This window comes from Bradyrhizobium jicamae (assembly GCF_018130215.1).
GTDB classification, from domain to species: domain Bacteria; phylum Pseudomonadota; class Alphaproteobacteria; order Rhizobiales; family Xanthobacteraceae; genus Bradyrhizobium; species Bradyrhizobium jicamae_A.
Genome location: NZ_JAFCKQ010000015.1, coordinates 1 through 55643, shown reverse-complemented (window position 1 = coordinate 55643; position 55643 = coordinate 1). Strand labels below are relative to the sequence as shown.

At 64.4% G+C, this 55643-nt stretch carries 53 protein-coding genes and 1 tRNA gene; 25 read left to right on the top strand and 29 right to left on the bottom strand.

Translation table 11 applies throughout. The features are described from left to right. Positions 1-99: 99 nt before the first annotated feature. The 4 genes from JQ586_RS18205 to JQ586_RS18190 all read right to left on the bottom strand — a co-directional run bounded on the left by JQ586_RS18205 (position 100) and on the right by JQ586_RS18190 (position 4655). Positions 100-774: a GntR family transcriptional regulator gene (locus JQ586_RS18205; RefSeq protein WP_212395981.1), complete on the bottom strand. Its 675-nt coding sequence runs from the start codon at positions 772-774 to the stop codon at positions 100-102. 295 nt (positions 775-1069) lie between these two features. Further along, a complete protein-coding gene (locus tag JQ586_RS18200; RefSeq protein ID WP_212395980.1) occupies positions 1070-2326 on the bottom strand; it encodes a M20/M25/M40 family metallo-hydrolase in 1257 nt (418 codons plus the stop codon). 147 nt (positions 2327-2473) lie between these two features. Continuing rightward, entirely contained in the window at positions 2474-3730 is a 1257-nt protein-coding gene (locus JQ586_RS18195; RefSeq protein ID WP_212395979.1) for a M20/M25/M40 family metallo-hydrolase, read from the bottom strand. A gap of 58 nt (positions 3731-3788) precedes the next feature. Next, on the bottom strand, positions 3789-4655 hold the full coding sequence (locus JQ586_RS18190) for a sigma-70 family RNA polymerase sigma factor (protein WP_212395978.1): 867 nt from the start codon (positions 4653-4655) through the stop codon (positions 3789-3791). Between the two features lie 110 nt (positions 4656-4765). Here JQ586_RS18190 and JQ586_RS18185 point away from each other — a divergent pair, with 110 nt between their 5' ends. Continuing rightward, entirely contained in the window at positions 4766-5221 is a 456-nt protein-coding gene (locus JQ586_RS18185; RefSeq protein ID WP_212396061.1) for a carboxymuconolactone decarboxylase family protein, read from the top strand. 102 nt (positions 5222-5323) lie between these two features. Here the strand turns inward: JQ586_RS18185 and JQ586_RS18180 are convergent, their stop codons facing one another. Further along, positions 5324-6133, bottom strand: a complete 810-nt coding sequence (locus JQ586_RS18180; RefSeq protein WP_212395977.1) for an alpha/beta fold hydrolase — start codon at positions 6131-6133, stop codon at positions 5324-5326. Between the two features lie 141 nt (positions 6134-6274). Here JQ586_RS18180 and JQ586_RS18175 point away from each other — a divergent pair, with 141 nt between their 5' ends. After that, positions 6275-6817, top strand: a complete 543-nt coding sequence (locus JQ586_RS18175) for a methylated-DNA--[protein]-cysteine S-methyltransferase (protein WP_212395976.1) — start codon at positions 6275-6277, stop codon at positions 6815-6817. 11 nt (positions 6818-6828) lie between these two features. Here JQ586_RS18175 and JQ586_RS18170 read toward each other — a convergent pair whose 3' ends face one another. The 5 genes from JQ586_RS18170 to JQ586_RS18150 all read right to left on the bottom strand — a co-directional run bounded on the left by JQ586_RS18170 (position 6829) and on the right by JQ586_RS18150 (position 11026). Continuing rightward, entirely contained in the window at positions 6829-7233 is a 405-nt protein-coding gene (locus tag JQ586_RS18170; RefSeq protein ID WP_212395975.1) for a hypothetical protein, read from the bottom strand. A gap of 113 nt (positions 7234-7346) precedes the next feature. After that, positions 7347-8216 carry an MBL fold metallo-hydrolase gene (locus tag JQ586_RS18165; RefSeq protein ID WP_212395974.1) on the bottom strand — a complete coding sequence of 290 codons (870 nt, stop codon included), beginning with the start codon at positions 8214-8216 and terminating at the stop codon, positions 7347-7349. A 230-nt stretch (positions 8217-8446) separates the two neighbouring features. Continuing rightward, a complete protein-coding gene (locus tag JQ586_RS18160) occupies positions 8447-9058 on the bottom strand; it encodes a glutathione S-transferase family protein (RefSeq protein ID WP_212395973.1) in 612 nt (203 codons plus the stop codon). Between the two features lie 122 nt (positions 9059-9180). Further along, positions 9181-10023 (bottom strand): fumarylacetoacetate hydrolase family protein, encoded by an 843-nt coding sequence (locus tag JQ586_RS18155; protein WP_212395972.1) that lies wholly within the window; start codon positions 10021-10023, stop codon positions 9181-9183. Positions 10024-10177: 154 nt separating this feature from the next. Further along, positions 10178-11026 carry an MBL fold metallo-hydrolase gene (locus tag JQ586_RS18150; RefSeq protein ID WP_212395971.1) on the bottom strand — a complete coding sequence of 283 codons (849 nt, stop codon included), beginning with the start codon at positions 11024-11026 and terminating at the stop codon, positions 10178-10180. A gap of 119 nt (positions 11027-11145) precedes the next feature. Here JQ586_RS18150 and JQ586_RS18145 point away from each other — a divergent pair, with 119 nt between their 5' ends. Beyond that, on the top strand, positions 11146-11559 hold the full coding sequence (locus JQ586_RS18145; RefSeq protein WP_212395970.1) for a DUF3775 domain-containing protein: 414 nt from the start codon (positions 11146-11148) through the stop codon (positions 11557-11559). Positions 11560-11576: 17 nt separating this feature from the next. On the opposite strand, the gene JQ586_RS18140 is transcribed toward JQ586_RS18145, so the two are convergent. The 4 genes from JQ586_RS18140 to JQ586_RS18125 form a co-directional block, all read right to left on the bottom strand. Next, the gene (locus JQ586_RS18140; RefSeq protein WP_212395969.1) at positions 11577-12566 is read right to left on the bottom strand and encodes an NADPH:quinone reductase; all 990 of its coding nucleotides are present in this window, start codon (positions 12564-12566) and stop codon (positions 11577-11579) included. Beyond that, the gene (locus JQ586_RS18135) at positions 12563-13345 is read right to left on the bottom strand and encodes an SDR family oxidoreductase (RefSeq protein ID WP_212395968.1); all 783 of its coding nucleotides are present in this window, start codon (positions 13343-13345) and stop codon (positions 12563-12565) included. The genes JQ586_RS18140 and JQ586_RS18135 overlap by 4 nt, the downstream gene beginning before the upstream one ends. A 127-nt stretch (positions 13346-13472) precedes the next feature. Further along, positions 13473-15077: a GMC family oxidoreductase gene (locus JQ586_RS18130; RefSeq protein ID WP_212395967.1), complete on the bottom strand. Its 1605-nt coding sequence runs from the start codon at positions 15075-15077 to the stop codon at positions 13473-13475. Between the two features lie 153 nt (positions 15078-15230). Then, positions 15231-16664, bottom strand: a complete 1434-nt coding sequence (locus JQ586_RS18125) for a coniferyl aldehyde dehydrogenase (RefSeq protein ID WP_212395966.1) — start codon at positions 16662-16664, stop codon at positions 15231-15233. Positions 16665-16978: 314 nt separating this feature from the next. On the opposite strand from JQ586_RS18125, the gene JQ586_RS18120 reads away from it, so the two are divergent. Beyond that, positions 16979-17055, top strand: a tRNA-Met gene (locus JQ586_RS18120). A 171-nt stretch (positions 17056-17226) separates the two neighbouring features. Here the strand turns inward: JQ586_RS18120 and JQ586_RS18115 are convergent. After that, positions 17227-18786: a winged helix-turn-helix domain-containing tetratricopeptide repeat protein gene (locus JQ586_RS18115; RefSeq protein ID WP_212395965.1), complete on the bottom strand. Its 1560-nt coding sequence runs from the start codon at positions 18784-18786 to the stop codon at positions 17227-17229. 143 nt (positions 18787-18929) lie between these two features. Between JQ586_RS18115 and JQ586_RS18110 the strand changes: the two genes are divergently transcribed. Next, on the top strand, positions 18930-20105 hold the full coding sequence (locus JQ586_RS18110) for an acyl-CoA dehydrogenase family protein (RefSeq protein ID WP_212395964.1): 1176 nt from the start codon (positions 18930-18932) through the stop codon (positions 20103-20105). A gap of 31 nt (positions 20106-20136) precedes the next feature. Beyond that, positions 20137-21039 carry a GNAT family N-acetyltransferase gene (locus JQ586_RS18105; RefSeq protein ID WP_212395963.1) on the top strand — a complete coding sequence of 301 codons (903 nt, stop codon included), beginning with the start codon at positions 20137-20139 and terminating at the stop codon, positions 21037-21039. Positions 21040-21096: 57 nt separating this feature from the next. Here the strand turns inward: JQ586_RS18105 and JQ586_RS18100 are convergent, their stop codons facing one another. The 3 genes from JQ586_RS18100 to JQ586_RS18090 all read right to left on the bottom strand — a co-directional run bounded on the left by JQ586_RS18100 (position 21097) and on the right by JQ586_RS18090 (position 23725). After that, positions 21097-22101: a helix-turn-helix domain-containing protein gene (locus tag JQ586_RS18100; RefSeq protein WP_212395962.1), complete on the bottom strand. Its 1005-nt coding sequence runs from the start codon at positions 22099-22101 to the stop codon at positions 21097-21099. A gap of 246 nt (positions 22102-22347) precedes the next feature. Then, positions 22348-23223 carry a LysR family transcriptional regulator gene (locus JQ586_RS18095; protein ID WP_212395961.1) on the bottom strand — a complete coding sequence of 292 codons (876 nt, stop codon included), beginning with the start codon at positions 23221-23223 and terminating at the stop codon, positions 22348-22350. Between the two features lie 10 nt (positions 23224-23233). Then, complete coding sequence (locus tag JQ586_RS18090; protein WP_212395960.1) at positions 23234-23725, bottom strand: hypothetical protein; 492 nt, start codon at positions 23723-23725, stop codon at positions 23234-23236. 282 nt (positions 23726-24007) lie between these two features. On the opposite strand from JQ586_RS18090, the gene JQ586_RS18085 reads away from it, so the two are divergent. Together JQ586_RS18085 and JQ586_RS18080 are read left to right on the top strand one after the other, a co-directional pair. Then, positions 24008-24619 (top strand): hypothetical protein, encoded by a 612-nt coding sequence (locus tag JQ586_RS18085; protein ID WP_212395959.1) that lies wholly within the window; start codon positions 24008-24010, stop codon positions 24617-24619. After that, positions 24577-24933 carry a helix-turn-helix domain-containing protein gene (locus tag JQ586_RS18080; RefSeq protein WP_212395958.1) on the top strand — a complete coding sequence of 119 codons (357 nt, stop codon included), beginning with the start codon at positions 24577-24579 and terminating at the stop codon, positions 24931-24933. The genes JQ586_RS18085 and JQ586_RS18080 overlap by 43 nt, the downstream gene beginning before the upstream one ends. Positions 24934-25661: 728 nt before the next feature. Here the strand turns inward: JQ586_RS18080 and JQ586_RS18075 are convergent. Continuing rightward, a complete protein-coding gene (locus JQ586_RS18075) occupies positions 25662-25874 on the bottom strand; it encodes a hypothetical protein (protein ID WP_212395957.1) in 213 nt (70 codons plus the stop codon). Between the two features lie 17 nt (positions 25875-25891). On the opposite strand from JQ586_RS18075, the gene JQ586_RS18070 reads away from it, so the two are divergent. Further along, positions 25892-26092: a hypothetical protein gene (locus JQ586_RS18070; RefSeq protein ID WP_212395956.1), complete on the top strand. Its 201-nt coding sequence runs from the start codon at positions 25892-25894 to the stop codon at positions 26090-26092. 285 nt (positions 26093-26377) lie between these two features. Continuing rightward, a complete protein-coding gene (locus JQ586_RS18065) occupies positions 26378-26800 on the top strand; it encodes a hypothetical protein (RefSeq protein WP_212395955.1) in 423 nt (140 codons plus the stop codon). 309 nt (positions 26801-27109) lie between these two features. Here the strand turns inward: JQ586_RS18065 and JQ586_RS18060 are convergent, their stop codons facing one another. After that, positions 27110-28456 (bottom strand): MFS transporter, encoded by a 1347-nt coding sequence (locus tag JQ586_RS18060; RefSeq protein ID WP_212395954.1) that lies wholly within the window; start codon positions 28454-28456, stop codon positions 27110-27112. A gap of 192 nt (positions 28457-28648) precedes the next feature. On the opposite strand from JQ586_RS18060, the gene JQ586_RS18055 reads away from it, so the two are divergent. Next, positions 28649-29650 carry a LysR family transcriptional regulator gene (locus JQ586_RS18055; RefSeq protein ID WP_212395953.1) on the top strand — a complete coding sequence of 334 codons (1002 nt, stop codon included), beginning with the start codon at positions 28649-28651 and terminating at the stop codon, positions 29648-29650. 442 nt (positions 29651-30092) lie between these two features. Here JQ586_RS18055 and JQ586_RS18050 read toward each other — a convergent pair whose 3' ends face one another. After that, positions 30093-31532, bottom strand: a complete 1440-nt coding sequence (locus JQ586_RS18050) for a short-chain fatty acyl-CoA regulator family protein (RefSeq protein WP_212395952.1) — start codon at positions 31530-31532, stop codon at positions 30093-30095. Between the two features lie 138 nt (positions 31533-31670). On the opposite strand from JQ586_RS18050, the gene JQ586_RS18045 reads away from it, so the two are divergent. Next, positions 31671-33308 carry an isocitrate lyase gene (locus JQ586_RS18045; RefSeq protein ID WP_212395951.1) on the top strand — a complete coding sequence of 546 codons (1638 nt, stop codon included), beginning with the start codon at positions 31671-31673 and terminating at the stop codon, positions 33306-33308. 218 nt (positions 33309-33526) lie between these two features. After that, positions 33527-33724, top strand: a complete 198-nt coding sequence (locus JQ586_RS18040; RefSeq protein ID WP_212395950.1) for a hypothetical protein — start codon at positions 33527-33529, stop codon at positions 33722-33724. A gap of 17 nt (positions 33725-33741) precedes the next feature. On the opposite strand, the gene JQ586_RS18035 is transcribed toward JQ586_RS18040, so the two are convergent. Beyond that, positions 33742-34134 (bottom strand): helix-turn-helix domain-containing protein, encoded by a 393-nt coding sequence (locus JQ586_RS18035; protein WP_212395949.1) that lies wholly within the window; start codon positions 34132-34134, stop codon positions 33742-33744. A gap of 95 nt (positions 34135-34229) precedes the next feature. On the opposite strand from JQ586_RS18035, the gene JQ586_RS18030 reads away from it, so the two are divergent. Beyond that, the gene (locus JQ586_RS18030) at positions 34230-34628 is read left to right on the top strand and encodes a hypothetical protein (RefSeq protein ID WP_212395948.1); all 399 of its coding nucleotides are present in this window, start codon (positions 34230-34232) and stop codon (positions 34626-34628) included. A gap of 15 nt (positions 34629-34643) precedes the next feature. Then, positions 34644-36305, top strand: coding sequence for an amidohydrolase (locus JQ586_RS18025; RefSeq protein ID WP_212395947.1), 1662 nt, complete (start codon positions 34644-34646; stop codon positions 36303-36305). A gap of 48 nt (positions 36306-36353) precedes the next feature. On the opposite strand, the gene JQ586_RS18020 is transcribed toward JQ586_RS18025, so the two are convergent. From JQ586_RS18020 to JQ586_RS18010, 3 genes are read right to left on the bottom strand one after another with little or no spacing between them, the layout of a single operon-like run. Continuing rightward, positions 36354-37064, bottom strand: a complete 711-nt coding sequence (locus JQ586_RS18020) for an alanyl-tRNA editing protein (RefSeq protein ID WP_249147732.1) — start codon at positions 37062-37064, stop codon at positions 36354-36356. A gap of 5 nt (positions 37065-37069) precedes the next feature. Next, on the bottom strand, positions 37070-37681 hold the full coding sequence (locus JQ586_RS18015; protein WP_212395945.1) for an arsinothricin resistance N-acetyltransferase ArsN1 family B: 612 nt from the start codon (positions 37679-37681) through the stop codon (positions 37070-37072). A 51-nt stretch (positions 37682-37732) separates the two neighbouring features. Then, positions 37733-38887, bottom strand: a complete 1155-nt coding sequence (locus JQ586_RS18010; protein WP_212395944.1) for an OpgC domain-containing protein — start codon at positions 38885-38887, stop codon at positions 37733-37735. Between the two features lie 229 nt (positions 38888-39116). On the opposite strand from JQ586_RS18010, the gene JQ586_RS18005 reads away from it, so the two are divergent. Beyond that, complete coding sequence (locus JQ586_RS18005; RefSeq protein ID WP_212395943.1) at positions 39117-40214, top strand: asparaginase; 1098 nt, start codon at positions 39117-39119, stop codon at positions 40212-40214. 1019 nt (positions 40215-41233) lie between these two features. Here JQ586_RS18005 and JQ586_RS18000 read toward each other — a convergent pair. Further along, positions 41234-42739: an ROK family transcriptional regulator gene (locus JQ586_RS18000; RefSeq protein WP_249147731.1), complete on the bottom strand. Its 1506-nt coding sequence runs from the start codon at positions 42737-42739 to the stop codon at positions 41234-41236. Positions 42740-42747: 8 nt separating this feature from the next. On the opposite strand from JQ586_RS18000, the gene xylB reads away from it, so the two are divergent. The 6 genes from xylB to htpG all read left to right on the top strand — a co-directional run bounded on the left by xylB (position 42748) and on the right by htpG (position 50736). Continuing rightward, positions 42748-44226, top strand: a complete 1479-nt coding sequence (gene xylB, locus JQ586_RS17995) for a xylulokinase (RefSeq protein WP_212395942.1) — start codon at positions 42748-42750, stop codon at positions 44224-44226. Next, entirely contained in the window at positions 44223-45746 is a 1524-nt protein-coding gene (locus JQ586_RS17990) for a sugar ABC transporter ATP-binding protein (protein ID WP_212395941.1), read from the top strand. The genes xylB and JQ586_RS17990 overlap by 4 nt, the downstream gene beginning before the upstream one ends. Then, on the top strand, positions 45739-46779 hold the full coding sequence (locus tag JQ586_RS17985; RefSeq protein WP_212395940.1) for an ABC transporter permease subunit: 1041 nt from the start codon (positions 45739-45741) through the stop codon (positions 46777-46779). Before JQ586_RS17990 ends, JQ586_RS17985 begins: the two co-directional genes overlap by 8 nt. Positions 46780-46899: 120 nt before the next feature. Further along, positions 46900-47847 (top strand): ABC transporter substrate-binding protein, encoded by a 948-nt coding sequence (locus JQ586_RS17980; protein ID WP_212395939.1) that lies wholly within the window; start codon positions 46900-46902, stop codon positions 47845-47847. Positions 47848-47946: 99 nt separating this feature from the next. Further along, a complete protein-coding gene (locus tag JQ586_RS17975) occupies positions 47947-48759 on the top strand; it encodes an MBL fold metallo-hydrolase (RefSeq protein WP_212395938.1) in 813 nt (270 codons plus the stop codon). A 114-nt stretch (positions 48760-48873) separates the two neighbouring features. After that, positions 48874-50736 (top strand): molecular chaperone HtpG, encoded by a 1863-nt coding sequence (gene htpG, locus JQ586_RS17970; RefSeq protein WP_212395937.1) that lies wholly within the window; start codon positions 48874-48876, stop codon positions 50734-50736. A gap of 95 nt (positions 50737-50831) precedes the next feature. On the opposite strand, the gene JQ586_RS17965 is transcribed toward htpG, so the two are convergent. Next, on the bottom strand, positions 50832-51500 hold the full coding sequence (locus JQ586_RS17965) for a DUF2278 family protein (protein WP_212395936.1): 669 nt from the start codon (positions 51498-51500) through the stop codon (positions 50832-50834). A gap of 165 nt (positions 51501-51665) precedes the next feature. On the opposite strand from JQ586_RS17965, the gene JQ586_RS17960 reads away from it, so the two are divergent. After that, entirely contained in the window at positions 51666-52817 is a 1152-nt protein-coding gene (locus JQ586_RS17960) for a DUF3095 domain-containing protein (RefSeq protein WP_212395935.1), read from the top strand. Positions 52818-52861: 44 nt separating this feature from the next. Here JQ586_RS17960 and JQ586_RS17955 read toward each other — a convergent pair whose 3' ends face one another. Both JQ586_RS17955 and JQ586_RS17950 read right to left on the bottom strand, forming a co-directional pair. After that, positions 52862-53305 carry a DUF2147 domain-containing protein gene (locus tag JQ586_RS17955; RefSeq protein ID WP_212395934.1) on the bottom strand — a complete coding sequence of 148 codons (444 nt, stop codon included), beginning with the start codon at positions 53303-53305 and terminating at the stop codon, positions 52862-52864. Between the two features lie 106 nt (positions 53306-53411). Then, positions 53412-53942, bottom strand: a complete 531-nt coding sequence (locus JQ586_RS17950; protein WP_212395933.1) for a GNAT family N-acetyltransferase — start codon at positions 53940-53942, stop codon at positions 53412-53414. A 161-nt stretch (positions 53943-54103) separates the two neighbouring features. On the opposite strand from JQ586_RS17950, the gene JQ586_RS17945 reads away from it, so the two are divergent. Together JQ586_RS17945 and crcB are read left to right on the top strand one after the other, a co-directional pair. After that, on the top strand, positions 54104-54703 hold the full coding sequence (locus JQ586_RS17945; protein WP_212395932.1) for a superoxide dismutase: 600 nt from the start codon (positions 54104-54106) through the stop codon (positions 54701-54703). A gap of 180 nt (positions 54704-54883) precedes the next feature. Further along, on the top strand, positions 54884-55270 hold the full coding sequence (gene crcB / locus JQ586_RS17940; protein WP_212395931.1) for a fluoride efflux transporter CrcB: 387 nt from the start codon (positions 54884-54886) through the stop codon (positions 55268-55270). Positions 55271-55643: the final 373 nt, after the last annotated feature.

The window sequence follows — 55643 nt, the reverse complement described above, 5'->3', positions numbered from 1 at the left end:
TGTCTATCGTTGTCATCCCGGGGCGATGCGGCGAACCACAGATGCGTCTCGAGGTTCCGGGTCTGATCCCTTGGACCATCCGGGAACGACGGCGTGAGATCACGCCGCCACGTCGATCGCTTTCAGTTTCTCTTCGGTCATCCGTCCCGCGGTCTGTGCATGCGCGAGCGCCGCGGCCTCAGCGGCTGCCGCCTTGCCGGAGATAATCTGCGCAGCGATGGTCTCGTGCTCGGTCCAGGCGCTGTCGCGGTAATCGAGCTCGGCGAGCACGGTCGCCATCGAGCGGCGCATGTGCGGCCATTGCGGCGCGATCATCTCCTCGATCGCGGAATTGCCGGCAAGGCGATAGATCGCGCTGTGGAAGTCGACATCGAGGGCGATCAGGCGTGCCAGCGGCGTCGTGCCGGTGATTGCGTGCCCGGCCTCGAGCGCCGCCTCGAGCTGTGCACGTCCGTCTGAATCCTCTTTCGAGCGTCCGGCGGCAAGCCGCGCCGCCAGCGCATCGATCGCGCCGCGGACTTCATAGAGCTGGCGGATGCGCTTTGCATCGAGCTGCGTCACTTCGAAGCCGCGCTTGCCGCTTTCGGCAACGAGGCCCTGCCGGTGCAGCAGATGCAGCGCGTGCGACACCGGCTGGCGCGAGACGCCAAGTTTCTCAGCGATTTCGTTCTGGGTGATGCGCTGGCCCGGCAGCAGCGTGCGATCGATGATCGCCTCCAGTATCCGCGCATAGACCTGGTCGATCAGGTTCGGAAGCGGGTCCAACGGGATCATGCCGGTGCCATCCAAAATTAGAATACGGAATTCCGTATTCAGAAGGAAGCTACTGCCGGGCCAGCGGACGGTCAAGCGTTCAGTTTTCTGCCGACGTAAGTAATTGAATACAGGGGTATTTTTGTTGCCATGCGAGGCCGCTCGCGGTCCGACGTGGGCACATCGGTCGAGCTCCCTCCCCCTAGCGGGAAAGGGGCTGGGGAGGGGGGTTGCCCCGGGCGCTGGCAGTGAGAAGTTTCCCGCCGCATCAACAGCCGGCGGACCATCGTCGAACGACGCAGCAAACTGCGGACCGCTACTTCGCCTTCGCCTGCTCGACGAGCATCCGCGTCATCAGATACAGCCGGGGCACGATCGAGTTGGTGTCGATGTATTCGTCGCGGGCGTGGGCGCCGAAGCCGGCGAGGCCGAAGCTTTCGACCACGACGGCCTTGCCGTCGCGGTTGGCATAGCCCGCGTCGGTTGCGCCGCCGGTCATCTCGACGATCTCGAGCTTGCGATCGATCTCGGCATAGATCGCGCGTCCCTGCTCGGCCAGTGCGCGGCCGCGTTCGCCGGATCGAAATGCCGGCCGGCCGGCCACGATCTTCACGACCGTCTCGGTATCAGGCACGAGCTTGTCCTTGATCTTCTCGTCGAGCGCTGCCTGCAGCTTCCCGATGCCGTCGGGAACGGTGAGGCGGATATCGCCGCCCGCGACTGCCTTTTCCGGAATCTGGTTGCGCACCGTGCCGGCCTGCGACGTGGTCCAGTTCAGCTGGGTGCCGGGTATCGATTTGGCGACATCCCGGGTCTGCAGCAATTGATGCGAGAGCTCGATCAGCGCGTTGCGGCCGCGATCGGGTGCGCCGCCGGCATGCGACGCGCGTCCCGTCACCGTCATCGTGGCGGTCGCGGTGCCGCTCGCCCCGAGGCGCAGCGACTCGCCGTGCCCCGGCGGCGAGGCCGTCGTCGGCTCGCAGGACAGCACCACGTCGTGCTGGTCGGCAAGAGCAGAGATGATCTCGCCGGATCCGATCGAGCCGACCTCCTCGTCCGGATTGAAGGAGACGGTGAGCCTGGCGTAATCGCGCCAGCCTGCATCCTTCAGGATCTTCAGGGCATGCAGGACCACCGCGATGCCGCCCTTGTCGTCGGCGATGCCCGGCCCGTAGATGCGCGTGCCGTCGACATGATAGGGCTCGGTGGCAAGGATGCCGTGCTGGTAGACCGTGTCCATATGCGCGATCAGCATCAGCTTTCGTGTGCCGGTGCCCTCGAAGGTGCCGATCACCATGTCGGCGCCCGCGCCTGCGGTGGTCTTGCGCCGCTCGGTCCCGGCGCCGAGCGCCCTGAGGCGCGCTTCGGTGAAATCGGCCATCTTCTTCAGGCCCTCGACATCGCCACTCCCACTTTCGATCATCACCATGTCATGCAGCGTTTCGATCAGCGGCGCCTTCTCCTGCTCGGCTGCGGCCTTGAGTTTCTCGTCGGCTGCGGCGAGCGCGGTCGCGCTGCCGCAGTTGACGCCGAGCAGCAGCAAACCGAGGAGGGGAACGAGGCGGGTTTTCATCGAATTGTCCTTTCCCGGCTTGAGTGCCGGCACCTGCGTGACTGTCACGACCCTTAGCATCGCGGCTGTGCCGCCACCAAGACGCGCCATCAAGAGAAAATGCCCGGCACAAGGCCGGGCACGCAGCGCAACGAGCGGAACGAAGCCTTACTTGCTCTTGCCTAGTTCGACCAGCATCCGCGTCATCAGATAGAGCCGCGGCACGATCGAGTCGGTGTCGATATATTCGTCGCGCGCGTGATAGCCCCAGCCGGCGAGGCCAAAGCTTTCGACCACGGCCGCCTTGCCGCTGCGGCCCGCGTAACCTGCGTCGGTCGCGCCGCCGGTCATCTCGGCGATGACGAGTTCACGTCCGAGCTCGGCGTAGATCGCCTGTCCCTGCCTGGCGATCGCGCGGCCGCGATCATTGGCTACGAAGGGCGGGCGACCCGCTGCGACCTTCACCGTCACCTCGGTGTCGGGGATCAGCTTGTTCTTGATCTTCTCGTCGAGCGCGGCCTGCAGCTTCTCGACGCCATCGGGAATCGTGAGACGGATATCGGCGCCGGCGGAGGCATGATCGGGAATCTGGTTGCGTACGGTGCCGGCCTTGGCGACGGTCCAGTTCAGCTGCGTGCCCGGGATCGATTTCGCGACGTCCTGGGTCTGCAGCAATTGATGCGCGAGCTCGATCAGCGCGTTGCGGCCGAGTTGCGGAGCGGCGCCGGCATGCGAGGCCTTGCCTGTCACCTCCAGCGTTCCCGTCGCGGTGCCGCTGGCACCGAGCAACAAGCCCTCGTTCTTTGACACCGGTGGCGCGACCGTCGGCTCGCAGGACAGCACCACGTCGTGCTGGTCGGCGAGTTCGGCGATGGTCTCGCCCGATCCGATCGAGCCGACCTCCTCGTCCGGATTGAACGACACCGTGAGCTTTGCGTAGTCGTGCCAGCTGGCATCGTTCAGGATCTTCAGCGAGTGCAGGATCACCGCGATGCCGCCCTTGTCGTCGGCGATGCCTGGCCCGTAGATCCTGACGCCGTCCACGCGATAGGGTTGCGAGGCCAGGATGCCGTGCTCGTACACGGTGTCCATATGCGCAATCAGCATCAGCTTCCTTGTGCCGGTGCCCTCGAAGGTGCCGATCACCATGTCGGCGCCGGCGCCGCGCGTGGTCTTGCGCCGCTCGGTCCTGGCGCCGAGCGCCTTCAGCCGGGTCTCGGTGAAGTCGGCCATTTTCTTCAGGCCTTCGACGTCGCTCGAACCCGACTCGATCATAACCATGTCGTGCAGGCTCTCGATCACGGCCGGCTGCGCCTGCTCGGCGGCCGCGCGCAATTTTTCGTCGGCTGCGGCAAGGGCGGAGGACGAGGTGAGGGTGAACGAGAACAGGCCGACCGACGCGAGCAATTTGATCGCTGGATTCATTGTTGTGTCCTCCCTTGCGCGGGAGGACTCTATCACGATCTGGACGCCTCCGGTTGCGTCAGCCCTGATCGAAGACCTCGACGTCGAATGTTTCGAGCTGCTCGCTGTCGGCGACCGCATCGATGGCCGCGATCCTGTCGCCAGCGATCGTGATTCGCAGCACGACACGCAGCTGACCGCCGAGGATGACGGCCGCGGCGATTGCGCCGTCGACCAGCGCCGGCTTCGCCGCCTGTGCGCGACCCCTGAAGGATTGGGCGACCGCCGCAGCGCCACGGATTTCCGGCAGCGAGCCGAGCCGCTGCGCGGCATGGTCGGCACGTACCACCACGTCCGGATCCAGCACCGCGAGCAGCCCTTCGAAATCGCTGTTGCGGGATGCGGCAAGGAAAGCCTCGACAATCGCGCGCTGCCGGCTGACATCCGCATCGGGCGCCGGCGGCGCGCCCTGCACGCGGCGCCTCGCCCGGCTCGCGAGCTGCCGCGCCGCGGCCGGCGTGCGTCCGACGATCGGTGCGATTTCCTCGAATGGCACCGCGAACATGTCGTGCAGCACGAAGGCTAGTCGCTCGGCAGGCGCCAGGGTTTCCAACACCACGAGCAGCGCGGCACCGACGGAATCCGCCATCTCGGATTCATGCTCAGCGTGATTGTCCGCGACCGGTTCGGGCACGTGCGGGCCGATCGGCTCCTCGCGGCGCGATTTCCGCGAGCGCAGCATGTCGAGGCAGATCCGCGCGACCACCGTGGTCAGCCAGCCGCCGAGATTGTCGACGGCGGCGGCATCGCTGCGGCTCAGCCGCAGCCAGGTTTCCTGCACGGCGTCATCAACTTCGGCGGTCGAGCCCAGCATGCGGTAGGCGACGGCCCGCAAACGGGCCCGGTTGGCCTCGAATCGCTCGGCCAGAAATTTTTCCTCGTCCATCGGTCACATTCCCTTTGTCCGCTCCGTCATGACCATGACGAACGAAACCTGGCCGATGTCACAGCAGATCGGCGCGGCCGCGTCAAAAGAAACCAATGGAGAGTGACATGATGCAAGCCCGTATGAACCACCCCGTGATGGTTGTTCCCGAAGCCATGAAGGCGCTCCAGGCGCTCAGCGAGAGCACCAAGAAGGCGCTGCCCGAAAAGCTGCTCGAACTGGTCCATCTGCGCGCCAGCCAGATCAATGGCTGCAGCGTCTGTGTCGATATGCACCCGAAGCTCGCCAAGCGCGCCGGCGAGACAGATGAGCGCCTGTTCGCGGTCGGCGCCTGGCGCGATACCCCCTACTTCACCGAGCCCGAGCGCGCCGCGCTGGCATTGACCGAAGCGCTGACCCGGCTCAGCGATCGCGCGGATCCGGTCCCGGATGCGGTGTGGAACGAGGCCGACAAGCACTTCGACGAGCAGCAGCTCGCCGGATTGGTGCTTGCGATCTCGACGATCAATGTCTGGAACCGGCTCAACGTCGCCGTGCGCCAGCCGGTCGGTGTGTGGAAGGTGTGAGCTCCTCCCTCTCCCCGCTCTTGCGGGGAGAGGGCTGGGATGAGGGGCTGTCTCTGCGAGCTCTCCCCGCGGGCGGGGCGAGGTAAGGGAGCCCGCCAAAGATCAGCGCGCCAGGAAATCCAGCACGATCTCGCAATAGCGCCGCGGCGCCTGCTCGAACATCGGATGCGTGGTGCCCGGGATCATCTCGACCCGCGCGCCATTCACATGGGCGGCGAGCGCGTGCAGCACCTTCGGCAGCACGCCCCTGGTGTTCGCGCCACCGATGAAGAGCGTCGGTGTCCTGATCGCTTCCGCATCCGCCTTTGAGAAGGGCGGGCGCTTGTCGCGGGTCTGGCCGATCAGCGTCACGGCATTGTCGAGCAGGAGCTGCTTGGGCGCGGCCGGCAGGCGCTTCCAGGCGCCGGGGCCCTCGAGCGCGTCGATGAAGATCTGCATGCCGCCGTCGATATCCCCTTTTGCAATCAAGGCGGCACATGCGGCGATCCGCTCGGCGAGTGGCGAGGGGCCGGGCTGATAGTCCGGATCGAGCGTGCCGTCGAGCTCGCCGCCGGGCTCGGCCAGGATCAGCTTGCGCAACAGGTCGGGCCGGCGCTGCGCGACGCGGAACGAGATGTGGCCGCCGCGGGAGTGCCCCATCAGGTCGACCGGCCTGGTGTCGAATGTCTCGATGAAGGCGATGACGTCGTCGACATGCTGGTTGATCGAATAGGTGTCACCGATGCCATCCCACTGCGCAGGGAAGAAATGCCGCAGGCTGACGGCGATCACGCGATGCTTGCGCGTCAGCGGCCCCAGCACGGGCGACCAGATCCTGAAATCGCACACCGAGCCGTGCACGCAGACCAGCGGCGGGCCCTGGCCGATGTCAAGATAGGGCATGTCGAAACCGTTGACGTGGAGGCTTTGCATAGGGGGCTCGCGCTCTGACGGATTGTGTTCATTTGACCGAAGTTCCCACAGGATTCGGGTGGATAGCAACATTCTCCAAGCCTAGATTCAGCCTCAGCATCAGGCTCGGAAACGTGAGCCAAAGACCATCTGGAGCGAGCCATGACCGGCCAGCATTTTGCAATCTTCGAAACCACGATCGGCGCCTGCGGCGTCGTCTGGGGCGAACACGGGGTCACCGGCGTGCAATTGCCGATGGGCACCGAGGAGAAGACCCGCAAGCGGATCTTCCAGCGCAACGGCGAGGTGACCGAGGCGGCCCCGCCGGCCGAGGTGCAGCACGCGATCGACGGCATGATCGAGCTGTTGGCCGGCAGGCCGAACGACCTCGCGGACATCGTGCTCGATCTCGACGGCGTGCCGGACTTCAACCGCGGCGTCTACGACATCGCGCGCAAGATCCCGCCGGGCAAGACCACGACCTATGGCGAGATCGCCAAGCAACTCGGCGGCGTCGAGCTGTCGCGCGATGTCGGCCAGGCGCTTGGCCGCAATCCGTGCCCGATCGTCGTGCCCTGCCACCGCGTGCTGGCGGCCGGAAACAAGCCCGGCGGCTTCTCCGCCAATGGCGGCGTGGTCACCAAGCTGAAGATGCTGCAGATCGAAGGCGCGATCGTGAATCACACGCCGAGCCTGTTCGATTGAGGTGGGCTTCCTCAGCGGGAGCGCTTCGGCAATTTCGGAAGCCGTCCGGGGTCGAGGGGCGGAATCGGCCCGCCCGCCTCCGGCGTGCCCGGCTGCTGCTGACTGAGGATCAGCGTTCCCTGGAGAACCACCCCCGGCACCTGGTCGGCGGTTCCGGTATAGGTCGCTATCTTGTCGGGGCACGTTCCTTCGAGCCGGAGCGTCAGGTCATCGGCGCCGAAGACCGTTGCATGTCCTGCCGAATGCCGCTTGAGCGTCACGATCGCGGTGAAATGATCGCCGTTCGTCTCGCAGGAGCCGCTGTAACTCATGATGCTGTCGCGGCCCCAGATCTTCCCATCCGCGACATGGGCAATGCCGGTGCCTTCCCCGAGCGGGGTCTTAAACCAGGCTGCGTAGCTGCCGTCTCTGAGCATTGAGGAAGCCTTTCCCTCGATGTCCATACCCCCGGTATGATCGCCACGACTAGCATTAACAGTTGGTTAAGACCGGCGCCCGTATCACCTCGGATGTTCGGGCTCGATCTCCGTCACGCCATCTCACACACAAACCCGTTGCCCTTGCGCCGGATCTTGCCGGCCGAGGGCGAGGGGAAATGGGCGGTGCAGCACAGCGTGTCGGTGTCGCAATAGCGCTCCAGGAAGCTGCGGCGTGTTTTCGCCGCCACCGCCTGGTCGACGTCGAACTTCGCCGACAGCTCCGGAAAATGCGTCTGGATCGGCGAGTGCATCAGGTCGCCCGAAAACACCGCGTCATCCTTGCCGCGGCCGAAGCTGAACGCGACATGACCCGGCGTGTGGCCGGGGGTCGGCAGGATGCGCACGTGATCGCCGATGACGAAATCGTTCCGCACGATCTCGGCCTTGTTGGCCTCGACCACCGGCAGCACGCTGTCGACGAATGGCGGGACTTCCGTCTTCGCGTTGGTCTCTGTCCAGTAGTCGAATTCGGTCCTGTCGAACACGTAGCGCGCCTTCGGGAAGGTCGGCACCCAGCGGCCGTTCTCCAGCCGCGTGTTCCAACCGACATGGTCGACATGCAGATGCGTACACATCACGTAGTCGATGTCGTCGACCGCAACGCCGGCGGACGAAAGTCCGCGGAGATAGGTGTCATCGGTCTTCATGTTCCAGGCCGGGCGCAGCGGTCGCGGCTTGTGATTGCCGATGCAGCTGTCGATCAGGATGGTGTGATGCGGCGTCTTCACGACATAGGACTGGAATGCGAGGATCAGCGTATCGCTATCGTCGAGCGCGCGAGCGGCCTTCATCCACGCACGGTTCCCGGCGAGCACCTCCGGCGTCAGGCCGGGCAGCATCTCATGCGCCGGCAGAAACGTCGTCTCCTGCTCGATGATGCGGTGGATGGTGAGGTCGCCGGCAGTGAATTTCAGGCTCATGGTGATTCCTCGAAAGATCTGTGCGCGTCGCGCGCGGCGGGAATAATGATGTCGGCGCGGATATCCATTGCCGCAAGCCTTCCCTTCAGGTCTCCCGGAACTCGCCGTACCGGGCTGCCGTCATCGTCATCACAAGATCGGGAGCGATGACGTCGTGCCGACTGAAGGCCTTGGAACCGCGTGCAGCGAGTCGTGTGCACGCGGATCGCTCATCTTCCCCTGAGTAGCCGCTACGCCGCCGGCGGCACCGAAACCTTCACCGACGGCCGCTCCAGCATCTTCTGATGGAAGGCGTCGAGCTTCGGGTAGGCCTTGCGCCAGCCGCAATCCGAAAAGCGGAAGTCGGCATAGCCGAGCACGCAAACCAGTCCGATCTGCGCGATGTCGAACGGTCCGTTCAGCACCTCGGGCCGGTTCTCGAACCGCGCCATGCCGGTCCACGCCCGGTTCCAGTGATCGTCCTGCCAGGCCTGCCACTGCGAGCCCTGCGGCCGCACCATCTTCTCGTAGCGGCACAGCAGCATCGAATCGAGCATGCCGTTGATCAGGGAGTGATCGGTCTTCACCTGCCAGCGCCGCGGGCCATAGCCCGGGATCAACCGGCCGCCGCCGAGCTCGTTGAGATATTCGACGATGACGTAGGAATCGAGAATGACATCGCCATGGTCGAGGATCAGCACCGGCAGCTTCTTCAGCGGCGTGATCCTGGAATATTCGTCATTGGCCTGGCCGGGCGCGACGGTGGCCGGCACGAACTCGATCTTGTCGATCAAGCCAAGCTCGATCGCCGCGATGCGCACCTTGCGGGCGAACGGGGAGGCGGGAGAGAAGGTGAGTTTCATGGACAGCTCCTCGGGATGAGAGCGTCATTGCGAGGAACGAAGCGATCCATTCAACCAGCACGGCTGGTGAGATTCGCTTCGCCTGCAATGACGTGGTTGGCACCGGTGCACGGCGCGTCGCCTTACGCCGCGATGATTTCCTGGCGCTGCTCACCGAGGCCGTCGATGCCGAGCGTGACGACGTCGCCGACATTGAGGAAGGTCGGCGGCTTCATCCCGAGGCCGACGCCGGGCGGGGTGCCCGTGGTGACGATGTCGCCGGGCAGGAGCGTCATGAACTGCGAGACATAGGAAATGCACTTCGCCATCGGGAAGATCATGGTCGAGGTGTTGCCGGTCTGGCGGCGCTGGCCGTTGACGTCGAGCCACATGCCGAGCTTCTGCACGTCGGCGATCTCGTCCCTGGTCACCAGCCACGGGCCGAGCGGGCCGAAGGTGTCGTGCGACTTGCCCTTGGTCCACTGGCCGCCGCGCTCCTGCTGGAAGTTGCGCTCGGAGACGTCGTTGCAGACGCAATAGCCGGCGACGTGGTTGAGTGCGTCGGCCTCCGACACATACTTGGCGCGGGTGCCGATGATCGCAGCGATCTCGACTTCCCAGTCGAGCTTGGTCGAGCCGCGCGGTTTCTCGACCGCGTCGTTCGGGCCCGACAGCGAGGTGTTGGCCTTGATGAAGAAGATCGGCTCGGTCGGGATCGGTGACCCCGTCTCCTTGGCATGGTCGCTGTAGTTCAAGCCGATCGCGACGAACTTGGTGATGCCGGTGACCGGCGCGCCGAAGCGCGGCTTGCCGGAGATGGCGGGCAGGGAGGCGGGATCAAGCGCGGCGAGTTTCTTCAGGGTTTCAGGAGAATAGGCCTCGCCGGTGAGGTCCTTCACATGGGCCGAGAGGTCGCGGAGCTGGCCGGATTTATCGATCAGGCCGGGCTTTTCCGCACCCTTTTCGCCATAACGAACAAGCTTCATGTTGATCACTCCCTGCGGGGTTTTCGAGGATTGTTACTGGTATACCTCGGCACGTTTCATGGAACAGCGCGGCGGGAAATTCAATGGCCCAAAGCCAGCTGCATTGCTGCCAAGCCTTTCAAGGAAGCCTTGTTTCAGGACCGTCTCGGCCCGCTCACGCCAGCGCGATGAATTTGAAGGCATCCCCGTCGCGTCTGATGTGGCCGGCACCGAAATGCCCGCCGATCACCAGTGTCGGCGTGTCGGCGAAGCGCGAGAACAGGTCGCGCCGGGTCGCGGCCGACTGCTTCGGGTCGGAATCGACCGTCGCCGACCAGTCGAGGTGGTACATCTGGCACGGATGGTGGGCGGCGTCGCCGGTCAGCAGGGCTTCCTGTCCGTCGGAGACGATGTGGATGCTCATATGGCCCGGGCTGTGGCCGGGGGTAGGGATCAGCGTGATCTCCCCGGTCAGGCTGATATCGCTCGGCACCAGCTCGGCCATGCCGGCGTCCGCGATCGGCTTGACTGAGTCGGCGAACACCGCCGCATGTGCAGGCTCATCGCTGTTGTCGCGCCAATACTCATACTCGGTCCTGCCGAACACGTAGCGCGCGTTAGCGAAGGTCGGCACCCATTGCCCGCCGACGAGCCTGGTGTTCCAGCCGACATGGTCGACATGCAGATGCGTGCACAGCACGGTGTCGATGCTGTCGGGCGCAAAACCTGCCGCGGTCAGTTGCTCCAGGAACGGCTCGTTGCGGTTGTTCCAGGTCGGCACGTTGCGGCCCTGCTTGTGATTGCCGAGCCCGGTGTCGACGATGATGCGATGCTCGGGCGTCTCCACCAGCAGCGAATGGATCGACATGATCAGCCGGCCCTCCTCGTTGGCAAAATGCGGGATCAGCCAGGGCAGGCTCTGGATCTCCTCGCGGCCCGCGCGCGGCAGGATGAATCGGGTGCCGCCGACGGTCTCGAGCTCGACGACCTTGGTGATCTTGACCCTGCCCACGGTCCACTGCATCCAGCGCGTCCTCCGTTTCTTGTTTTCCAGTCGGCACCATGCGGGTTTCTCCACGGCGGTGCAATGGATCAACTGCGCACGATCTGCGTTAGCGCCTCGTCGGAAGAAGGAGTGCGCGAATGCCGGAACTCACCATCTCCCCTGAAAAGGTCGGCTTTTTGATCGAGAAGGCGCGGGAATTCGACGTCAAGGACGCCGCTGTCGATCCGGACTCCGGCTCGAACGGCACTGACGACGAGATGATCGACGTGCTGGAGGACACGGGCCGCGACCCTGTGGTGCACGAGATCACCGGCTTCATCGACGCGCTGAGCGAGGACGAGCAGGTCGATCTCGTCGCCCTGATGCGGCTCGGCCGCGGCGACGCCACGATCGAGGAGTGGGCCGAGCTCCGGCGCGAAGCCGCGCGCGGGCGCACCGGCCGTACGGCCAGCTACCTGCTGGGCGAACCGATGCTCGGCGATCTCCTCGCCGAAGGGTTGGACGAATTCGGTGTGCAGCCGAGCGGCGAGCGCATCACGCCGATCCATTAGGCCTCGGGACGTGCGCGCTAACGCGCGCAATCCACGATCACGGTGCCGATCTTGTCGCCCTTCTCGACGGCGAGATGGGCCGCTGCGGTGTCGGCCAGCGCGAACCGCCCTGCGATATTGTGCACGCGGGTGCCCGATGCGAGCCATTTGGTGATGTCCTCCTGCGCCGCGGCGAGCAGCGGCGGCGGCAGCGCGAACAGGACCAGCGAGCGCAGCGTGATGCATTTCTCCATCAGTTCGCGCATCGGCACCGTGGGCGTGCGGTTGCCGTTGGTGGCGTAGACCGCAATCGTCGAGTTCCGCGCCATGAGCTTCAGCGTGGTCGCGAGGTTGCCTCCGAAATCGACGTCGACCACCCGGTCGACACCGCGATTCCCGGTGAAGGCCATCACCTTCCCCACCACGTCCTCGGTGCGGTAGTTGACGACGAAGTCGGCACCGGCGAGCCGCGCCTCGATGTCCTTCGCCTCGGAGCTCACCGTCGCGATGACGCGCGCACCGCCCCATTTGGCGAGCTGCACCGCATAATGGCCGACCGCGCCGGCACCACCGGTAACGAGCACCGTCTGTCCTGCGATCGGACCGTCCGCGAACAGCGCGCACCATGCGGTCATGCAGGGGATGCCGAGCGTAGCTCCTGCCGCAAACGACGAGTCATCGGGCAGCGGCGTCACCAGGTGGTCGGCGAGCGCGATATATTCAGCCGCGGTACCGAAGGCGCGGCCATTGCGCTGGCCGTTGAACAGCCAGACACGGTCGCCGACCGCAAAGCGCGTCACGCCATCGCCGATCTGGTCGACGATTCCGGCGCCGTCGCTGTTCGGGACGACGCGTGGAAACTCCATCGCGCGATAGTTGCCGCTGCGGCGGCCGACATCAGCCGGATTGACGCCTGATGCTTCGAGGCGGATGCGGACCTCGCCGGGACCCGCGTCCGGCGTCGGCATCTCGCCGACGGTGAGCACCGTCGGCGCTGCGCCGGTCCGCTCGTACCAGACCGCCCTCACAACGTGCCTGGAAATGCGCCGCCGTCGAGCAGGATGTTCTGCCCGGTGATGAAGCCGGCCTTGTCGCCGCACAGGAACGCGCAGGCGTAGCCGAACTCGTCGGGGTGGCCGAAGCGGCCTGCGGGGTTCAGCTTGGCGCGCTCGGCCAGCAACTCGTCCGGGGTGATGCCGCGCTTCTCGGCCTCCGCCTTGGCCGTGCCGCGCAGGCGATCGGTTGTGAACGGTCCGGGCAACAAGCCGTTGATGGTGACGTTGTTGACCACGGTCTTGCGCGACAGGCCGGCGACGAAACCGGTGAGGCCGGCGCGCGCGCCGTTGGAGAGGCCAAGGATCTCGATCGGCGCCTTCACGGCTGCCGAAGTGATGTTGACGATGCGGCCGAATTTACGCGCCATCATGCCGTCGACGGTTGCCTTGATCAGCTCGATCGGGGTCAGCATGTTGGCGTCGATCGCCTTGATCCAGTCGTCGCGGGTCCAGTTGCGGAAATCGCCGGGCGGCGGGCCGCCGGCATTGTTGACCAGGATGTCCGGATTTGGGCAGGCCTTCAGCACCGCCTCGCGGCCCGCCGGCGTCGTGATGTCGCCGACGATCTCGGTGACGGTGACGGTCGGGTGGGCTTTCCGGATCTCCTCCGCGGTCTGCTTCAGCGCCTCGGCGCCGCGCGCCGTCAGCGTGACATGGACGCCTTCATTGGCGAGCGCGATCGCGCAGGCGCGGCCCAGTCCCTTGCTCGATGCGCAGACGATGGCACGGCGGCCCTTGATTCCGAGATCCACTGTTTCGCTCCCTGTATTGTCGGTAAAGTCCAGTGAGGTTTGATAGCGTCATTCTAGCCAAGCTCCACGTCGCCGATAGGGGACGTGCAATGCATATGTGCATGCCCGGCAACACGGAAGGAAGGACTCAGCCCCGCATCCCGGCCTTGATCATATCCGCGGCCTTCTCGCCGATCATGATGGTCGGCGCATTGGTGTTGCCGCCGATCAAGGTCGGCATGATTGAGGCATCGACCACGCGCAAGGCCTCGAGGCCGTGAACGCGCAACTGCGGGTCGACTACGGCGAGCGGATCGTCGACGCCCATCTTGCAGGTGCCGACCGGGTGATAGACGGTGTCGGAGCGCGCCCGCAGGATGTTCCGGATGTCGTCGTCGGTGCTGACTTCTGATGTGAACATATCCCGCTTCTGCAGCGCGCGCAGTGCCGGCGTGTCGAGCAGCCGCTTCGTCATCCTGAAGCCGGCCACCATGGCCTCGACATCGCTGTCCTCGCCGAAGAAGTTCGGATCAATCGCAGGTGCTGCCAGGGGATCGGCGCTGTTCAGCCAGACGCTGCCACGGCTTGCCGGACGCAGCAGGCAGACATGGCAGGAGAAGCCGGTGCCCCAACGCGGCTTGCGGCCGTGATCCTCCACCATCGCCATGCAGAAATGCAGCTGGATGTCGGGCAGGTCGAGGTCAGGCCGCGTCTTCAGGAATCCGCCGCATTCCGCGACGTTCGAGGTCATCGGGCCGCGCCGCTCGCGCCGGTATTGCCCGATGCCCTTTATGATCCGCCCGATGCCGCTCCATGACAGCCCCGAGAAGTAAGGTTCATCGGACGCGAAGCCGAACACGAAATCAGGATGATCCTGCAGGTTCTGCCCTACGCCCGGCAGATGATGCACGCTGGCAATGCCGTGCCTGCCGAGCGCGCCGGCATCACCGACGCCCGACAGCATCAGCAGCTGCGGCGACTGGAATGCGCCGGCGGCGAGGATCACCTCGCGCCGCGCGCGCAATACCTTCTTCTCCTTGCCCTGCACGTATTCGACGCCGACGGCGCGGTTGCCCTCGAAGATGATCCGGGTCGCCTGCGCCTCCGTCTCTACGCGCAGGTTGGGCCGGCGGCCCATGTGGGGATGGATGTAGCCGCGAGCCGCGCTCCAGCGCTCGCCATTTTTCTGGGTCACCTGGTAGATGCCGAGCCCCTCCTGCTCGGCACCGTTGAAATCGTCACGGATGCGGAATTGCGCCTCGCGCGCGCCCTGCAGGAACATCTCCTTGACCGGATTGTCGGACTGCAGGCCCGAAACATTGAGCGGCCCGCCTTTGCCGTGATACTCGCCATCGAGCTCGGTGTTGTTCTCCGAACGCTTGAAATAGGGCAGGACGTCAGCGTAGCTCCAGCCGGTGTTGCCGAGCGAAGCCCAGTGATCGTAATCAGCGCGGTGGCCGCGGATATAGACCATGGCATTGATGGCACTTGAGCCACCGAGTCCCTTGCCGCGCGGCTGGTAGCCGATGCGGCCGTTCAGGCCCTTCTGCGGCACCGTATCGAACGCCCAGTTGTTGAGCTTGCTGGAGATCATGAGGATGATGGCACCGGGTGTGGTCACCACCCAATTGTCGTTCCTGCCGCCGGCATCGAGCAGCGCCACGGACGTGCTCGTATCCTCCGACAGCCGTCCTGCCACCGCGCAGCCGCCGGAGCCCGCGCCAACCACCACGAAATCGAATGTATCCGTCATGTATGTCCCCCCAGTGTTGTTGTTCGTCATTGCGAGGAGCGCATCGACGAAGCAATCCATTCATCCGTTACGCGGCGCCATGGATTGCTTCGCGGAGCCTGTCATCGGGCGCGTTCCCGCGACCCGTTGGCCCGCAACGACGGTTAGAGTCCCTTACGACAAAAACCTCATCAACCCTTCCAGCCGCGCGATCTTCGCACCATAGGGCGGATAGAGATCGGCCAGCCGGTTGAAGCGCGAGCGATAGAACACCGGCTTCAGCTTGGTCAGCGTCTTGAAGCCCCATTCGCCGTGATAGGCGCCGGTGCCCGAGGCGCCGACGCCGCCCATCGGCTGATTGGCCTGCGCGAAGTGGAACAGGCAGTCGTTGACGGTGACGCCGCCGGACACCGTGCGTGCCAGCACCTCGTCGCGCGCCGCGTTGTCGGTGCCGAACCAGTACAGCGCCAGCGGCCGGTCGCGCCTGTTGATGAAGTTGATCGGATCGGCCGCATCGCGATAACCCAGCACCGGAAGCAGCGGCCCGAAGATCTCCTCCTGCATCACCGCCATCTCCTGCGTCGCATCGACGATCACGGTCGGCGGAAACTTGCGCTTGTCCTTCCAGTCGGGATCGTTCGGCGCGGCCGGCTGCAGGATTTTGGCACCTTTCGCAGCGGCGTCGGCGACGAGCGCTTCGAGCCGCGCATAGTGCGCGTCCGACACGATCGAGGTGTAGTCGGGATTGGCGGGATCGGTGCCGAACATGTGCTGGATGTGGCCGTTGAGCCGCATCGCGAATGGTTGCACCGCGGCCTCCGGCACCAGCGCATAATCGGGCGCGATGCAGGTCTGGCCGGCATTGAGCAGCTTGCCATAGGCGATGCGCTGCGCCGCCTCGTCGATGTCGGCCGAGCGGTCGATGATCGCGGGCGACTTTCCGCCGAGCTCGAGCGTCACCGGCGTCAGATTGCGCCCGGCGGCTTCCGCGACGAGGCGGCCGACGCGGGTCGAGCCGGTGAAGATCAGATGATCGAACGGCAGCGCGGCGAAGGCTCTGGCGATGTCGTCATCGATATCGGTCACCGCGAGTTCGGTGGCGTCGAACTTCCGCTCGATCACCTCGGCCAGCAATTCGGCGAAGCGTGGCACCGATTCGCTCGGCTTGATGATGGCGCGGTTGCCGGCCGCGATCGCCGCAACCGCGGGGGCCAGCGTGAGCTGCAACGGATAATTCCACGGCGCGATGATGCCGACCACGCCGAGCGGTTGCGGGATCAGCCGGTTCCTTGCCGGGGCAAATTGCACCGTGGTCGCGATCCTCCGGGACGTCATCCAGTGCTTGAGATGCTTGGCGGCGTGCTTGATCTCGGTGAGCACCAGCATGGTCTCGGCGATCACGGTCTCGACGGTGGAGCGGTGGCCGAAATCCGCGGAGATCGCCGCCTCGAACCGCGCCTCGTTCTCGGTGACAGCGGCGCGCAGGCGGCGGAGCCGGTCCAGCCGGGCCTGCAAGGTCGGCGCGGCCTGGCTCCGTGACAGCTCGATCTGGCGCTGAAAGGTCTCTTCAAGCACATGCAGCCCGGGACTCTTCAATGACCGGTCCATGGCGTTTCCCCTCGGATGACGTTTCCTTGACGGATTTTATTGGCCGCAAGCTCCGCTTTTATGCGGTTTCTGGCAAGGGCCGGTTCCGCCTGCCGATTCCGGTCGCCAAACCGCCGATTTTGACGTCACAAAAACCTCAAAAACCCGCTCTCGGGGCTTTCCAAACCGGGCTCACGTTGATACATACGCCCGGCACCCGATGGCCTCGGCCCGGGTCGCCTTCTCAGGAAGCCTCCGGACGGATCGATCGGCGCCGTTAGACGCGTTGGCCGACCGCCTCGGGCTCTCTTTCTGCAAGGCATGCAACGGTTTAACGCGGGGTGGAGCAGCCCGGTAGCTCGTCAGGCTCATAACCTGAAGGTCATAGGTTCAAATCCTATCCCCGCAACCAAGTTCGACAAAACCCCGGCAATCTCGCTCGATTGCCGGGGTTTTGTTTTGGCGTCGGAATCGTCCTAACGATATCAACGACTTGAATCGCAGGTTGGAATCCCCCGCAACCAGTTGGTTTCGGCGTGCAGGCTGCTGCTTGTGGGTCGATAGAGAACGGCAGCGTGCTGCATCAGCCGGTGAGACCCGCTCTGCGTAACCCGTCGAGCAAGTGTTCGCGATCGGCGGGATCCCTGTACCGACCGGCTCTCGACTGAACGAGATCAAGCGTGTTCGCGGGCACGGCCTCGCCATTCTCGTTCAGTTCGCGAGAGCGTTCTCTCACAAATGCCTCCGCTTCGGACCGCGCCTCGTCGAACCGGCCCATCTGCGCATAGCAGGCCGCAAGGAGTCCGTGCGACCATCTGTCGAAGGATCGCGCCTCCATCAAAGCTTTGACCGCCCGCTCGTACTCGTGCCCCGAATAGAGCGCGAGCGCGTGATACCAGTGGTACAGGTTGGGCGGAAAGGGATTGAGCCGCTTGGCCGCCCCGATCCATGTGAGCGCCTCGCGCCATCGTCCCCAGTAGACCAGGATATTGGCGAAAACGGCGGCGACATCGGCGTCGTTTGGATTGAGCGCGAGAGCCCGTCCGAAATGGATTTCGGCCTTGGCGTCCTCGTTACGCAGGAACAACAGCTGGGCGAAGACGCCATGCGACCAGGCATCGCCGTCGTCGATATCGAGTGCGGTTTCAATCTCGCGAAGCGCCTCGTCCAATGTCGCGGCGGCGGGCGACTCGAGAAACACGTCGCAGACGATGGTCCAGGCTGTGTTGACGTGGGCGCGGGCATATTGCGGGTCAAGCGCGACGGCGCGTCGAAAATAGTCCCTGGCCTGCGCCATGTTCTTCACGGTCAACTGACGCCATCGCTCGTTTCCGAGCAGAACCAGATCATAGGCGGTAACGCTTGAGGTCGGCTTGCGTCGGGCGATCTCGCGGCCGGCGTCCTCCAGCCGGCCTGGCAGGGCAGCGACGATCGCGCGGACGATCTCGTCCTGCAGGGGAAAGATGTCTTCGAGGTCGCAGTCATAGCGCTCGGTCCAGAGACTGTAGCCACTGCCGGCATCGAGGAGCTGGACTGTCACTCGTACCCGGCTGCCGACCTTGCGTACACTCCCTTCGGCCACATACCGGACTCCGAGCTCGCGGCCGACCCGCTTGATCTCGGCCACTTTACCTCTGTAGGCGAAGCTCGAGTGACGGGCGACGACGAACAGCGACCTGAACCGCGACAGTTCGGCGATGATATCTCCCGTGATCCCGTCGGAGAAATAATCCTGCCCGGGATCGCCGCTCAGATTCGAAAACGGAAGCACCGCGAGCGACGGCCTGTCGGACACTGCAGGACCCGCCGTCGTGAGCCGGCCGGCTCCGGCGGCGGCGACCGTCGGCCCGACATAACGGTAACCACGGCGCGGCAGCGTCTCGATCCAGGTCGCTCCTCCGTCGACGTCGGCAAAGATCCGCCGCAGCGCGGCGATCTGCACCGTCAGGTTGCTCTCCTCGATCGCGAGCCCCGGCCACGCGGCCTGCATCAACGCATCCTTGGAAACCGGCGCTCCGGCCCGCTCGACAAGCAGCCGAAGCAGCGTCACTGCGCGCCGTCCGAGCGTGACGGGCTCGGACCCCCGAAACAGCATCTCGGCCTCTGCGTCGAGGCGGTAGGGACCGAATTCGTGGATCGTCATGGTCCGGAGACTACATTTTTTGCAACTTTTTCGGAACGGATTCAGGACCTCCGGGAAACGGGCGATCATGCTGCGACGACGCTGAAAACTTCGAGGCCTGTCCGATGCGTAATCCATGCCATGCGGTCGAGGCGGACGATCTGATGACTCGTCCCGATCCGGACGTGATTACCGGTGCCTCCGACCGGGTTTGCCGCCAGCTAGAGGCCGTCCGGGCGCTAGCCCCGCTGATCGCCGGGCAGCGCAACGACTTCGACGGCGGCCGGCGATTGCCCGATGCGGCTTTCGGGGCACTGGCTGATGCGGGCCTGTTTCGACTGTGGCTACCCGAAGCGCTCGGCGGGCCCGAACTGTCTCCCTTCGAATTCATGCGCGTCGTCGAGGCCGCCTCTGCGCTCGACGGCTCGGTCGGCTGGCTCGTCGGCAACGGCGGTGGCATGAGCCGGATCGGCGGCTACGTCGACAAGGCCGTCGCAGGTGAGTGGTTTTCCGATCCGCGCGCCTTCATCGCGAGCTCGACAGGCGCGGTCGGCACGGCGATCCCCGTCGCGGGCGGCTATCGTCTTTCAGGGCGCTGGCCGTTCGGCAGCGGCGCGCATCACGCGACGCGCTTCATGGTACTGGCCAGCGTCAGGCCCGAGGATCCGGATTCGCCTCTGCTCTGCTGCTACCTCGGCCGGGCAGACGTGACCATCCTCGACAACTGGCATGTGTCCGGACTGCGCGGCACTGGAAGTTGCGATTTCGAGGCGCTGGATATCTTCGTTCCGGCTGCTCACGCCCATCCGTTTCTCGGGCTGCAGCCGACTCAGCCCGGATTGCTCTATCGCATGCCGCCATCGTCGGTGTTCGCGTGGAGCATCTGCGGGGTGCCGCTCGGCATCGCATCCGGCGCGATCTGCTCGTTCGCGGAGCTCGCCTCCCGGAAAAGCCGCCCGGGCACCCGGGCGTTGCTGCGCGATCGTGAAACCGTTCAGGCGACGGTCGGGCGGACGAGAGCGATGCTTCGCGCTGCCCGCGCCTTCCTGAGCGATGCCATGAGGGACCTGATGGCCGTGAACGAGACCGGCGGCGAACGGCTTGTGGAGGCCCGCGCGACCATCCGGATCGCCAACGCCAATGCGGCCGAGACCGCGATGTCCATCACCGACATGCTGGCCGCCAGCGCGGGTGCGGCCGCCATCTTCGAGACCTGTGGCCTGGAACGTGCGGCCCGCGATGCGCACGCCGCAGCGAAGCACGTCGCGATGAGCCCGAACAATTACGTCATTGCCGGGCGACTGGTCCTTGGACTCGATGCCGGCACGGCGAGGTTTTGAACGTTACGCAACTGTCCGACGGAGTAGCCCGATGTCTGTGGTTTGCCGGCCGGCACGTGCGCAGGATCTGGAATGCGCCGATGCCCTCGTGGTTTCCAGCATCAACGATCTCACGGGGCGGCACGGCTTCGGGCCCATGGCTGTCCGCTCGCCTGCCAAATTCCAGTTGTTTTCCTTGGAGGACGATGCGGACGGTCTCTGGGTCGCGGAGGAAGGCGAGCGGATCCTCGGCTTCGCCTGGAGCTGGGTCTGCGGCGACATGTGGTTTCTGGCGCAGCTGTTCGTGTCGCCCGACCACCAGGGGCGGAACATCGGCAACGAGCTGATCAAGCGGACGCTCGATCACGCCGAGAAATCGGGCGCGACCAACAGGGTGCTCATCACCTTCAGCTTCAACACGGTCTCGCAAGGACTCTACATCCGCCACGGACTGTTTCCCCGCTTTCCGATCTACAGCGTCAGCGCATCGCGAGAACGATTGGTCGGTCGTCTGCACGGCTCTCGATACGGCGTCGCTCCCCTGGAGGAAGAACCCTTGACCAAGCGTCGCCTCGCGCAAGCGGACGAGCGGGTCCTTGGCGTGTCGCGCGAAAAGCATCATAGCTACCTGATCAACGATGGTGCGACGAAAGGATTCAATCTCTACGACGGAAACCGTTGGACCGGCTATGCCTACGTGGACGCCGGCGGGCATATCGGACCGCTCGCGGTGATGGAGCGCCACGCCGTCGCTCCCGCCTTGAGGACAGTGCTGCACCTGGCGGCCGAGAGCGGCTCGCCGCAGATATCGGCATTCCTGCCTGGCGCAAGCGAAACGGCTCTCAACACCGCGATGGAGCATGGAATGCGCATCAAGTTTCCGATGTTGCTGATGTCGTCGCGTGAATTCGGCAGCTGGGGCCAGTATCTACCGCGCAATCCGGGCTTCATGTGATCATGATGGATCCCGCACCGGCGTGGTCACCTCCGGGCATCCGGTACCTTCAGGCGCCTAATCCCGATCTCTATTGATAGACAGCTCGGTGCGGGCGAACGCGCGTGGCGTAACACCGAAAAATCGGCGGAAGGCAGTGGTCAGGTGCTCCTGGCCGCAGAATCCGCAATCGAGTGCTATCTCGCTGATCGGAATGCCGCCTCGGGCGAGCAGGGTGCGTACCCGCTCGATTCGAATCCTCATCAGATATTGATGTGGTGTGACGCCTGTCGCTACGCGAAACTGCCGGATGAGCTGGGACACACTCAGATTGCAAAGCCTTGCGAGATCGCGAAGCTGGATCTTTCGTCCCATGTGTGTCTGCATGTATTCCTCGACCCTGTTCAGGTTGCGACGTGGCAAACCTTCCCTCGAGGATCTGTCCGGCAATTTGTCGGTTGCCGAATGTGCCTGGATCAGCTGCGCAGCAATGAGGGCCGCGATGGTCTCGCCGTGAAGCGTGTTGGATTGTTTCAAACCCTCGCTCCGGTTCGCGATCAGCCGGTGCAGGTATTGGACCTGCCGCTGCAGGACGGGGTCGATTGCTCCGAACTCGGGGATAAACTCCAGTCGGCTGGGGTCGTGTTTGATGAGGTCAACAGCAACCTCTTCAAGTATCGAGGATGAGAGGGACGCAACCACGAACTCGTGGGTGTGATGCAAGCGGACGTCCACGGCGCACCCCGCAGGCACGAGGGAAACCGCGCCGGATGGCAACTGCTTTTGCGTCCACCGGCTTTCGAGCCGCCGTTCGATTCGCGTCTGGTCCGTCAGGTGCAAGACAAGGAACAGCTTCCTGGCTGGCGGAAACGATGCTTCCTCGAACGGCTCAGTCCGCTGGGATGAGGCGGTGATCGAGTTCCAGCCGAGCCCCCGACTTGAGTGGTGAACCTGCGAGCGTATTTGGGGGTAGAGCAAATGAAACTTGGCGGAGCCGTAATCCATGTACGTTTGCATATGGAGTGACCGACGTGCTTGTCGTTGGATCTCGTGCTCGCCTGTGGGGCGCAGCAGGAGCTTCATCGCGGTGGTAGCTCTATGGCTTGTCCCGGTTGGATGATCCGCCGTTTGGGGCGCAGGACGAGAATTGCCGCCTCTCCCCGGAGATCAATGCTTGCACGGCGCGCGCATCGTGTTCGCCGTGAGCGGTCACCGACAATGCAATACCAACCGACATATCGAGTGTTCCCATCGCTTCAATGTGGCAGTGTCCCGCATGACGGTCATCGCGTGAAATCGTATTTCTTGATGTTTTTTGATCATAAGTGTTTATGACGCCGTGAACTCACGAGCGAACCTGGCCAGGTTGGCAGCGATGCTGTCGCCAACGGAAAGCCAGCATGCGATATAGTCCAGGGCCGGTAGCGTGATCGGCAACCGCAGCTCCCGCAGCGAGCCTGCTGCAAGCTCCCTGGTGATGGCAGCCCGCGGTATCGCCGCGATCCCTATTCCGTCGACCGCCAGCTTGATCACCGTGGCGAGGGAGCCATTTGGAAAGACCAGCGCGCCCTCGACACCGGCCGCAGCCAAAGCCGTGACGAGATCATGGTGCGGTTGGGTGCCGCGTGCGTATGTCAGAAGCGGCGCATTGAGGAGGGTGTTCGGGTCATCTGGCACCAGTGCGATCGCGGGACTTGCCGCGAACATCATTGGATACGAGCATAACCAGGCCTCTTCTGCATCGATGATGCCTCCCGGCGCCAACATCAGGGCGAGATCGATCTCGCCCGCGGTCAGGCACGCGCGCAGCTGGGGCGAGATGCCCGTCATGATCTCCGGCACCAGTTCGGGATAAATGAGGTGCAGGCGGTGCAGGAATTTCGAGAGGGGCGCCACTGTGGCGAAGGTGTCCGACACGCCGATGCGAATCACGCCCCGCATGCCGCGGGTTTCGTTTGCCAGCGTCTCGACCTCCGAATAGGCGTTGAGCAGACGTTCGGCTCGGGTCGACAGAGTGAGGCCAAGCGCCGTTGGCACGGGCCTGCTGCCACGGTCTCGTTGCAGCAGCGTTCCGCCAAACTTCTGCTCAAGCGCCGCAATACGAGCGGACACGGCGGGCTGGGTGGTATTCAGCTTCGCGGCCGCGCGGCCGAACCCTCCCAACCGAACAACCCAATAGAAGACTTCCAGGCTACGGATGTCCATGGCGCGGCCATCACACCTTGTCGGCGGCACGATCCTCGTGCGGTCTGATTCTCCGGGGACGCGTGGCCATCAAGGTGCGGCCGTCATCGTCCGCACGCGGCACTGCCAAACTCCAGCTCCGGAAGAAGAACGTCATGAAGAAACCGTGTCGTCGTTTGCAAGCGATGTTCTGAAATGCCGCCAGCCGCGTCCGGCCGTGATGCCGAAACGGGCAGTTCGCGGCAGGGAGCCCGTCCGGGCCAAGTTCAAGAGAGGCGATATGCCGGAACCGAAGACACACCGCTGCAGTGCTTACGGCGATCGCAGGAAATCCAGTGGCGCGCAAACAGGCAGGCGTAAACTTGATCAAGCATATCTCAGCCGGTGATTTGAAAGGCACGTGCTGGGGTGCAATGTAACTTTCGGCGGCGACGTCGATCCTGTCGAAAATAATCATTGCTGTCGAAAATGCGCAGCCGCGTGCCTGACCGCAGCTCTTTTGTGCGCTGAGGTCGCGTGGCATGCCAGGTGGGCTCGCTCCAGATCCCGGCGCATGGCAACCTGATCCCGTCGCCTGCATTTGCAGTTGGTTAACCATGGGAGCCGCGGATCCGGCGTGGTCGAGCTGTTCATTTGGTTGGCCAACGCCAAGGTTGCAGTCCGTTTTGCGCATCGCCGAACGAGAGGCTAAGCTCATGAGGGCACTTGCTTGTCGAATCGGGCGCAACGGACAGTCGCGCGATTGCGTGAACACTCAGCCGGAGCGATCGCATCAGGCAGATCGGTGGGCAACGAGGTCCGAGGCATGTCACAGTGGTCCGACCGCGGATTTCAGATCGCACCATCGCTGAGATTGTCACCCCGCGCGGCCGGGGCGATTGAATCGTCGAGCGATGGACTCGGCTGGCGCGCGATGTATGCAGCCTTTCGGCGCACGGAGCCGTTCGAGGCTTCATTTGCCGCCGCCAAGGGCATTATGCTCGTTGTGCAGCGTAATGAGGGGGTCGTCGTTGAACAGCGTATGGGCGGGCGTTGGGCAAGCAAACGTCTTCCGCGCGGTGCGCTGTCGATCCGGCCGATCGGGATGGATCATGAAACCCGGTTGCGCACGCCGGCGGAGGCCGGCCATATCTATCTCCACGCGTCGCTGTTGAAGGAGGTGGCACCGGACATCTGTGCGCATGATCCGGATCGGCTCGAGCTGCTACCTGTATTTGGTGAGGCCGATGCGGTGATGGCGCGGCTTGTCGAGGCAGTGCGGGAGCTCACGATCCAGCCAATTCCAGCGTCGAATTGTGCGTCGATTTTCTGGCGGCCGCCCTGGCGGCACAGCTTGCGCGGCATCACTCGAATGCGCAACATGCGGTCCGGCTGTTGCCGAAACTGTCGCTGTCGCGGCGGGGGACGTCGAGGATAGCAGACTACATCGAGGCTCACCTGCACGAATCCATTACGCTGGATCAGCTCGCGGGCGTTGCCGATCTCAGCGTCGTGCAGTTCATCCGGCAATTCAAGCGGGCCACCGGCTTGACCCCGCATCAATACGTGATGCGGGCGCGCGTCAACAGGGCCAGGCACCTTCTCGTGGAGGGCAAGGAGTCGATCGCGATCCTGGCGTTGCACTGCGGATTCTCGAGCCAGGAACATTTGACGCGGATATTCGGCATGTTCCTGGGCACGACGCCGGCCGCCTATCGCAGAGCCGCCGGGCGAAGCCTGATTTCCGATTAGGCTCTGCAGCAATGGACATGCCGTGCGCCTCCGGCCGAGGGCCGGTGTTGGTACCAGTACTGGTATCGACGGTGGCGATGGCAATGCCTGGCGGTGTAGTCGCGGACGCGTCCTGCACACCTGCACCGAACGGTCTTGCTGCGTTCTGACGGGCTGAAGCGCCTGCTGACTTGCGGCGGTGGCAAGAGGGGCCGAAAGACACCTCTCTTGCCACCGGGCCGAAATGCTCTGAGAAACATTCGTCCATGCAGGCCAGGGTTCAACCTGCACCGCATTGAGAGGATCATGTCCTGAGAGCCGGGTCCTGCAGAATCCGCGCCGATTTGAATGAACTGCGCGCGAGTGTCGAAAATCTGGAGTCAACGCGGCAGTGATGTTGGCTGGCTTCAGTCGGCGGCAAGGTGCATGCCACCGGCAAGGCTCGCAACATGTTCCACGGCTCTAAGATATGTGCTGGGCGACGCGAAGCGTTGGGCGGCGCCACGTGTTGGACTGCGAGCAAGAGCATGAGCCGACGACTTCGTCGGTGAAGTATCGTCAGCCTGCGCATCGTGGCGGCGTCACACAAATGCACATCGCTGCGTCTGGCTGGGCGAGGCGCCTCGACACGTAGTGAAAAAGAGGAGGGTGCTCATGGGCCAAGCACCCTCCTCAAGGTGGCACGACAAGTGTCCCGAGAGATCAGAAGAACGCCTTGACGTTCGCCAACAAAAGCAGGACTGGACAAATCAATCCTGACGAATCTGCGCATCCTTGCAGGAAATGCTCGCGAAATGTGCGGCCTTTAATGAGATCCAGTGCGTGTCGGAGTTCGAAGCGCAGGCCTGATCTTTGAACTTGCTGCGCGAAATTGTGCGGCTGTGGCGATCATTTTGTACAGAAACGCTCAGAATCATCAGGATTTGGCGGTTGGCCCGCGACACACTTTGCAACTGGTCCACGCCATCCGGAGCACGCGATGCATGTCATCTACATCTACAAAATCGATGGCTTCGCAGCGCGACCTGCGACCGACCGGCATACGATCGCGCCCGATGATGAGGACAGACCTTATTCTCCTGGCCGCCTCATTGTCCTGTGGTGCGTTCTGATTTGCCTTTGCCTGACATTCTGGGCTGCCGTTGGCTACGAGCTCACCCGCTTGTGGCTGCGTTTCTGAATGCGACGCGAGAAACAGGCGGATGGTGTGTTTGATGGACGCGACGTCAATGCGTTTCCTTGTAATGGCGAAAGGTCATGGAAGCGAGTTCTTGGCAGGGAAAGCCGGTGCCAATCCGATCGCAATGGGAAATTGCCAGGGAACGCGAGCCGCTTCGTTTGGCGATGGCGCCTGGCTCGGGAAGCCGTGCGTCTTGGGGGAGTACGGGAAGGTTGAGGGCGAATGACCACGCGGAGTTTTGTCGGACCATTTCCGCCTGGGATTGATGACGCAGCATACGGTTGAATGCTGAGCGAATACGGGACGCACAGGATGGCTCAACTCAACGTCAGGTACGATGATTCGATTTCGACCTACACCCGCATAATCTTCAGCTCGGTCGTAGCAGCCCTCAACAAGAGTGGGATCGTCCGAACGTCCAGGAACATCACAGTGACGGCGGATACGTCGCTCTGGACCAGCCGCATGGCCGGAAATCCGCGATGGCCGCCGGACCAGGCCGGCGCGACGCTCGGTGCGGCCACCAGCCCGACCATCATCATCAACCAAGCCATCAACTACCAGGACCAGGCTGATAATTTGATGTTTATCAAGGCGATGGTTCTCGAGCTGATCAATGTGATGTATCCGGGGCTTGGCGCTGACGCCGAGGCCCTCGTGGATCCCCTCATCAAGCTGATCTTCCACTGGCGGCGGTTGGATCGGTAAATCACGCATTTCCGTCATGGCCGGGCTCGGCCCGGCTTCACAAAGAAACGAAGAGATGGATGCCCGGGACAAGCCCGGGCAAGACGAATTTTTTTAGAGACTGGCCAGACGAGACCCAGCGAACTCATAGAGTGATCCGCTTATGCCATTGTCTTGCACGCCGTCCCTCCCCGCAACTCCAATGCCGCTACAGCGTGACCGGATCTGGTCCCGCGCTACCCGTGTTGCCCGTGCTGGCGCGTTCGCCGAACTCGTCGGAGCAGACGGGCCGCGTCGCGGGTCCCGCCTGCTCCGCGGATCGCGGCCTCGTCAGGCGATCGACTTCGCTGCCGCGCCCCCGTGTGTTTCGGCCCCTTCAGCATCCAGGTTGACTTGCGATGTCTCCGGCGCAATCAGCACGCACAACGTGGTGATCGCCAGCATCGCGAGGACATACATCGACACTGCAAGCGATGTGCCGTAATAGCTGAGCAGTCCCACGGAGATCATCGGGGCGATCGCTCCGCCGACGATGCCGGCCATCTGGTAGCCCATCGAAGCACCGCTGTAGCGCACGCGCGTCGGAAACATCTCCGCGATGAAGGCGGCCTGGGTGCCGTACATCGCCGCGTGCAGGAACAGGGCGAAAACGGCAGCCATGACGATGACCGGGAAGCTGCCGCTGTCGAGCATCATGAAGAAGGCGAACACGAAGACGGCCGAGCCCACCGCGCCGAACAGGTACACCGGACGCCGCCCGCACTGATCGGACAGGCTGCCGAACCACGGGATGAGGACCGTCTGGGCGGCCGCAGCGATCAGGACCGCCTGGAGGGCGTAGCTCTTCGGCAGATTGAGGAACGTCGTGGTGTAGGTCGCAATGAACAACACGAACGTATAGAAGGCGACGTCGACACCGACACGGGCGCCGATCGCGAGCAGCACGCGGCCGGGATAGTTGCGCAACACGTCGACGATCGGTGCGCGCGGCTCCTCGGCACGCTGCTCGGTCTCGCGGAACAGCGGGCTCTCGGCGACCGTCATCCGGATCCACATCCCGATGAAGACCAGCCCGATGCTCAGCAGGAACGGGACGCGCCAGCCCCATTCCCTGAACTGGGCTTCGGTAGTGAGCGCGCCCAGCAGCGCCAGCATGCCGTTCGACAGCAACAGCCCGATCGGCACGCCGATCTGCGGCCAGCTTGCGTTGAGGCCGCGCTGCGTGCTGTCCCCCGACTCCAGCGTCATCAGCACCGCGCCGCCCCATTCGCCGCCGAGGCCGAGGCCTTGCAGGAAGCGCAGCGTAACCAGCAGGATTGGCGCCCAGACGCCAATCCTGTCGTGGGTCGGCACCAGGCCGACCAGGAAGGTGGCGATGCCCATCAGCAGAAGGGTCGCCACGAGCACGTTCTTGCGGCCGATCTTGTCGCCGTAGTGACCGAACACGATGCCGCCGAGCGGCCGCGAGATGAAGCCCACGGCGAACGTGCTGAACGCCAGCAGGGTGCCGACCAGCGGATCGAAACTCGGGAAGAACAACTTGTTGAACACCAGCGCGCTGGTCGTGCCGTAGATGAAGAAATCATACCATTCGAGCGAAGTGCCGATCAGGCTCGCCGCGATGACGCGGCGAACCGATGTCGGCTTGACGGCGGTGGACGGGTAGGCCAGTGACATCGACGCTTTCCTCCTTTGAGGCGATCAGGGCTGGACGATTGGGTGCCGACAGGCTGTCCGCCCGGCTACGGACGAGATCACGCAGGCGCCGCGGATTTTCAGACATCGGGCGGTTTCCTGTCGAACGAGAAATTGTTGTAAGCCGCGATCGTATTTTGTTATCAATTGTTGCCGATTGGATAGGAAAAATCGATGAACACGCGCTTCCTGGAAACGCTGATCTGGTTGTCGCGCGTCGGGACGTTTCGCGAGGCTGCGCGGCAGATGCACGCCACCCAGGCTGCCGTGTCGCAGCGCATCGCGACGCTCGAGGAGGACCTTGGCGCCCCGCTGATCGATCGCTCGGTTCGCGGGCTGAAGCTGACGCCGGTCGGCGAGCGGGTGCTGCAACAGGCCGAGCGGCTGCTCGGCGTCGAGCGGGAGTTGCGGCTCACCGCGCAGCCGGATGCGGCGCCGGCGGGGCGGGTGCGGGTCGGCGTCATCGAATCGGTGGTGCACACCTGGCTCACCGCGCAGGTCGAAATGCTGTCGCGCAGATTTCCGGCCATCGAGCAGGACTTCACCGTCGATACCGCGCGCAACCTGCGCGACCAGTTTCGCCGGCATCGCCTCGATCTCCTGATCCAGAACGATCCGGTGGAAGAGGCTGCCGGCAATGAAAAGCTCGATATCGTCGAACTCTGCCGCTACCCGATCGAGTGGATCGGCCGCCCCGGCCTGCTGCCGCGGCGAACGCTGCGGATGGCGGACTTGATGCGCGTGCCGTTGCTCACCTTCTCGCGGACGTCGAGCCCGCATGCGCATGTCCGCGCGCTGTTCATCGGCAGCGAGCGCGAGCCGCGGATCAGCAGCTTCCCGTCGGTTGCCGCGATCCTCAGCCTGGCGCGGGAGGGGTTCGGGCTGGCGGCGATTCCGCCGATCTTCGTGCGGAACGAGCTCGAACGCGGCTCGCTCGTGCAATATGCCGGGCCCGCATTGCCGCAGCTCAAGGTCTCCGCCGTCCATCTCGATCCGGCCGCGCCGGCGGTGCAGGCGGTTGCGACCACAACCTGCGAGGTGGTGGCGGCGTTCTGCCGCAAGGCCGGCACGCCCTGGGCGTTTTCATCGTTGCAGGATGTTCCGCGGGGCAGGAAGGCGGGCGTGTCGGCTACGAAGCGGCGGCAGGCCCGGTCCAGACCCCGCGCGCGCGGATAGCGCTGCCGCATTCGCGCGCGCGGCGAGCGAGTGATCGCACGGCGGATTACAGGGAATCCCTCTGTCAAACCCGATGTCATCGACACCGCGCCGTCGACAATCCGAAAAAATTTAAACGGTCGTGCGCCCTTCATGCAATCATGCGGAGATTTTGCAGGACGAACTTTTCACGATGTGGCGTTCTCAATGCGTTGCGGGACATCTTGCCTGCAACGGTTCAATGCTCCCCATAAGCGTTGGGCTCCGGTGGCAAGAGGGGGGCGCGTTGCCCCTCTCTTGTTACGGCCCAAACATGTTGCGGCCAAGCATCCTACGGACCTGACATCCTGCGGACCTCGCATCGGATTTGCGCCGCCCGGCCCGTATCAACGGCGCCACCATTCAATGATTTTGCGACCGGCTCCGGTCGTTCGCGGAGGTCATCTCCGCCAGCGCGAATGCCTCAATCCGCCGAGAATCCGAACGGCACGCTCGACGTTCTGAAATCGTCGGGAAGGATGTCGCGGCCGATCGGCGGCGCCGAGCGCGCAGCGCATTTCGGGCGGTGGCAGACACGGCACGCGACGCCGATCGGCGTCGGCTCATCGGCACGCGGCCCTTGTCCGTCACGGGTATAGATCAACTGCCCGGCATGTTCGGCCGCGCAACCGATCGCAATCGCGCGCTCCACGCGAATGGCGCCGAACGAGCCGCCGCCGGCGGTGACGGTGCGGGCGATCGAGAAGAAGCGCTTGCCGTCGGGCAGCTCCAGCCACTGCGTGACGATCTCGCGCGGCGTCTTGAAAATTCCGTGCACGGACCACAGCGGGCACGCGCCGCCGTGCTTGGCGAACGGAAACCCGGCACCGTCGAGCAGCTTGGAAATGTTGCCGGCGGGATCGACGCGGATCAGGAAGAACGGGACCTTCTCGAGACCCGGCCGTTGCAGCGTCGTGGCGCGATGGGCGATCTGCTCGAAGCTGGCGCCGAACTGGCGCGCCAGCGCCTCCAGATCGTAGCGGCGCGCCTCGGCCGCCTTCGCAAACACCGAATACGGCATGATCAGCGCGGCCGCGGCATAGGCCGCGAGCGCCCGGCGCGCCAGCAGCACGGCGCTCTGGCTGGTGAACTTGCCGGCTTCCAGCGCCGCGCCGATCTCGGCCTCCATTTCGAGATAGGCGAGCTGCTTGGCGAGCTCGAAATGCAGGCTTGCGGTGTCGAGCGAGTCCTCGAGCAGCAGTTGCTTGCGATGCAGATCGAGCCGTCTGACCGAGCCGAGCATGACGCTCGGCGGCAGGTAGCGCACCTGAAGATTGTGACGCGCACGCAGCCGTTCGATGAAGCCGTTCGGCCCGCCGGCCGGCTCGGCGATGCGCTCGGCCGCATCGTCGAGGCTGGCAAAATTGTTGCGGCGTGCGGCCAGATAACGTCTGACCTCGGCGACCGGATCGTTGGCGTCGAAGCTCTCCTGCCCGGCGGACGATGCGGCGCCGGTCAGCGCCGGTGCGCTGCGCTCCGCCAGCGCCAGCTGCTCCTCGCGATAGGCGGTATAGAGGCGAAGGAATGCCTCCGTCATTCCGGGATAGCTCACGGCGAGGTCGCTGATCTCGAGCGCGGGAATGTCGATGTCGGAAAACATCGGCTCCTTGAGAATGGAATGCATCCGCGCCGCGTGGTCGACGCCGCCGTCGCCGGCAAGATCGGCGAGATCGATGTTGTAGGTGCGGGCAAGACGCAGCAGCATGTCCGCCGTCACCGGCCGTTGATTGCGCTCCAGCAGCGCGACATAAGGCGCCGAAATCTCGAGGTCGGCCGCCATGTCGGCCTGGGTCAGCCCGAGGTCGCGCCGGAGCCGGCGCAGGCGCGGGCCCATGAAGACCGAACGGGCGTTTGTGGTCGCCATGTCCTGGTTCCTGTTAATACATTACAACATTACATAGCATTTCTGTAAGGTATGACAAGTTTTCCGCGCAATGGCTAGCCCCTGGAACGAGGGCGCGTACAAACGCGTCAGTCTGTCGTCACTCAAGGGATCATGAACATGAACTTCCAGCCGCGTGGGATCAGCGATCGGGCGATCCAGGGACCAGCTTCCTATCAGAGCGAGATCGAAGCCGCCGAAGCGCTCCTCAAGACCAAGGAGACCTGGAACGGCGTCACCGCCGAAGCCGTGGCACGCATGCGTCTGCAGAACCGCTTCAAGACCGGCCTCGACGTCGCCCGCTACACCGCGGCGCTGATGCGGGCCGACATGGCGGCCTATGACGCCGACAGCACCAAGTACACCCAGTCGCTCGGCTGCTGGCACGGCTTCATCGCGCAGCAGAAGCTGATCTCGGTCAAGAAGCACTTCGGCAACACCGATCGCCGCTATCTCTATCTCTCCGGCTGGATGATCGCCGCGCTGCGCTCCGAGTTCGGGCCGTTGCCGGACCAGTCGATGCACGAGAAGACCTCGGTGCCGGCCCTGATCGAGGAACTCTACACCTTCCTGCGCCAGGCCGACTCCCGCGAGCTCAACGACATCTTCCGCGCGCTCGACGCCGCCCGCAAGGCCGGCGACAAGGCCAGGGAAGCGGCGCTGATCGAGAAGATCGACAATTTCCAGACCCATGTCGTGCCCGTCATCGCCGACATCGATGCCGGCTTCGGCAATGCCGAGGCGACCTACCTGCTCGCCAAGAAGATGATCGAGGCGGGCGCCTGCGCGCTGCAGATCGAGAACCAGGTCTCCGACGAGAAGCAGTGCGGCCACCAGGACGGCAAGGTGACCGTGCCGCATGAGGTGTTCATCGCGAAGATCCGCGCCTGCCGCCACGCCTTCCTCGAACTCGGCGTCGAAGACGGCATCATCGTGACCCGCACCGACTCGCTCGGCGCCGGCCTCACGCAGCAGATCGCCGTCAGCCACAAGCCTGGCGATATCGGCGACCAGTACAACAGCTTCCTCGATTGCGAGGAAGTGACGGCTGCCAATGCCCGCAATGGCGACGTCATCATCAACCAGAACGGCAAGATGATGCGTCCGAAGCGGCTGCCCTCCAATCTCTACCAGTTCCGTCCCGGCACCGGTGCGGATCGCTGCGTGCTCGACTGCATCACCTCGCTGCAGAACGGTGCCGACCTGCTCTGGATCGAGACCGAAAAGCCGCATATCGAGCAGATCGCCAGCATGGTCGACCGCATCCGCAAGGTCGTTCCGAACGCGAAGCTCGCCTACAACAACTCGCCGTCGTTCAACTGGACGCTCAACTTCCGCTGGCAGGTCTACGACGCCATGAAGGAAGCCGGCCAGGACGTCAGCAAGTACAATCGTGCCGAGCTGATGAAGGCGGAGTACGACGACACGCCGCTGGCGAAGGAAGCCGACGAGCGCATCCGCACCTTCCAGGCGGATTCGGCCAAGCGCGCCGGCATCTTCCACCACCTGATCACGCTGCCGACCTACCACACCGCCGCGCTCTCGACCGACAATCTGGCCCGCGAGTACTTCGGCGAGCAGGGCATGCTCGGCTATGTGAAGAACGTCCAGCGCGCCGAGATCCGTCAGGGTATCGCCTGCGTGAAGCATCAAAACATGGCGGGATCCGACATCGGCGACGAACACAAGGAGTACTTCGCCGGTGAAGCCGCGCTGAAGGCGGGCGGCACCCACAACACGATGAACCAGTTCGGCTAGTCGCTGAACTTCCCGGTCCGGAGTCCGATCGGACCCCGGACCGGTCATCCGGTCCAAGAGAGCCGCCTGTTCAGGGCGGCTTTCTTTTTACCGCCGCCTTGCCGCGGATGCGCTCGAGCGAAGTGGACACCGGTTCGCGTGATGTAAACGCATCAAGACAAGACTCCAGCGCTTCGGTTCTGATTCAATCGGAACCGGAATTGCTCTAGACTGGCGCCATGACCCAACCGACCCAATGGTATTTCGTCTGGCTCGACGGTCCGCGCGGGCCGGAGCCGCAGAAGTGGTCGCCCGAGGGGCTCTGGGGCCAGATCGGCCGCCAGGATGTAATCGTGCGTTTCGAGCTGACGGAACGCGAGGCAAAGCTCTCGCTCGATCAATTGGCCAAACTGCATCCGCTGCCGACCGGATCATAGCGTCGGTCGCCGCGGACCTATTGCCGGACGCCGGCTTCTCGAACGGGGCTGCGCCGCTGCGGCGCGGGCGGTTGCCATGTTGCGCCCTGCTCGGCGAGCAGATGGATGCCCCACGCGGCGATCGGCGTCAGCAACGCGACAAGCTCGCGTCCCTTCGCCGTCAGGCCATAGGTCGATCGTTCGGGTGATTCCTTGCGATGCCAGATGGCACCGTCGGCGATCAGGTCACGCAACAGGCTGGACAGCACCTGCTGCCGGACCCCTCCGATCGAATTGCGCAACTCGCCGAAGCTGAGCTCATCCAGCGACAGCAGATAGAGCACCCGGACCTTCCACTTGCCGGCGACGATCGCAAGCACCGTCTCGACCGGACAGGGATCCAAAGCGGGACGCTTGCGACGATAGGGCATGATGTCCTCGGTCAGAAATTAATGTGTCTGGTTGACCCCCGATCGATATGGGACCGTGCGGTGGTGAATACGACAGGGTCCGCACAGGTGTCTCGATGAGCGGTCGGTTGCTCAATTGGCTTCTCTGGGCCGGCGTGGCCTACTTCTGCTGCATGGCGATAGCGCACTTCTTCGGCATCAAGGTGCCAATCCTCTTCGTCTACTACGATACACCTTATTACGCCTATCAGGACAAGATCATCTCGTTTGCGGTCGTGGCCTATATCTGCCTGTTCGCATCGGCAGCGAGATCGCACGATGCCGTGGCCGCCGCACTGGTTGCGATCTGGGTCACGGTCGCAGGCCTCTGCGCCGTCAACCTTTCGGATGCGCTGCAGGCTGTCCTGTCCGGCAAGTCGACGCTGGTCTACTGGCTGCAGACCGCAGCACTCGCGATTTATGCATTGTGCCTGACCGCGTTTTGGCGACAATCGCGCCGTCCAACGACACGCTGAAGGCGGACGGCGACGATGCACCCGGAGCGGATCTTCCATAACGGCGACGTGTTCACTGCGGATGCTGCCGCCGGACGCGCCCAGGCGATTGCGGTTGCCGGCGGCAAATTCGTTGCGGTCGGCGGCGATCTCGACGTGAAGGGACTGGCGGGTCCCGGCACCGAATTGGTCGACCTCCGCGGCCGCATGCTGTTGCCCGGCATCGTCGACGTGCACAACCACCATCTCCGCGGCGGGCAGTCCGACCTCTACGAATTGAAACTGCTGCCGACGATGTCGCTCGACGCTGTGATCGAAGCCGTCCGCGCGCGATGCGCGGCGACGAATCCGGGCGAATGGGTCTTCGGTGGCATCTGGGGAAGTCATCTGGTCGAGGCAATCGGCCGGGCCGGCGCGCTCGCGGCGCTTGATGCGGTCTCGGCAGCGCATCCGGTGATGCTGCGGGACGACAGCCAGCACAACCGCTGGGTCAATTCCTGCGCATTGAAGCTGATCGGGATCACCGCCGACACGCCGAATCCGCCCGATGGTGAAATCCTCCGCGATGCCGGGACGGGCGCTGCGGCCGGCCTGTTGCTGGAGCGCGCCTCGGGCCTCGCCGAGCAGGCGGTCGAGCGCAGCATCCCGGACCTTGCGGCGCGCAACAAGGCCTCGTGCCGCCGCGCGGTGGAAATCCTCAATGGCTTCGGCGTCACCGCGTTTCAGGACGCGACCACGGTGCTGCCATTCCTGGAGGCGCTCGCTGCGCTCGACCGTGCCGGCGAGCTCAACGGCTGGTGCGTCACCTCGTTGCCCGGGCAGCGGACCTTGTCGGGCGCCGACTTCGTCGGTGACGCGCTGATCGCGCGTCGCGAGACCTATCGCACGCGGCACGTCCGGCCCGATTTCATCAAGCTGTTCATGGACGGGGTGCCGACCACGCGCACCGCCGCGATGCTGACGCCCTACCGTGCCACGCGTCTTCAAGGCTGCTGCTTTTGCGGCGATCCCCTGATTTCGATTCCTGCGCTCGTGCGATGGATCGCAAAGGCCGAGCAGTACGGCATGCGGGTCAAGGTTCATTGCACCGGCGATGCCGCGGTTCGCGATACGCTCGACGCTGTCGACGTGGTGCGCAGCTTCAACGGACCCGACGATGGAGCAGGCCCGGTCCACCAGATCGCGCATGCAGGCTTCGTCGATCCCGCCGACATCCCCCGCTTCCGCGCCCTCAATGTCGCGGCGGACCTCTCGCCGATCATCTGGTATCCGGGCCCGATCCAGCAGGCGATCCGCGCGGCGATGCCGGACGAGCGCGCCGACTGCTATTGGCCGCTGCGCGATCTGCACGAGGCCGGCGCGTTGCTGGCGGCCGGATCGGACTGGCCTGTCGTTGCCAACCCCGATCCCTGGCTCGGGATCGAGGGCATGATCACCCGCCGCAATCCCAAGGGCGGATATGACGGCGCGCTCTGGCCGGAGCAGGCGCTCGATCTCGAGACGGTGCTGCGCATCTACACCATCAATGCCGCGCGTGCGATGGGCCTTTCCGCTCTCACCGGATCGATCGAAGCCGGAAAATCTGCCGACTTCATCGTGGTCGATCGCGACCTCTTCGCGACCGCGCCGGAACGCTTGTCGCAGAGCAAGGTGCTGTCGACGTGGTTCGAGGGCCGCTGCGTTCACGAGGCGAGCTAGAACGCGATGAGATCAGGCTGAATCGTCATCGCGCTTTAGCTCGCCTCGTCAAACCGCAACCTTGATCCGTCGGTTCTGACGGCCCTTGTTGTCGATCTTGACGATCCGCGCCGGGCGCGACCGTCCGGTCGATGCAAGATGCGTCCCGCCGCAGGCCTGGCGATCGAGATCGCGGATCTCGACGATGCGAACGAGCCCGTCCTGGCCGACCGGCGGAGCGACGGCCTTGCTTCGGAACAGGCCGGGCAAGGCCTGCGCTTCGTCGTGGGGCATGAAGGTGGCACTTACCGGGAGATCCTGCCGGATGACGTCGTTCAGCGGCCCCTCGAGCGCGCGCAGCGCGTCATTGTCGGCGCCGGGCAGATCGAAGTCGACGCGGAACGTGCCGTCCTCGTTGAGCTGGGCTCCGGTGAGCAGCGCGCCGCCGAACCGCGTATAGACCAGCGCATTGACGACATGGGCCAGCGTGTGAAGTTCGCACATCAGCGCGCGAAACGAAGGCTCGACGTCGAGCACCACCGTGCCCGAGGGCACGGCGTCAGCGGCAAACATATGCCAGAGGCCGCGCTCGTCGCGCTCCAGTCCGGTGACGGGCAGGACGCCGCCGGACCATTTGAGGACGCCGCGATCGGCAAGCTGTCCGCCACCTCCCGGAAAGAACGGCGAGCGTGCGACGAGCACCGCGCCCGGCCTGACATCGAGCACCTCGGCTTCGAGCTGCAGGATGTCGGGATGATCGAGATAGAAGGCGCGGGACATGGAGATCATCGTCCGAAGGTTTCCGACGCCTCGGCTATCCGGGCGAGCACGGTGTCGAATGCGGGGCTGCACTGAAACGTCGCAAAGGGGATGGGCTCCTGCGGCGCTGCATCTCCGTGAGAAAGACCCAGCCGCCAATAGGCGATATCGTGCCAACGGCCGAGCTTGAAGCCGATGTCCATGTGGGTTCCGATATGCTTGAAGCCCATCGCCTCGTGCAAGCGGCTGCTCCCGGGATTCGGCAAGACGATTTCCGCGAAGGCAGAGCGGAAGCCCTGCTCGCGCAGCGCGGCCAACAGCACGCCGTAGAGGCTGCGCCCGATCCCCTCTCGACGCACCTGGGCGCCGACATAGACTGTCACGTCAGCGGTCCAGCGATAGGCCGCACGCTGGCTATGCTTGCCGGCATAGGCGTAGCCGACGATCTCGCCACTCCGATCTGCGACCAGCCATGGATGCGTCGCCAGTGTTCCGGCGATCCGCTCCGCCATGACGGTCGCTGAGGGCGGCTCAGCCTCGAACGAAACAGCCGTGTCGCGAACATAGGGCGCGTAGACGGCCGCCACGCCTGCGGCATCGGCTTCTCGTGCCGGCCGAATGATGATCGCTTGATCCATGTTGCGAAGGCTACCGGATGAGGATCGGTCCGTAAATCTCCGTCGGCGCGTCTACTCTGCCGGTGCCGGGCTCGGCGATGCCTTGGCGGGTGCCTTGTCGACCTTCTTCGACCATGAACGGTAATAGGCGAGCGCGGTCATCAACGCGATGCCGATCGCGCTGACCACGATCTGCATCCAGATGCTGTCGGAGACCTCGACCAGCACCAGGTGAGCGATCACGGCGAGGAAGACGCCGGAGCAGAACACCTCGAGCGACTGCTGGCCGCATTTGATCATGGGACGGAACACCGGCCATTGCAGGCCGGCCCAGTCCTTCGGCAGGAAGCGCGTGACGAAGAAGGCCAGCACCACGAAGTGCAGCACGCGATAGGGCGCGAGGTTGGTCTTGTCGTTGGGGTTGAACGCATCATAGAGCCCGGCCGGCATCGCGTGCCCGAGTTCGGGGATCCGGCCCGCCAACGTCATCACCAGCGCGAACAGCAGGTAAGCCGCGCCCAGCATCAGGAAGGTGCGCGAGCGGATGAACGAGATCGACTCGCCGGCGCCGCCGAGCGCGAACCAGCCACCGAACACGAACAGGAACTGCCAGCAGAACGGATTGAAGTACCACGTGCCGCCGGGATACGCCGGCAGGTTCGAGCCGAAATGGCGGGCTGCCAGATAGAGCAGGAAAGACAGGAGCAGCGTCGTGTTGAGTCGCCGCAGCATCATCCAGAGCACCAGGGGATACACCACCATCAGCGCGATATAGAGCGGCAGCACGTCCATGTTGACCGGCTTGAATGCCAGGATGAGGCCCTGGTAGAGCGTCGCGGCCGGGTTCTGCATGAAGCCGGCGACGTTGAATTCGTTTTGCAGGTTCGGGTCGTGGTAGCGCTGGGAGAGATAGCCGATCTCGGCGATGTAGATCACGAACAGCATCACATGCGCGACATAGATCTGCCAGGCGCGCTTGATCAGGCGGGTGCCGCCGATCACGAAGCCGCGCTCGAGCATGATCCGCGCATAGACGAACGAGGCGGTGTAGCCGGAGATGAAGACGAACAGGTCGGCGGCGTCGCTGAAGCCGAAATTCTTCTGGGTGATCCAGTTCACCGCATTGTTCGGGATGTGATCGAGAAAGATCGCCCAGTTGGCGAAGCCACGCAGCAGATCGAGACGATAGTCGCGCCCGCGCGGCGGCAGGACTGCATGAACGTCCATGGATTCGTTCCCTGTTCCGGCCGGCGAATTGCGTTTCGCCGGGTGCGCCCGGCATCATCCTAGCAAGCTTCGCATGGCTCGCACCATGTTTTGGCCCAGCCCTTGCAGGAACGGAATCCGTCAACCGCCTGTCACATCTCGTCCGCGGCAACGTCGTTGTCTTGTTGCGAGACCAAACCAAAAGTTGCAGGATGAGCGCGGTCAGGATTCACATGTTGGGAGTGAAGACATGATCCATTCCGTTCAATCGAACCGTTCCGTGCTGGCCGCCATCGGCCTCGCCTTCGTCCTCACGATCGGGTTGCTCGCGCCGCCCGTGGCCGCGCAACAGAGCTCGGATGCCGCGCTGCCCCGCGTGCTCGTGCTCGGTACCGGCGGCACGATCGCCGGCCAGGCCAACGCGCGCGCCGGCAACGCCTATGATTCCGGCAAGGTGACTGCGGCGGGCCTCATCGCCGCCATCCCTGACATGGACAAGCTCGCCAGGATCTCGGCCGAGCAGATCTCGTCGATCGGCTCGCAGGACATGAACGACAAGGTCTGGTTCGACCTCGTCAAGCGCATCCGCGCTGCTGTTGACAACAAGGAAATCGACGGTGTCGTGATCACCCACGGCACCGACACGATGGAGGAGACCGCGTTCTTCCTCTCGAACGTGCTCGACACCGACATCCCGATCGTGCTGGTCGGATCGATGCGCCCCTCGACCGCGGTCGGCGCCGACGGTCCCGCCAATCTGTACGAGGCGATGCGGGTCGCATCCGCGCCGGAATCGCGCGGCCGCGGCGTGCTCGTGGTGCTCAACGACATCATTCATGGTGCGCGCTTCGTGCAGAAGACCAACACCACCAGTGTCGACACGTTCCGTTCGCCCAATGCCGGGCCGGTCGGTTATGTCGATACCGGCTCACTGCGCTATCTCGAGCCGGCCGCGACGGCCAAGGGACCGAAGTACAAGCTGCCGGACGCCCCGCCGCTGCCGCGGGTCGACATCGTCTATTCGCACGCCAACATGGACGCCGCGGAGGTCGAGGACGCGGTGAAGCGCGGTGCCAAGGGCATCGTGCTGGCGGGTGTCGGCGACGGCAATTCGTCCAAGGGCGCGATCGACGCGCTCGCGGCCGCAGCCAAGCAGGGCGTCGTCGTGGTCCGCTCGTCCCGAGTCGGCTCCGGCTACGTGAACCGCAACGTAGAGGTCGAGGACGACAAGCTCGGCTTCGCCGTCGCGCTCGACCTCAACCCGCAAAAAGCGCGCGTCCTGCTCGAACTCCTGATCGCCAACGGCATCACCGATCCCAAGGCAGTGCAGCAGGCGTATGGGCAGTAGTGATTGACGTAAGGTGAGCACACTTGTCCGGCTCCCTCCCTCCTTGTGGGGGAGGGTGGGGAGAGGGGTGAGCCGCGGGCGAGATAACTGAGAAGAGCGTCGCTGTCGCAACGAAGTTCGCGCGTTGTTCGGACGTAGATAAAGAGAGCACGTCGTGTGGCGCCCCTCTCCCCAACCCTCCCCCTCAAGGAGAGAATGGACTGTCCATAGGTGTCCGCGCATGTCCGCGCGTATCCACCTAAACCCTTGTTCTCTCGGAAATCGCGTCCATAACTGTGTTTCGGTGCCTGCCGGTGCCCACGCGCATGTTTGATACAGTTTCTGCGCGCAGGCTGCAGTGTCGAAACATCGGCTCACGCCAGACGCTTACTGAGCCTGCACCTGAACCACAAACCATCGACATGCCATTCTAGGTCCGACACTTCCCAAGCACTGTGCCAGCCCTTGGCAGACCAGTCTTCATCGGTGTGTTGAATGAGGAGTATGCCGGTCTTCTCCAAGAGCTCTCGAACCTTTCGGCTTCTGGCAGTCTCGCGCGCTCCTGTTCCGTCTCCGCGTTCATCGCCGTTGTCTACGTACCACACGACGGCCTCTGCTGCCGGTGTTCCCTCCTCAGGCCATTTGATAAGTCTGGAATGACCTATCGCACACACTCGGCCTTGCCATGTGGCCCACCAATCAGAACAATTGGCACGATGCGGGTTAAACTTGCTTCCGTTCATTCTCCAGTCTCCCGATAAGGCCCGCGCGACCACCGGGAAGCTTGGTGCTTCGTAAATTGGAGTCGCAAGGCCCTACTTTTGCTATTGCGCGCCAATGATTTGTGTTTTTGTGCCTTCGAGACCTTGCTTCAGGCCGGGGGCGGGGCACGAGAATGCGACTTGAGACAGCTTCGCGACAGTCGAGCAGATTTTCATTGAAATAATTAGCGAAATTTTCGCTGTCCCATCTCCCACAAGGGGAGAGAGAGCCCGCCGGCGCGTCCTTCACGATTCCGCTTGTGAGCGGCGGACTCTTGCTCAGCTCTGGCCGGCCAGTGCTGAAAGCTTGCCCAACAGCCTTGTTCTGTCCTTGCCGATCATCAGCACGCTGCTGTCAGGTGCAAGCAGCGCGGAGAACGGCAGCATGGCGGCTCCGATCGGCGAGCCTTCGGGGCCGAACTGGCCCGGTACGATCTCCGGTGCGACGATGCCGGTGGCGCGCACGCGACTGAATTGGCTTTGCACCTTCGCCAACAGCTCCAGATGAATCGACCGTGGCAAGATGCTATCGAGCACGATCGCCTCGATGTCGACGACCGAAGCGATGGCGATGATCGCCTCGACCAGCGCGTTGGCGCAATCCTCGATCCATTCGTTCAGCGGTTCCCGCGCGCCTGAAGGCATGGGGTCCAGCTCCCGCACCCGCGTGATCTCGATGCCGCGCGACTTCAGGTGATTGACCAGCACGTAGATCGAGGCCCGGTGAAGCAGGCTCGGGTAGCGCCCCGGTTTGGCCGCGGCCGAATCGAGGCTCGACGGGGAGACCGGTATCGGACCCAGTGCGGCGCTGTTTCCATGCGGGCCGGGCTGCACCTTGCCGCCTTGCACCAGGCCGCCGCCGACGAAGGTGTCGATCGAGATGTGCATGAAATCGTGGAAGCGGGCGCCGGCACCCAGGACGAGTTCGGCCAGCGCCGCAGATGTGGCATCGTTCTCGATGAACACCGGCACCTTTGTCGGCGTCGTGAAGTGCGTCATGAGCTCGATCGCGTCCCAGCGGTCGCCAAGGTCGGCCGGAAAGCCGAGCTCCTCGATCCAGCCGCCGAGGAAGAAGGGCGAGGCAATGCCGACGCCAACCATGGAAGCATCATCGAGGCCATTCACGAGCGCGTCGAAATTGGCGAGGGAGGTGTTGCCTGCCTTGCGGACCAGCTCGGGGTCCGGATAGCGGTATTCGTGCGACTCGCGGGCGCGCAGCTCGCCTGCAAAATCGACCAGCACCGCCTCCAGCGCGCGACGGCCGATCTTGATGCCCACGCTGTAAATGCGTTCCGGCATCAGCCGGTAGAGGACGGATGGCGATCCGCGCTGTCCGAACCTTTTTCCTACTTGCTTTACGAATCCTGCGGCTTCCAGCCCATCGACAATATCGGCCACAGCGGCCGGTGTGAGGTGCGCAGCGCGCGCAAGGTCGGACTTGGACGCTTCCTTGAGGCGGCGGATGGCGTCGAGCACGAAGCGCTCGTTGTAGTGTCGAAGCTTGACCGAATTGCTGCCCTTTCCCGACAAGCCTTCATCTCCAATCAAGCCTTCGCGGCCGCTTCTGGCTCGCCGCTGCGATCGGCTGCCGGTCGCGCCGGAATTCCGCACGACGTTTTGCGTCACCCCCGTGGGAACCATTTTTCCCGTTGCGGCGTGAATATAATATAGTAAGTTAAAAAAATAAATGTCCGCCTGGGGAAAAGGCGGGCGAGGGGAAGCGATCCCGGTCCTGTTGGCTACCAACGGCGTCGGCACACGCGTGCCGAAATTGACAACCGGCAAGGAGCGTCATGTTTCTCGGCATCGATCTCGGCACCTCGGCGGTCAAGACCGTCCTCGTCGATGACATGCAGCGCGTCATCGCCAGCCGGAGCCACTCGCTGTCGACGGCCTCGCCGCGGCCGGGCTTTTCCGAGCAGGATCCGCGCCTGTGGATCGAGGCGACCTTCGCGACTCTGGACGCGCTTAAGGCGGATCACCCAAGTGAGCTTGCCGACGTCGCCGGCATCGGCCTCTCCGGTCAGATGCACGGCGCGACGCTGCTCGACGCCGACCACAGGCCTTTGCGCCCCTGCATTCTCTGGAACGATGGTCGCTCCGCCGCGGAATGTCGTTTGCTTGAACGGCGCTGGCCCGCCCTGCGTGCGACGACGGGCAACAAGGCGATGCCCGGCTTCACCGCGCCGAAGCTGCTCTGGGTCGCAGAACACGAGCCGGAAATATTTGCGGCGACGAGACTCGTCCTGCTGCCGAAGGCCTATCTGCGCCTGATCCTGTCCGGAGATGCGGTCGAGGATGTCTCCGACGCCTCGGGTTCGCTATGGCTCGATGTCGTCAGGCGCGACTGGTCCGATGACGGCCTTGCCGCGACCGGCCTTTCGCGCACGCATATGCCACGGCTCGTCGAGGGCTTTGCGCCCGCGGCGCGGTTGGGCCGCGAACTCGCGCAGCGCTGGGGCATGGCCAAACAGCCTGTCATCGCGGGTGGCGCCGGCGACAATCCGGCCGGCGCCATCGGCATCGGCGCAATCCGGCCGGGAACCGCATTCATCTCGCTCGGCACGTCGGGCGCCCTGTTTACTCCGACCGAGAAGGTTGCAGCCAATCCCGATCGCGCCGTGCACACCTTCGCGCACGCAATCCCGGCGATGTGGCTTCAGGGCGGCGCGATCCTCTCGGCCGCATCCTGCCTGGCCTGGATCGCACGGCTGCTTGGTGCCCCGGAAGCCGAGTTGCTGGCGCCGCTTGGCGCGCGTCCGCATGCGCCGTCGCCCGTCAGCTTCCTGCCGTATCTTGCCGGCGAGCGCACGCCACATGACGATCCGCACGCGCGCGGCATGCTCGACGGCCTGAGCCATGGCACCGATCGCGCCGAGGTGGTGCAGGCCGTACTCGAAGGCGTCGCTTTCGCGCTTGCCGATTGCCGCGATGCGCTCGCGAGCGCCGGTCTTGTCGTGGCTGAGGCCGACGCGATCGGCGGTGGGGCGCGATCAGGTTTCTGGCTCTCGGTGCTGGCGAACGTCCTTGACATTCCGATCAACCGGGTTGCCGATAGCGACGTCGGCGCGGCATTCGGTGCGGCAAGATTGGGGCGCCTTGCCGTCACCGGCGAGACAGTCGCAACCGTCTGCAAGCCGCCGCAGCGCGTCGAGACCTTCGAGCCTGAGCGTGGCCTTGCCGACGCCTATGCCGCGCGGCTTCATGCATGGCGCGAGCTGTATCGGCCGCAACGCGGATGGGAAACGCATCGTGTGAGGGAGGCAGGATGAACGACCCGATCCTCGAGATGCGCCGGGTCTCCAAGTCTTTCTTCAGCATCAAGGCATTGCGCGACGTCGACCTCACCGTCTACCCCGGCGAAATCCACGCCTTGATGGGAGAGAACGGCGCCGGCAAATCGACGCTGATGAAGATCCTGTCCGGCGCCTACCGGCCTGATCCGGGCGGTGAAATCCGCATCGAGGGCAAGCCGGTTCATATCAACGGGCCGCTCGGCGGCCGCGCGGCCGGCATCTCGATCATCTATCAGGAACTGTCGCTGGCTCCCAATCTCAGCGTCGCGCAGAACATCTATCTCGGCCGCGAGGTCTCGCGCCTCGGCATGCTGGCGCGCGAGGCGATGGAGGCCGGCGTCGGCCCGATCCTCGAGCGGCTCGGCGCGGATTTCGCGCCGTCGACGCCGGTGGGCAATCTGTCGATGGGCCAGCGCCAGCTGGTCGAGATCGCCCGCGCGCTGCACGCCCGCTCGAAGATCCTGATCATGGACGAACCGACCACCGCGCTGTCGGCCGGCGAGAGCGAACGGTTGTTCGGCCTGATCCGCCAGCTCCGTGCGGAAGGCCTCGCCATCATCTACATCTCGCACCGCATGGATGAGGTCTATGCGCTCGGCGATCGCGTCACGGTGCTGCGCGACGGCACGATGGTCGGTTCGCTCGACAAGCCCGAGATCCGCGCCGACACCATCGTCCGCCTGATGGTCGGGCGCGACGTCTCGTCGTTCTACAAGAAGGAGCACGATCCCACCGCGCGCCATGGCGCCCCGGTGCTCGCTGCCGTCGACATCGCCGACGACAGGCGCGTCAGGGGCTGCTCGCTGACCGTTCATTCGGGCGAGGTCGTCGGGCTCGCCGGACTGGTCGGCGCCGGTCGCACCGAGCTTGCGCATCTGATCATCGGCGCCGCACCGAAGACCGCCGGCCATGTCGAGATCGAAGGACGCAACGTCGAGATCCGTAATCCCGGCGAGGCGCTCGAGGCGGGCATCGCCTATTTGACCGAGGACCGCAAGGCGCTCGGCCTGTTCCTCGACATGTCCTGTCTCGACAACATCAATCTCGCCGTGCTGGGCCGCGATGCCAGGCTTGGCGGCATCCTCGACCGCGACAAGGCGCGCGACCGCGCCAAGAAGGCCTTCGCGGCGCTGGGCATCCGCGCTGCGGATGCCGGCGTCACGGTTGGCGGCCTCTCCGGCGGCAACCAGCAGAAGGTGCTGTTGTCGCGCCTCCTCGCGATCTCGCCAAAGATCCTGATCCTGGACGAGCCGACGCGCGGCGTCGATGTCGGCGCCAAGTCCGAGATCTATTCGATCATCGACAACCTGGCGAAATCAGGCACGGCGGTGCTGGTGATCTCGTCCGACCTGCCCGAGATCATCGGCATCTGCGACCGCGTCATCGTGATGCGCGCGGGGCACATTGCCGGCGAGATCAAGCGGACCGGGGCGTCGCCGCTGAACCAGGAGGACATCATGGCACTTGCCACCGGGACGGAGCAGCTCGATGCCTGATCAAGGATCCACGCAGGTGAATGCCGCAACCGCGAACGCACTGGCTGCGATGCAGGAGACCAGGCGTCAGCGCATAAGGTTGGCGATCCGCGCCGCCGGCATGCTGCCGGTGCTCCTGCTGCTGTGCGGCGGCTTTCACTATTTCTCGGACGGCCGGTTCTTCACCGCGCAGAATCTCGGCATCGTGGTGCAGCAGGCCGCGGTCAACACCGTGCTGGCGGCCGGCATGACCTTCGTCATCCTCACCGGCGGCATCGATCTCTCGGTCGGCTCCATTCTGGCGGCCTCGGCGATGGCCGGGCTGATCATCTCCAAATTTCCCGATCTCGGCGCGCTGTGGCTGCCGGCCTCGGTACTGACGGGTGCAGCCTTCGGCATCCTCAATGGTGGCTTGATCGCGCTGCTGCGTCTGCCGCCCTTCATCGTCACGTTGGGCTCGCTGACCGCCGTGCGCGGCGTGGCGCGCCTCCTGGGCGCCGACACCACGGTGTTCAATGCGTCGATACCCTATGCTTTCATCGGCAACGGCTCGCTGACGCTCGTTCCCGGCGTGCTGTCGATTCCCTGGCTCTGGGTGATCGCGCTGCTCGTGATCCTCGTCTCCTGGCTGGTGCTGCGTCGCACCGTGCTCGGCGTGCATATCTATGCGGTCGGCGGCAATGAGAGCGCGGCGCGGCTCGCCGGGATCAAGGTCTGGGCGGTGCTGATCTTCGTCTATGGCGTGTCGGGCCTGCTGGCGGGCCTCGGCGGCGCCATGCAGGCGGCGCGGCTCTACGCCGCCAACGGCCTGCAGCTCGGCCAGTCCTACGAGCTCGATGCGATCACCGCCGTGATCCTCGGCGGCACCTCCTTCGTCGGCGGCATCGGCTCGATCTGGGGAACGCTGGTCGGCGCGCTGATCATCGCGGTGTTGTCGAACGGCCTTATCCTCACCGGCGTGTCCGACGTCTGGCAATATGTGATCAAGGGGCTCGTGATCATCGGCGCGGTCGCGCTCGACCGCTACCGGCTGCAGGGTTCGGCCCGCACCTAGAGCATGATCCGGAAAAGTGTGAAGCGGTTTTCCGACGAGATCATGCTCAAACAAGTCAAACAATCCGTCGCGGTCACTGGTCGCCGTGCCGGAGTTTCGAACAGACCAGGGAGGAAGCCAATGTTGAAGACGATCTCGTTCGCCGGCGCTGCGATGGTGCTCGCCCTCGGCTCCGCCCCGTGCTCTGCCAAGGAGCTCAAGTCGATCGGCATCTCGCTGGGCTCGCTGGGCAACCCCTTCTTCGTCGCCCTGTCGAAGGGCGCCGAGTTCGAGGCGAAGAAAACCAATCCCAACGTCAAGATCACGACGGTCGGCTTCGAATACGACCTCGGCAAGCAGGTGACCGAGATCGACAATTTCATCGCCGCCGGCGTCGATCTGATCCTGCTCAACCCCGGCGATCCCAAGGCGATCGGGCCGGCGATCAAGAAGGCGCAGGCCGCCGGCATCATCGTCGTCGCCGTCGATACCGCGGCCGAAGGCGCCGATGCCACCGTCACCACCAACAACGTCCAGGCCGGCGAGATCTCCTGCCAGTACATCGTCGACAAACTGGGCGGCAAGGGTGATGTGATCATCGAGAACGGGCCGCAGGTCTCCGCGGTGATCGACCGCGTGGTCGGCTGCAAGAACGTGTTCGGCAAGGCCCCCGGCATCAAGGTCTTGTCCAGTGACCAGGACGGCAAGGGCTCGCGCGAAGGCGGCCTCACCGTGGCGCAGGGCTATCTGACCCGCTTCCCCAAGATTGATGCGATCTTCGCCATCAATGATCCGCAGGCGATCGGCACCGACCTCGCGGCACGCCAGCAGGGCCGCAGCGGCATCGTCATCACCGCGGTCGACGGCGCACCCGACATCGAGGCTGCGCTCAAGGATCCCGGCTCGCCGCAAATCCAGGCTTCCGCCTCGCAGGATCCGTTCTTCATGGCGCGTCGCGCGGTGCAGATCGGCGTCGGCCTGCTCAACGGCCAGAAGCCAGCCTCGACCGTCGAGCTGTTGCCGTCGAAACTGGTGACGCGCGACAACATCGGCGAATACAAGGGCTGGACCTCGGACCGCTCGCAATAGCAGCGGCGCCCGGCAGGCCGCCTCGCGCGCCGCAAGAGCAAGAGCAAGAGCAAGAACAAGAACAAGAACAAGAACAAGAACAAGAAAAGAGGATCAGCCATGCCGTTCTGGAGCTGCGAGCAATGCGGCGCGCAATTTCCCGACAGCGCCGCGCCGCCGTCCTCGTGCCCGATCTGCGAGGACGAGCGGCAGTATGTCAACTGGAAGGGGCAGGCCTGGCTGACCCGCGAGGAACTGGCGCAGCGGCACAAACTGGTGTGGCGCGACGATCTCGGGCTTGCGGGGATCGCGCTCGAGCCGTCATTCGCAATCGGGCAGCGCGCGCTGCTGGTGCCCGATCGCGGCGGCCTGGTGATGTGGGATTGCGTGCCGCTCGCGACGCCGGAGGCGATCGCGCATGTCGGATCGCTCGGCGGCCTGAAGGCGATCGCGATCTCGCATCCGCATTATTATGGTGCGGTCGCAGACTGGAGCGCCGCGTTCGGCGACGCGCCGGTCTATTTGCATGGCGACGACGCGCAATGGGTGACGCGGCCCTATCCGTCGATCGTGCCGTGGCGCGGCGACAGCCACCGCATCTCCGACGATTTGCTGCTGGTGCGGGCAGGTGGGCATTTCGCTGGCGCCACCGTGCTGCACTGGCGGGGCGGCGCGGACGGGAACGGCGCGCTGCTGACCGGCGACATCGCCATGGTCGCGATGGACCGCCGCTCGGTGAGCTTCATGTACAGCTACCCGAATTACATTCCGCTCGACGCCGCCGCGGTCCGCCGCATCGCGCGCGCGGTCGAGCCGCTGGCCTTCGACCGCATCTACGGCGCCTGGTGGGACAAGAACATCGCCTCCGGCGCGAAGGCGGCGTTCGACCGCTCGGTCCGGCGCTACATCGCGGCGATCTCCGCTTCCTCCTGACGACGGTAGGGTCGTCGAGATCGGTCATGGATCCCGGCGGCGGCTCATCTTGCCACCCGGCATGGTCACGCTATATGAGGACTTTCCCGCCACAACGGATTGCCTGAGTTCCTCATGACCACCACTGTTTCAGCCGAGTCCCAGCCGTTCCAGGCCGAGGTCGCCGAACTGCTGCACCTGATGGTGCATTCGGTCTATTCCGAGACCGACATCTTCCTGCGCGAGCTGATCTCGAACGCATCTGACGCCTGCGACAAGCTGCGCTACGAGGCGATCGCGGGGCCCGAGCTGATCACGGACGGCGCGCCGCCGGAGATCCGGATCGTCCCGGACAAGAAGGCCGATACGTTGTCCGTGGTCGACACCGGCATCGGCATGGACCGACAGGAGCTGATCGACAATCTCGGCACCATCGCGCGCTCCGGCACCAAATCGTTCCTGTCGAAGCTGACGGAGGCCAAGGACGGCGCCAACCTGATCGGCCAGTTCGGCGTCGGCTTCTACGCCGCCTTCATGGTCGCCGACAGGATCGTCGTCACCAGCCGCCGCGCCGGCAGTGACGATGTGTGGGTGTGGTCGTCGGAAGGCGGCAGCGGGTTCGAGATCGCGCCCGCGAGCGAAGAGGCCGCAAAGCGCGTGGCGCGCGGCACCGAGATCATGCTGCATCTGAAGAAGGACGCCGCGAAATATCTCGAAGCGTACGAGATCGAGCGCATCGTCCGCGAATATTCCGACAACATCCAGTTTCCGATCCTGCTGGTGCCGGAAGAGGGTGAGCCGCGCCAGATCAATTCGGCCAGCGCACTGTGGCAGCGGTCGAAATCCGACCTGAAGCCAGAGGACTACAAGCAGGCCTATCAGCAGATCGCCGGCGCCTTCGACGAGCCGGCGATGACGCTGCATTACCGCGCCGAGGGCCGGCAATCCTATGCCGTGCTGCTGTTCGCGCCTTCGACCAAGCCGTTCGACCTGTTCCAGGTCGAGCGCAAGGGCAAGGTCAAGCTCTATGTCCGGCGCGTCTTCATCGCCGACGACGCCGAGCTGCTGCCGGCCTACCTGCGCTTCATCCGCGGCGTGATCGACAGCGAGGACCTGCCACTCAACATCTCGCGCGAGATGCTGCAGAACAATCCGCAGCTGGCACAGATCCGCAAGGCGGTCACCACCCGCGTCATCAACGAACTGGAAACGCTTGGCGACAAGGACCAGGACGCCTTCACGAAGATCTGGGACGCGTTCGGTCCCGTGATCAAGGAAGGGCTGTACGAGGATTTCGAGCGCCGCGACAAGCTGCTGGCGCTCTCGCGCTTCACCACCACCGCGGGCGAGAAGCGCTCGCTCAAGCAGTATGTCGACGATCTCAAGCCGAACCAGACCGAGGTCTATTATCTCGTCGGCGATACGATCGAGCGGCTGAAGTCGAATCCGAAGCTGGAATCGGCGCGCGCCCGCGGCGTCGAGGTACTGCTGCTGACCGATCCCGTCGACGCGTTCTGGACCTCGGCGCCGCTCGAGTTCGGCGGCAAGCCGCTGAAGTCCCTGAGCCAGGGCGACGTCGATTTCGGCCTGATCCCGCTCACCGACGACAAGGCCGAGACGAAGGACGAGCGAGAGGCCGATGCCGCGACCACGATCGCGGTGATCAAGGACGCGCTCGGCGAGCGCGTCTCCGACGTCCGCGCCTCGCAGCGGCTGACCGCGAGCGCCTCCTGCCTCGTCGCCGGCGGCGATGCGCGCGACCGCGCGCTGGAGCGGCTGCTCGCGCAGCAGAACCGCGGCTCGGTGACCAGGCCGATCCTCGAGATCAACCTGCGTCATCCGCTGGTCGCGGCGCTCGCGACCGACACGGCGCAGGCGAAGGACCTCGCGTTCCTGCTGTTCGAGCAGGCGCAGATTCTCGACGGCGAAATGCCCGACGATCCCGCCGCCTTCGCCAGCCGCCTCAACCAGCTCGTGCTGCGGGGGGTCGCGAAGTAGGGATTCGTAGCCCGGATGGAGCGAAGCGCAATCCGGGGACTTTGCTACGCGAATGGCTTGCCCCGGATTTCGCTACGCTTCATCCGGGCTGCCGGCTACGAAATCGTCGTTGCGTCCGGCAGCGGATTGCCGAGGTCGTCGGTCGGCACCAGCTGCTGGGTGAAGGCGGAGACATACGCCGCCCATTCCGGTTCGCCGAGATCGACCAGCACGGCGCCGTCCTGCCAGACGTCGTTGTGGTCGTTGGAATCATCGCCCGGGCGATGGATGAAGCCCTTGGTCGAACCCTGGTTGAGATGGACGTCGTGCAGGCCGTCGCCCTGATCGAAGAAGCGGCCGAAGATGTAGACGTCGCGGTTCTCCTGATGCGCGCGCGACAGCAGCCGCTTCAGCGTGGCCGCGGGCTCGGCGTCGCCGGAGCCGTCCATCACGTCGCTGTCACGCCATTTGCCGGTGTTGTCGAGCAGGTCCGGGCGGCGCAGCAGATCCAGCGCGGGCAGCGCCTTCTGCCCGGTCAGTTCGTGCGCTCCGCTTTCCGCCGCCGCGAGCGTCTGGATCAACGGATGGCGGAAGTCGAAGATGAGCTTGTACTTCAGCAGGTCGTCGGAATCGTTGGTGCCGACATTGATCGCGACGTCCCACTGCGCGCCGCCGACGTCGAGATTGCAGTGCAGGTGAAACTGCGTCTCATGGCCGTGCCGGGAGGGCTTCATCCTGGGCTCGGAGGTCAGCCTGGTCTTGACGAATCCGTATACGAGGGTCACGGCGCGGTCCTTTCGGTGACAGGCGGGCATTTCAAATAAAGTACAACCTGAGATGAGACGTGCGTGTGAAACAGGACACAGTCTTTGCGGGCTACGCGGCAAAACCCGGTCCCAATCCTGCGCGTATCTGCTAAGGATCCCGAAAGGGCGGAGCACGGCGTTGCGATGAACGGTGGCAGCGAGATCTTCTACGGCGGCATCCCGGTGTTTCGCGGTTTCGCGCGCCTGATGGACCCCGCGCTCTATTCGCCCTTGCCCGACGACTGGAGCGTCGGCGTCGCCGACATCGTGGAATCGACCAGGGCGATCGCGGCGCAGCGCTACAAGGCGGTCAACATGGCCGGCGCCGCCGTGGTCGCTTCCGTCACCAATGCGCTCGAGGGGCGCGAATTTCCCTTCGTGTTCGGCGGCGACGGCGCGAGCTTCGCGGTTGCCCCAGGCGATTACGACAAGGCCCGCGAGGCGCTGGCGGCGACCGCGCGCTGGGTCCGCGACGATCTCGACCTTGCGATGCGCGTCGCGCTGGTGCCGGTCAAGGCGATCCGTGCCGCCGGCGCCGACGTCCGCGTCGCGCGGTTCGGACCGTCGGCCAACCTGTCCTATGCGATGTTCTCCGGCGGCGGGCTCGCGTTTGCGGATGCCGCGATGAAGCAAGGCGCGTTCGCGATCGAACCGGCGCCCGCGGGCACCGAGCCCGACCTGTCGGGGCTGTCGTGCCGTTTCGAGGTGATGCCGTCGATGCGCGGCGTGATCCTGTCGGTGCTGGTGATGCCGGCCAAGGGAGGGGATCAAGCAGCCTTCCGCAAGGTGATCGAGGACATTGTCGCGAAGGTCGAGAAAAGCCCGGACGCCGGGCGGCCGGTGCCACCGGGCGGTCCGCCGCTACGATGGCCGCCGCAGGGCATCGACTACGAAGCGCATGCCACGCGGCGCGGCGGCTCGCTGGCCAGGCAGCGTGTCGTCGTGCTCGGCTTCACGCTGTGGGCCTATCTCCTGCTGCGCTTCGGCATCAGCGTCGGCAAGTTCGTGCCGAAGATCTATCTGCGGCAGGTCGTGGAGAATTCCGACTTCCGCAAATATGACGACGGCCTCCGCATGATCCTGGACTGCACGGAGGAACTCGCTGCCGAACTCGAGCAGCGCCTGGTGGACGCGGCTGCGCAAGACGCGGTGCGCTACGGCCTGTACCGGCAGGATGCCGCGATGATGACCTGCTTCACGCCGTCGGTGATGCGGCCCGACCACGTCCATTTCATTGACGGCGCCCGCGGCGGCTACGCCGCAGCGGCGACCGCGCTTAAGGCCAGCGTGCAGTAGCGCCTTTCTTCACCTCGCCCCGCCTGCGGGGAGAAGGATAAGAGCTACCGTCCGACACGGGTCCAGGTCTCGCCGCCGCAGAGCGCGCCGACGCAACCTTCCACCCGCAGCGTGCTCTCGCCTGTCACCGTGATGCTGCTGGCATAGGTGCCGCCGTCGTCGGCATTGTAGATCTGGCCGGACCATTTGCCCTCGGCTGCGGGGCGCATGCCGGAGAACAGCGGTAGCCCGATGATCGGCCGGCTGGCCAGGGACGGGTTGGGATTCTTGTTGTCGACCTGAGGCTTGCCAGTCATCGGATCAATCGGCTCGCGCAGGCTGACGACCACGCCGCAGATGCCGTCGCTGCACTTGCTGATCTTGACGCGGGCGTCACCGGCCTGTGTCTGCCAGACGCCGGACGGTTCAGGCACCCCCTGCGCATGAGCGACAGATGCGGCGAACACCGCCACAATGATTGCGACGACGCGTCCGGATGTGCAGTCCATGATTCATTCCCCAAGAAGGCGGCCTGCATAGCAAGTCGAAAGATTTCCGCAATGAAATATTCGCGCGGCGACCTCTACGACGCGGTTGCCGTTGCGGAGCGTGGCATCACCACGGCAGGCCGCACAGGTCGATCTTGCCCTGGCGCGGGGCGCGGACGATGTCGTAGACGAACGGCGCCATCGCCTCGAAGCGGATTTTCCCGGACGGCTGCTCGCAAAACACCTCGCCGCTGAAGGGATGCCAGCCGCGCGCCTGGTAGAAAGCGAAATTGTGCGGCTCGCAGAACAGTACCGCGAATTTCACCGCGTCATTGGCGCGCATGGTGTGCACGGCGGCGTCGATGGCGAGGCTGGCATAGCCGCGCCGGCGGCAGTCCTCGCGGGTGGCCACTCCGCCGATGCCGCCGACATGCACCTTGTGGCCGTTCCAGATGATGGTGCGGAAATAGATACCGACATGGCAGGCGAGGCCGCTGTCGTCAGGCGCGTCGATCAGCACGCGCAGGTCGGCATGTGCCCATTCGATATGCGCCCAAGGTTGCCTTGCAATGACATGGGCGCCCCACACCGCCCGGTGCAGCGGCTCGGCGCGCTGCCACGACGCATCTCCGTTGAGGATGTCGATCTCGATACTCATGTCCGTAGCCCTTTACCCGGCTTGACCGCGCCCTGCGCGCCTGCGCCGGCAGCCTTACAGGAGGGGACGCGCTTGCCAAAATGCGGTGTTTCTCCCCGATGGAACCTTCTATAAGGGGGACCCGTTAAGTGTAGTCTCCCACCCTTGCTGGATATTACCCCATGACCTTCACGCTCCCCGACCTGCCTTACGCCCATGACGCCCTTGCGCCCTACATGTCCAAGGAAACGCTGGAGTTTCACCACGACAAGCATCACCAGGCCTACGTCACCAACGGCAACAACGCGATCAAGGGGACCGAATATGAAGGCATGTCCCTTGACGACATCGTGAAGAAATCGTTCGGCAAGAATGCCGCCGTCTTCAACAATGCCGGCCAGCACTACAACCACATCCACTTCTGGAAGTGGATGAAGCCGAATGGCGGCGGCAGCAAGCTGCCGGGCCGCCTCGAAAAGAAGATCAACGAGGACCTCGGCGGCTTCGAGAAGTTCAAGACCGACTTCGCCGCGGCCGGCGTCGGCCAGTTCGGCTCCGGCTGGGCCTGGCTGCAGGTCAAGGGCGGCAAGCTCGAGATCGCCAAGACCCCGAACGGCGAAAATCCGCTGGTGCACGGCGCGGTGCCGATCCTCGGCGTCGACGTATGGGAGCACTCCTACTACATCGACTACCGCAACCGCCGTCCTGACTATCTGAAGGCGTTCGTCGACAGCCTCGTCAACTGGGACTACGTCGACGAACTGTTCGGCAAGGCCGGCTGATCGCGTTCACCGTCACTCCGGGGCGATGCGAAGCATAGAACCCGGAATCCCGGGATTCCGGGGGCAGTCCTGCGGACTGCCGCGGAATGACGACGAGAGAGTCATCGAAGGGGCAGTAGCTTCGGTTGCTGCCCTTTTTGTTTCCTTGCGACATCAGCCGCCGTGCGGCACAACACCCGCATGGGGCAACTCACAAGCTATCTTCTCGTCTTCTTCGGCGGCGGGCTCGGTGCGACCTTGCGCCACCTGATCAACGTCACTTGCGCGCGTTGCATGGGCACCGCGTTTCCCTGGGGCACCTTCATCATCAACATCACGGGCTCGACCGTGATGGGCCTGATCGCCGGCTACCTCGCCTTCAAGGGCGAGGCGTCGCAGCCGTGGCGGCTGTTCCTGATGACGGGGATCCTCGGCGGCTACACCACGTTCTCCGCCTTCTCGCTCGACACCGGGTTGCTTTACGAGCGCGGTGAACTCGCCCTTGCGGCGTTCTACGTGCTGGGCTCTGTGATGCTCTCGATCGCAGGCTTGTTCGCGGGACTTTCGATCGTGCGCCATCTGACCTGAGCCGGAGGGCCCCTGGCATTGATTTGCCCGACGGCGCAAGCCCTGCGCCCAAAAATAATTCGGTTTATCGTAACGGCAAATCAGTGTATAGAATTTGCCGTCTCACCCGATCGAGGGGCGCTCGCGATCGTCACGAACGTTGTGGTGGGATGCGGTGGACGCCGCATGCGTGACTGACGAGAGCGCATGAGGCGGACGGCGAAATCGTGCAGGCCTGACGCCCTGGTGGCAGGTGTCCTCTCGTGAAGCGTGCGCAAGCATCTTTGCGAAAGCGGTGACAATAAAGCCCAGTCTCGCCGGGGAGAGCACGTATAAGCCGTAACCCATCGCGCAGGGAAAGCCGGGTTGCTCCGGTTACACCTGTGGTCCTACC

Excerpts from the sequence above, each read along its gene's own strand:
- JQ586_RS18205 (WP_212395981.1), bottom strand. The coding sequence starts at position 774 with ATGATCCCGTTGGACCCGCTTCCGAACCTGATCGACCAGGTCTATGCG.
- JQ586_RS18200 (WP_212395980.1), bottom strand. The coding sequence starts at position 2,326 with ATGAAAACCCGCCTCGTTCCCCTCCTCGGTTTGCTGCTGCTCGGCGTC.
- JQ586_RS18195 (WP_212395979.1), bottom strand. The coding sequence starts at position 3,730 with ATGAATCCAGCGATCAAATTGCTCGCGTCGGTCGGCCTGTTCTCGTTC.
- JQ586_RS18190 (WP_212395978.1), bottom strand. The coding sequence starts at position 4,655 with ATGGACGAGGAAAAATTTCTGGCCGAGCGATTCGAGGCCAACCGGGCC.
- JQ586_RS18185 (WP_212396061.1), top strand. The coding sequence starts at position 4,766 with ATGCAAGCCCGTATGAACCACCCCGTGATGGTTGTTCCCGAAGCCATG.
- JQ586_RS18180 (WP_212395977.1), bottom strand. The coding sequence starts at position 6,133 with ATGCAAAGCCTCCACGTCAACGGTTTCGACATGCCCTATCTTGACATC.
- JQ586_RS18175 (WP_212395976.1), top strand. The coding sequence starts at position 6,275 with ATGACCGGCCAGCATTTTGCAATCTTCGAAACCACGATCGGCGCCTGC.
- JQ586_RS18170 (WP_212395975.1), bottom strand. The coding sequence starts at position 7,233 with ATGCTCAGAGACGGCAGCTACGCAGCCTGGTTTAAGACCCCGCTCGGG.
- JQ586_RS18165 (WP_212395974.1), bottom strand. The coding sequence starts at position 8,216 with ATGAGCCTGAAATTCACTGCCGGCGACCTCACCATCCACCGCATCATC.
- JQ586_RS18160 (WP_212395973.1), bottom strand. The coding sequence starts at position 9,058 with ATGAAACTCACCTTCTCTCCCGCCTCCCCGTTCGCCCGCAAGGTGCGC.
- JQ586_RS18155 (WP_212395972.1), bottom strand. The coding sequence starts at position 10,023 with ATGAAGCTTGTTCGTTATGGCGAAAAGGGTGCGGAAAAGCCCGGCCTG.
- JQ586_RS18150 (WP_212395971.1), bottom strand. The coding sequence starts at position 11,026 with ATGCAGTGGACCGTGGGCAGGGTCAAGATCACCAAGGTCGTCGAGCTC.
- JQ586_RS18145 (WP_212395970.1), top strand. The coding sequence starts at position 11,146 with ATGCCGGAACTCACCATCTCCCCTGAAAAGGTCGGCTTTTTGATCGAG.
- JQ586_RS18130 (WP_212395967.1), bottom strand. The coding sequence starts at position 15,077 with ATGACGGATACATTCGATTTCGTGGTGGTTGGCGCGGGCTCCGGCGGC.
- JQ586_RS18125 (WP_212395966.1), bottom strand. The coding sequence starts at position 16,664 with ATGGACCGGTCATTGAAGAGTCCCGGGCTGCATGTGCTTGAAGAGACC.
- JQ586_RS18115 (WP_212395965.1), bottom strand. The coding sequence starts at position 18,786 with ATGACGATCCACGAATTCGGTCCCTACCGCCTCGACGCAGAGGCCGAG.
- JQ586_RS18110 (WP_212395964.1), top strand. The coding sequence starts at position 18,930 with ATGACTCGTCCCGATCCGGACGTGATTACCGGTGCCTCCGACCGGGTT.
- JQ586_RS18105 (WP_212395963.1), top strand. The coding sequence starts at position 20,137 with ATGTCTGTGGTTTGCCGGCCGGCACGTGCGCAGGATCTGGAATGCGCC.
- JQ586_RS18100 (WP_212395962.1), bottom strand. The coding sequence starts at position 22,101 with ATGAAGCTCCTGCTGCGCCCCACAGGCGAGCACGAGATCCAACGACAA.
- JQ586_RS18095 (WP_212395961.1), bottom strand. The coding sequence starts at position 23,223 with ATGGACATCCGTAGCCTGGAAGTCTTCTATTGGGTTGTTCGGTTGGGA.
- JQ586_RS18090 (WP_212395960.1), bottom strand. The coding sequence starts at position 23,725 with ATGCCACGCGACCTCAGCGCACAAAAGAGCTGCGGTCAGGCACGCGGC.
- JQ586_RS18085 (WP_212395959.1), top strand. The coding sequence starts at position 24,008 with ATGTCACAGTGGTCCGACCGCGGATTTCAGATCGCACCATCGCTGAGA.
- JQ586_RS18070 (WP_212395956.1), top strand. The coding sequence starts at position 25,892 with ATGCATGTCATCTACATCTACAAAATCGATGGCTTCGCAGCGCGACCT.
- JQ586_RS18065 (WP_212395955.1), top strand. The coding sequence starts at position 26,378 with ATGCTGAGCGAATACGGGACGCACAGGATGGCTCAACTCAACGTCAGG.
- JQ586_RS18060 (WP_212395954.1), bottom strand. The coding sequence starts at position 28,456 with ATGTCACTGGCCTACCCGTCCACCGCCGTCAAGCCGACATCGGTTCGC.
- JQ586_RS18055 (WP_212395953.1), top strand. The coding sequence starts at position 28,649 with ATGAACACGCGCTTCCTGGAAACGCTGATCTGGTTGTCGCGCGTCGGG.
- JQ586_RS18050 (WP_212395952.1), bottom strand. The coding sequence starts at position 31,532 with ATGGCGACCACAAACGCCCGTTCGGTCTTCATGGGCCCGCGCCTGCGC.
- JQ586_RS18045 (WP_212395951.1), top strand. The coding sequence starts at position 31,671 with ATGAACTTCCAGCCGCGTGGGATCAGCGATCGGGCGATCCAGGGACCA.
- JQ586_RS18040 (WP_212395950.1), top strand. The coding sequence starts at position 33,527 with ATGACCCAACCGACCCAATGGTATTTCGTCTGGCTCGACGGTCCGCGC.
- JQ586_RS18035 (WP_212395949.1), bottom strand. The coding sequence starts at position 34,134 with ATGCCCTATCGTCGCAAGCGTCCCGCTTTGGATCCCTGTCCGGTCGAG.
- JQ586_RS18030 (WP_212395948.1), top strand. The coding sequence starts at position 34,230 with ATGAGCGGTCGGTTGCTCAATTGGCTTCTCTGGGCCGGCGTGGCCTAC.
- JQ586_RS18025 (WP_212395947.1), top strand. The coding sequence starts at position 34,644 with ATGCACCCGGAGCGGATCTTCCATAACGGCGACGTGTTCACTGCGGAT.
- JQ586_RS18020 (WP_249147732.1), bottom strand. The coding sequence starts at position 37,064 with ATGTCCCGCGCCTTCTATCTCGATCATCCCGACATCCTGCAGCTCGAA.
- JQ586_RS18015 (WP_212395945.1), bottom strand. The coding sequence starts at position 37,681 with ATGGATCAAGCGATCATCATTCGGCCGGCACGAGAAGCCGATGCCGCA.
- JQ586_RS18010 (WP_212395944.1), bottom strand. The coding sequence starts at position 38,887 with ATGGACGTTCATGCAGTCCTGCCGCCGCGCGGGCGCGACTATCGTCTC.
- JQ586_RS18005 (WP_212395943.1), top strand. The coding sequence starts at position 39,117 with ATGATCCATTCCGTTCAATCGAACCGTTCCGTGCTGGCCGCCATCGGC.
- xylB (WP_212395942.1), top strand. The coding sequence starts at position 42,748 with ATGTTTCTCGGCATCGATCTCGGCACCTCGGCGGTCAAGACCGTCCTC.
- JQ586_RS17990 (WP_212395941.1), top strand. The coding sequence starts at position 44,223 with ATGAACGACCCGATCCTCGAGATGCGCCGGGTCTCCAAGTCTTTCTTC.
- JQ586_RS17985 (WP_212395940.1), top strand. The coding sequence starts at position 45,739 with ATGCCTGATCAAGGATCCACGCAGGTGAATGCCGCAACCGCGAACGCA.
- JQ586_RS17980 (WP_212395939.1), top strand. The coding sequence starts at position 46,900 with ATGTTGAAGACGATCTCGTTCGCCGGCGCTGCGATGGTGCTCGCCCTC.
- JQ586_RS17975 (WP_212395938.1), top strand. The coding sequence starts at position 47,947 with ATGCCGTTCTGGAGCTGCGAGCAATGCGGCGCGCAATTTCCCGACAGC.
- htpG (WP_212395937.1), top strand. The coding sequence starts at position 48,874 with ATGACCACCACTGTTTCAGCCGAGTCCCAGCCGTTCCAGGCCGAGGTC.
- JQ586_RS17960 (WP_212395935.1), top strand. The coding sequence starts at position 51,666 with ATGAACGGTGGCAGCGAGATCTTCTACGGCGGCATCCCGGTGTTTCGC.
- JQ586_RS17955 (WP_212395934.1), bottom strand. The coding sequence starts at position 53,305 with ATGGACTGCACATCCGGACGCGTCGTCGCAATCATTGTGGCGGTGTTC.
- JQ586_RS17950 (WP_212395933.1), bottom strand. The coding sequence starts at position 53,942 with ATGAGTATCGAGATCGACATCCTCAACGGAGATGCGTCGTGGCAGCGC.
- JQ586_RS17945 (WP_212395932.1), top strand. The coding sequence starts at position 54,104 with ATGACCTTCACGCTCCCCGACCTGCCTTACGCCCATGACGCCCTTGCG.
- crcB (WP_212395931.1), top strand. The coding sequence starts at position 54,884 with ATGGGGCAACTCACAAGCTATCTTCTCGTCTTCTTCGGCGGCGGGCTC.